Here is a 44125-nt window from a genome sequence, read left to right as displayed (position 1 = left end):
AGAAGGAATGGAGGAAGGAGGAGGAAGAGGGTTGATCCACCGAGGGCACAGAGAGCACAGAGGCAGGATGGGGAGATTTGTCCGCTCTGGTGCGGCCCCGATGCAACATGCGGTCCGGACTCATTGGAATGAGAGGCGTCAGAACGATGGAAGACGCTGATGGGGAGAAGGGCAGTAGGGATTGAGGAAGGTCGGGGGTTAGGAGAGACGGAGGACGGGCGGAGGGGCCGGCTACTTCCCGAACGTCTCCGCCCAGAGGCGGTCAAAGTCAACGATGATCTGTTTCAGCGCCGCTTCATAGCCCAACTGCTGCAGGTCGTCCGCGATGATTTCCACATCGTAGTAGCCCTTGTAGCCGCCCTTCTCGATGGCTCCAAGGAGTTCCTTCAATGGAATGATGCCTTTGCCCAGCATGGCGCGGTCCATCGTGCGGTTGGAGTGGGGTTTATGGTCGTCCATCTGCACGGCGAACATCTTCTTCGCCGATCGCTTGATGACGTCCATCACATCCCGGCTCCACCAGAGATGCCAGCAATCGAAGACGTAGCCGAAGTCCGTATCGTCCATCGCCTTCACGATGCTCCAGGCGTCGGCGGCGGTATTCACAAAGGTCAGGTCCTGGCGCATGGGGTGGACGGGCTCCAGGGCGATGCGCAGCCTGCGTTTCTTGGCCTCCGCCAGGAGCTCGCGGGCCGTCGCTTCGGTGCGCTTGGCGGCTTCGTCCCAGGAGAGCGCGCCCCGGGGGCCGGTGATGAGGTAGACGCAGTCGGCGCCGATCTGCGCGGCATCGTCCAGGGCGCGCACCTCTTCGTCCTTCGACCGCTGGTAGGTTGCCCTATCGAACATGCCGGCGACGCGGATGCCCTGGAAGCTGGAGACGGCGAGACCCGATTCGCGGATCGCCTTGATCGCCTTCTCCCTGCCGTAGCGCTCCATCCCCAGTCTCGTGATGCCGATGGCCGGGATGCCCAACCGTTTCCAGGTCTCCAGACACTGCCCCAGGTCCCAGTTCCAGGCGGTGGTGACGCTGCATGAAAAGCGAGGGTTCATGAGGCGGCCTCCTGCTTTTTGGGCGGCGGCTCCTTCATAAAGTTTGCGATGAGGGACGCCACTTCCACGATGCGCGTCCAGATGATGCCGTGGCCCGCGCCGGATACTACCACAAGCCTGGAGTTGCGGATACCGGCCTGGAGGGAGCGGGCGAAGCGCAGGGGCGTGAACATGTCCTCATCGCCGAAGATGACCAGGGTGGGACAGGTGATGAGGCCCAGGCGGTCGCGGGAGCGGTAGGCGATGGTGGCGCGCATCTGCCGCTCGTAGGTGTCCGGGTCCTGGAAGAAGGGGTCTTGGGCGAACTGCTTGACGGCCTGATCGGGCGCGATGGACTCGAACTCCTGGTGGGTGTAGATCCAGGGAAGGATGGTGCGGTAATAATCTTCCTTGGAAAGGAGGCGGCGCAGGCGGGCGAACTGCTCGAAGATGAAGGTGCCCCGGGAGTCCCCTGAATCATAGGTGGCGACGAGGACGGCCCGCTCGACCCTGTCCGGGTAGCGGATCGCCAGCTCCTGGGCGATGGCGCCTCCCATGGAGATGCCGACGACGGCGGTCTTCTTGACGTTCAGCCCCTGGAGGAGGCCTGCGATATCTTCCGCCATATCGCCGACGGTGTAATCGGCGATGGTGCGCTCGCTCCGGCCGGCATCGCGCGGATCCACGACGATGATGCGGTAGGAGGGCGGGATGTGCCTGGTGACGCCGCCCCAGCTGAGGTGGCTGCTGCCCAGGCCGGGGATGAAGAGGATGGCAGGGCCATCGGGCGCGCCGCGCTCGTCGTAGTAGATGCGCAGTCCGTTGACTATCTGTTCGGGCATGGTGGGTCGGGCGAGGATGCCTCCAGCCGGGATGCCGCCGAGATTCTACCACCTCCCGGGCCCTTCCGCCTCTGATTGTGGCCGCCGCTAACCCTGTGGTACACTTGCCCTCCCCGACCGTTGTGGAGGTATTCCTATGGCTACCATGATTCCTGCCCTGGAAATTTCGCGGGGCACGATCCTTGAGATAGACGGCCAGCTCTTCACCATCCTCGAGTACCAGCAGTACAAAGCCGGCAAGGGCAACTCCGAAGCTCGGATGCGGATGAAGCTGCGCAACGTGGCGACGGGCGCGACAACGGAAAAGGTCTACCGCACCGACGATAAGGTGCCGAAGGCCGTTGTGGAGAGCCGCGCCGGGACCTTCCTCTATGCCGATGGCGATATGTACCACTTCATGGACGGCGAGACGTATGAGGAGAAGGCCATACCCAGCGAGCTCCTTGGCGAATCGGTGAAGTTCCTGCAGGACGGCATGCCGGTGGAAATGGTGGTCTACAAGGAGCGGCCGATCTCCGTGACGCTGCCGATCACGGTTGACCTGAAGATCGTGGAGGCTGAGCCGGGGTTCAAGGGCGATACGGCGGCCGGCGGCGGCAAGAAGGCCAAGACCGCCACGGGGCTGACCGTTGATGTGCCGCTCTTTGTGAACGTGGGCGATACGGTGAAGGTGGATACGCGCACCGGGACGTACATCAGCCGCATTTAGGACGAAGGTTCGAGCAGATGCAAAGGCCTCCGGCGTGAAGCCGGAGGCCTTACTTTTTCTGCATAGGCAGCATGCCAGATGACGGAGGAGAGGGGGATTCAGGCGACCTAACCTTTACCCCTTCCCTGCGAGTGGTTCCGGCAGACCGGGCCGAAGGTCCGGCCTGAGGCCAGAATCTTCGAAAGGGGCATTTCGTTTGTGTGGGCGGGTCTGTTCGGGAGGTCTACCGAATGCCTGAGGCCTTTATTGGAAGGCGAGGCTTGGGCGCACTGTTAGTTCAGGTGGTAGAAGCGGACGACGTTTCCGTAGGTCATCTTTTTCACTTCATCGGCGGGGACGCCCGCGAACTGTTTCTTGATGGAGCCGTGGGAGTCAGGCCAGGTGGAGTCCGGGTGCGGATAATCGGAGGCCCACATGAGGCTGTTGACGCCGATATCGTGCCGATTCCTCACCCCGAACTCGTCCTCTTCAAAAGTCGCCGCTATGGACTGGTACCAGTAGTGGCTGGGCTTTTCCGGCAGGACTTCTTTCTTCCACTGGAGCTTGCGAACGGTGTAGTCCATGCGCTCCAACATGTAGGGTATCCAGCCCAGGCCGGCTTCGACCATGACGATCTTGAGCTTGGGGAAGCGGTGAAGCGTTCCGGCCATGCACCAGCCGGCGAGCTGTTCCGAGAGGACGAGCTGAGAGAGGGCGCGGAAGATGCCGTAGTTAGGCGTTGGATCGTGGGGCATGAGGCGCTGGAGGGTCTGGTTGCCTCCCAGATGCTGGCTGACGGGGATGCCCGTCTCTTCCAGGGTTGCCCAGAGGGGGTCCCATGACCTATCCCAATATGGCTTGAGGCCGAGGTCCAAGGGCTGGGCGGGGATCATGATGGCCTTGACGCCCGCGTGAGCCAGGCGCTTCACCTCCGTCACCGCCGTCTCCGGGTCGGTGACGGGGGCGAGATGGACGGCGAGGAGGCGCTTGGGATCGGCGCTGGTGAAATCAAGGGCGGCATCGTTGAAGGCCTGGATAGCCTTGATGCAGCCTTCCCTGGGGAGGGAGTAGTAACGGGTGCCGCCATCGGGCGAGGAGTAGAGGACTTCGGCGTCCACCATATCGGTGTCCATGTCCTTAAGCCGTTCGGTAGGGTCCCACTCCCCTGCGCGCCCGGCTGCGGCCCACTTGGGCGTCTCATAGAGGCGGGAGCTGCTCTCTTTGATGGCCTTGAGCCGGGAGTCAAAGACCTCTTTGACGGGAGCGCGCCACTTGGGCTCCAGATGGCTGAGGAGGGCATCGTCCTTGATGAGGATGTGGGAATCGGCTGAAATGACGCCCCATTTGTGCATCGCGCCCTCCAGGTGATACGGCTGTGGCGGTCATGATATGACCGTCGAGACGGGGTGTCAACGGAAGGGCATGCGCGGAAAAATAATAGGGCGGCTCGGATGAGCCGCCCCTGAGGGGGAACTTGGCTGACGGGGCTTACAACTTCAGGGCGGTGACGAGCTCCTGGACGGCCGCGGCCGACTTCTTGAGGGCGGCGCCTTCATCGGGCGTGAGCTTCACTTCGATGATCTGCTCGATGCCGGATGCGCCGAGCTTCACGGGCACGCCGATGTAGAGGCCCTTGATGCCGTACTCGCCCTCCAGGAGCGCGGCGCAGGGGAGGATACGCTTCTTATCGAAGAGGATGGCCTCCACCATCTGGAGGGTTGAGGCCGAAGGGGCGTAGTAGGCGCTGCCGGTCTTGAGGAGGCTGACGATCTCCGCGCCGCCATCCCGGGCGCGCTGGACGATCTGGTCGAGGCGGCCTTTGGGGATGAGCTCGCCGACGGGGATGCCTGCGACGCTGGTGTAGCGGGTGAGGGGGACCATGGTATCGCCGTGGCCGCCGAGGACGTAGGCCTGGACTTCTTCCACCGCCACGTTGAGCTCCATGGCGATGAAGGTGCGGAAGCGGGCGGTATCCAGGACGCCCGCCATGCCGATGACGCGGTTCCTGGGGAACTTGCTGACCTTGTGGGCCACGTGGCACATGGCGTCCAAGGGGTTGCTGACGATGATAAGAACGGCGTTGGGGGAGTATTTGACGACCTGCTCCGTCACGCCGCCGACGATCTTCTGGTTGGTGTTGAGGAGGTCGTCGCGGCTCATGCCGGGCTTGCGCGCGATGCCGGCGGTGATGACGACGATGTCCGAGTTCGCGGTGGCCTCATAGGTGTTGGAGCCGGTGATGCGCGAATCGAACTCCAGGACGGGGGCGGACTCCTGGATATCGAGGGCTTTGCCCTGGGGGAGGCCTTCGACGATGTCCACGAGGACGACATCGGCATAGCCCTTTTCGGCCACGCGCTGGGCGAGGGTGGCGCCGACGTTGCCTGCTCCGACGACGGTCACTTTCTTTCGCATGTGCTTTCTTCTGCTCCTGTGCGTTGGTTGCTGATGTGCGGTCCTGTTGCCTTAAGGAGAGTTCAATGATCGGGCTGCTTGTCTTTGTGACGGACGATCGCTTTCGTAGGCCCGTTCGCTTCCCGGCGGACCGGGAGCGCTCAGGGTGACAGGCAGTTACTTGGCGCCGGAGTATTTCTTCCAGCGGGACTCCAGGGTGGGGTCTTTGATGGTGTCTAGGATGTAGTCGCCGAACTCCTTGCCGGTAGCGCCGGTATCGCGGCCGGTCATGACGAGCTTCTTTTCGAATTGGCCGCAGACCTCCAGGGCGATATTGAGCTTTTGGGCGGTGGCGCCGAAGCCGATGTGCTCCATGAGCATGGCGCCTGCGCGGATCATGGAGCTGGGGTCGGCGTACTTGGCGCGGCCTTCCTTGACCATGCGCGGGGCGCTGCCGTGGATCGCTTCGAACATGGCGTACTTGTTGCCGATGTTGGCGCTGCCCGCGGTGCCGACGCCTCCCTGGATCTCCGCCGCTTCATCCGTAATGATATCGCCGTAGAGGTTGGGAAGGACGATGACCTGGAAATCGGTGCGGCGCTTGGTGTCCAAGAGCTTGGCGGTCATGATGTCTATGTACCAACCCTCCCACTTGATGCCGGGATAGTCCTTGGCGACCTCCTTGGCCATTTCCAGGAAGAGGCCGTCCGTCGTCTTGACGACATTGGCCTTGGTGACGATGGTGACGCTGGTCTTGCCGTTGCGCTTGGCGTAATCAAAGCCCATGCGGATGATGCGGCGGGAGCCCGGGGCGGTGATGACCTTGAAGTCCACGGCCAGGTCGTTCACCTGGATGCCCTGGCTGCCGACGGCATAGACGTCCTCCGTGTTTTCGCGGAAGAAGATCCAGTCAATGCCCTGACTAGGGATGCGGACGGGGCGCACGTTGGCGAAGAGATCGAGCTCTTTGCGCATGGCGACGTTGGCGCTTTCGATATTGGGCCATCCATCGCCTTTTTCAGGAGTCGTGGTGGGGCCCTTGAGGGTGACGTGGCACTTTTTGATCTCGGCCAGCACGTCGTCCGGGATGGCCTTGAGGTGCTTGGCGCGATTTTCGATGGTGAGGCCTTCGACGGTCTTGAACTGCACCTTGCCGCTCTTGAGCTCGTCCTTGAGGAGGGTTTCCAGGACGCGCTGGGCATCGGCGGCGATGTAAGGGCCGATGCCATCGCCGCCGAGGATGCCGACGATGATGGGCTTGACCTTGGAGAAATCGGTGGGCGCAGTATCCTTCCTGACGCGCTCGACGCGCGCCAGCTGCTGTTCGAGGACCTTGCCGAAGTGGGTCTTGGCCTCCTCGATGGTGTAGTTCTTGGGCTGAACCGTGGTTGTCATGCCGTCCTCCTAGGCCGCTCGTTCACGTAAAAAGTCCCCCGGGTATGGGGGACGTGCTCTATCTCCTGCTATTCGATGACCGCTAAGACTTGACCCTTTGTGACCCTAGCGCCGGGTTTGACGGTAAAGCGCACCTTGCCGCCTGCGGGTGCGGGGAGGGCGTTCTCCATCTTCATCGCCTCCAGGCTGATGACGCTTTGGCCAGCCTCCACGACATCTCCTTCAGCGACGAGGCATTTTATCACGATTCCCGGCATGGGGGCGAGGACTTGATTCGAGCCGTTGAAGACGGCGGGGGGAGGCTTGGGCGGCTGGGGCTGAGGGGCCGGGGCTTTCCCAGAGGCAGGGACCTGCGGCTGGAGCTTGGGGACGCCATCGGCAGGGTCAACGTCCACCAGGTAGTGCTGACCTGCAACGTAGACGTTGAAGGCGCGGGCACGAGGGCTTTTGGCGGGCGGCGCCTTCGCGGGGGTCTCCACAGGCTTCCCCTCTTTGATCTTGGCGATGAGCTCATCTTCCCGCTTGATGTCTTCCAGAGTCTTGCCCTGGGTCTCCGGAGGAACGGGCTCCTGGCCGTACTTCCACTTAAGGAAGCGGAGGCCAGTGGTGGGATAGAGGGCGTAGGTGAGGACATCGCCGATGTCTTTGGCGACGCCTTTGGATTCGGCCTTGGCCTTGTCAAGCTCGGGTTTCAAGTAGTCGGCGGTTTTGCCGGTGAGGGGCTTTTCGCCGCCGGGGTAGCCTTTGAGCGCCGCTTTCACCAGGTCAGGATTGATGGGGGCAGGCGGACGGCCATAGAGGCCGAAGCAGTAGTCCTTCACCTGGGCCGTAATCATCTTGTAGCGGCCGAAGAGGACGTTGTTGACGGCCTGCACGCCGACGATCTGGCTGGAGGGCGTCACCAGGGGCGGATGGCCCATGTCCGCCCGCGTCCTGGCGATCTCCACGTAGACCTCCGGCAGGCGATCGAGGGCGTCCGCCTCACGGAGCTGGGAGAGGAGGTTGCTGATCATGCCGCCGGGGATCTGGTGCATGAGGACGTTGGTATCTATGGCGGCGAAGCGCGTGGTGTCCAGGAAATCGCGGTACTTGGGGAGGACTTTTTCAAAGTGGGCGCCGAGCTTGAGGAGGTAGGCGAGATCGAGGCCGGTATCGCGAGGGGTGCCGCGCAGGGTGGCGACGATGGGCTCGATGGCGGGTTGCGCCGCGCGAAGGGCCATGGGCGCCAGGCAGGTGTCCACGGCGTCTATGCCGGCTTCGGCGGCCTTGAGGACGGCCATGGAGGCCATGCCGCTGGTGTAGTGCGTGTGCAGCTGGATGGGGACGCGAAGCTTGGACTTGAAGGCCAGGATGACGGCCTGGGTATCGTAGGGGTTGATCATCCCGGCCATGTCTTTGAGGCAGATGCTGTCCACGCCCATATCCTGAAGGGTGAGGGCCTTCTTCACGAAATAGTCTATGTTGTAGATGGGGCCGCCGACGCGCCCTTCCGTGACGGAGAAGCAGACGGCGCCCTGGGCGTGCTTGCCGCACTCCTTCACATACTTGATGGAACTTTCCAGGTTCCACTCATCGTTCAGCGCATCGAAGATGCGGAAGATGTCTATGCCGCATCCGGCGGCGTGGTTGATGAAGGCTTTGACGATGTCATTGGGATAGTTGCGATAGCCGACGAGGTTCTGCCCCCGGAGGAGCATCTGGAATGGCGTCTTGGGCATGAGGCGCTTGAGGAGGCGGAGGCGCTCCCAGGGGTCTTCCGCCAGGAAGCGGGTCATGGCGTCAAAGGTGGCGCCGCCCCACATCTCGATGGAGTGGAAGCCAGCGCGGTCCATGGCCTCCGCGATCGCCTCCAGGTCGGCGGTGCGCATGCGGGTGGCGACGGTGCACTGGTGGCCATCGCGGAAGGAGGTCTCCGTGATGCGAAGGGGGGACACGGCCTCCGGGTTGGGCTTCTGCTGGGTCATGGCGTGGGCCTGCGCTTCCCGGGGGGCTACCGAGGCCTGCGCAACCAGGCGAGCCGCTGTGCCGTGGCCGATAGGCGCCCGCTATAGCTCCACCAGTTCTGCCTGGCGGGCTTGGCCCCTTGGGCCTCTTCATCCAGGAAGGCGTTTACCGCGGCGAGGATGGCCGCAGCGAGCTTTTCATCGGGCATCAGAGCGGTATGTTCCCGTGCTTCTTGGGGGGCAGGCTTTCGCGCTTGCCGTGGAGCATCTCCAGGGCCTTGATGAGGCGCGCGCGAGTTTCCCTGGGGTCTATAACATCGTCAATATAGCCGCGGGCGGCCGCGATGTAGGGATTGGCAAACTTTTCCTTGTATTCCCCGATGAGGCGCTTGCGGGTCTGCTCCGGGTTGGCGGACTTGGTGATCTCATCGCGGGAGATGATGTTCACGGCGCCGTCCGGCCCCATGACGGCGATCTCGGCGGTGGGCCAAGCGTAGTTGATATCGCCGCGAAGGTGCTTGCTGCTCATGACGATGTAGGCGCCGCCATAAGCCTTGCGGGTGATGACGCTGACCTTGGGCACCGTGGCCTCCGAATAGGCGTAGAGGAGCTTGGCGCCGTGGCGGATGATGCCGCCGTGCTCCTGGCCGGTGCCGGGGAGGAAGCCGGGGACATCGGCGAAGGTGACGAGGGGGATGTTGAAGCAATCGCAGAAGCGGACGAAGCGCGCGGCCTTGACGGAGGCGTCAATATCAAGGACGCCCGCGAGGAAGTTGGGCTGCTGGGCGACGATGCCGACGGAGCGGCCGTTGAACCGGGCGAAGCCGACGATGATGTTGCCGGCGAAATGCTCGTGGACCTCCATGAAGTCGCCATCGTCCACAACGGCGGCGATGACCTCCCGCATATCGTATGGCTTGGCGGGATCGTCCGGGACGATCTGGGCCAGGGATTCGGTGGAGCGGTCCGGGCTATCGGTGGGCGTCTGAGCGGGAGGCTCCTCCATGTTGTTGGAGGGGATAAAGCTGACGAGGCGTCGGATCTGCTCTATGCAGGACTGCTCGGAATCGAGGGCGAAGTGGGCGACGCCGCTCTTGGTGGCGTGGGCCATGGCGCCGCCCAGGTCTTCGTGGGAGACCTCTTCACCGGTGACGGCCTTGATGACGTCCGGCCCGGTGATGTACATCTGGCCGATGTTCTTGACCATGAAGACGAAGTCCGTGATGGCGGGGGAGTAGACAGCGCCGCCCGCGCAGGGGCCGAGGATGACGGATATCTGGGGAACGACGCCCGAGGCGCGGGTGTTGCGGAGGAAGATTTCGCCATAGCCGGCGAGGCTGACGACGCCTTCCTGGATGCGCGCGCCGCCGGAATCGTTGAGGCCGATGACGGGAGCGCCGACCTTCATGGCCATGTCCATGAGCTTGCAGATCTTTTCGCCGACGACTTCCGAGACGGAGCCGCCGAAGACGGTGAAGTCCTGGGAGAAGACGAAGACGGTGCGGCCGTTGATGGTGCCGTGGCCGGTGACGACGGAATCGCCGAGGTATTTCTTATCGCCGAGGCCGAAATCGGTAGCGCGATGGGCGACGAAGGAATCGAGCTCTTCGAAGGAGCCTTCATCCAGAAGGAGGGTGACGCGCTCGCGGGCGGTGAGCTTGCCGCGCTTGTGCTGGGCCTCTATGCGGTCTTTGCCGCCGCCGAGCTTGGACTGCTCGCGCAGGTCGCTCAGGTGGTCGAGCGGGCTCTTCTTGGTGGTGGTCATCGATGGTCACAGCCCCCGTTGCAAGTTGCGATGTGGGAGGGATCCGATAGGCGGTTCTCCAGAAGTAGAACCATGGGACATGCTAGCAGAGTGAGAAAGGAGAGGCAAGGGAAAGTACGCTTATAGGCCTGCTATGTATCACAGGCCTGCTGCATGAGGTATCTCAAGATGCAGCAGACGGGAATCAAGCAGAGCTCCGCATCTCCACCCGCAGGCCGGCATTCATGAAGCTGCCGAGGGCCATGGCGCGGACGAAGGGATGGTGCTCGGCGGGGATGCCGTGCTCGGGGTGGAGGCCGTGTGAGGCGGCGGCGGTGAGGAGCGAGAGATCGGCCTTGCCGAGGCGCCCCAAGAGCTCCGCTTGCCTGGTGAGGCGCTGCCAGAGAAGCTTGCGCATGGCGGGCTTGAGGAGATCGCGCGCGGCAAGGGTGACAAGGGCATCGAGGGTCGCTTTCCCTTGGTCGCCGGAGCGCTCTTCGATAGATGCGGCGCTCCATTCATCAACATAGGGCCAGACGAGCTGGACATCGAAGAACCACTGACGGAACTCAGGAGCGGCGAGGAGCGCGCCGGTCTTGGGGAGGGCGCTCAGCAAGTCGGCTTCATCGTGATTCCAGAGGGGAAGCTGGCGCAATGTGGGTGCATCATCGAGATTCTGCGCCCCTTCGCTCTCCAGCAGGTCGCGCCAGATGGCGAGCTGCATCGGCGGACGTTTCCCCAGGGAGAGGTTCAGCTCGCGGGCGGCGTAGATGACCTCGCGGCATGCAACAAGGCCCACCTCCACCGGGCAGAGGCCCTGGCGATTGAGGGCGGCGAGCATCTCATCGAGCTCCTGGGGGCGCATCATGTCCACACCGTAGCAGTCCTTTACCCCTGAGAGATCGCTCGTATGGATGGTGAGGACTTTCAGGAAGCCATCGGCACGGGCACGGGCGACGACGATGGCCTGGTCGCCGTGCTGATCAAGGAGCGTCACGCAAGCACGATGGACCGGCAGGGAGGCGCTGGCCCCTGGGCGGTAGAGGGTCGGCTTCATGTGGGCGCTGGAGCGCATCATGAGGCGGCCATAGGCGGCGCGGGCTTCCTGGCGGATGCGCGATCGCGGGCCGCTCTCCGCCAGCCCCTTGAGCGGCGCGAGGGCGGCGCTGTTTTCCAGGCGATCCAGAGAGGAGATTACGAGGGAGACGGTGGCGGGGCGCGAGCTATCGAGCAGGGGGAGGAGGAGATGCATGGCGCGATGGTCCCTGGATTCGGCCAGGGAGGCGATGACATCGGCGCGGCTGGCATCGTCGTCGCTCTCCAGGTTATCGAGGAACTGCTCCCGGAAGGCTTCGTCGTCGGTGATCTTTTCGAGAATGACCTGGAGCGCGTGATCGGCCAGGGCAGCGGGATCGTGGAGGGCGCGGACGGCGCCTGAGGAGGTGACGTTTTCGCCGAGGGCGCAGAGGAGCGAGGCGGCGGTGGCGCGCACGACATCGTTTTTCTCTGGGTCGCGCAGGAGCGTGTAGAGCGGGGCGACGACGCGCGGGCCCTTGAGGAGGAGGAGGAGGGAGGAGGCGACTTCGCGCTCACGCTCGCCCTGGGAGAGCTGGGCGATGAGGTAGGGAGCGGCGACGGCAGGGTTGTGTTTGACGCGCTGGGCGAAGGGCTTAGCGTCCTGGTATCGCCACGATTTACCGATGAGCTGTTTGAAGCTGTACTCGAGCTCGCGCTCGGTCAATGGCCCGAGGAATTTCTTAGACGGGAGGCTGACCATTGTTGGCTTCCTTATATAGAAAGAGGCGACGGGATTTACGTAATGAATGCAACCGTCAATTTTAAACTTGGTTCAAAACTCGTCCAAAAATGTATTGACAACCCTCTTACGTGAGGCGGATTATATTGTATGTGGTACTGAACAAGATTCTAAATGGGGTTAAAACCCTTTGCAAGAGCCAGCAGCAAAAAATACAATAATGAAAGGAGGCAGCTAATGGCTCTGATTAGCGCGTGGCCAGTTTCCAGTGAGCGGAGAGGCGACTGGGAACGCATGATTCAAATGTACGGTTTTTGTGAGGTGACGCCGGACCGTACAAAGCCCGCTCAGACAGAAAAGGTATTCCGTGAGTGGGCGATGAAGCGGCGTCTGGCATGTGTCCATGCGGAGAATTTGGTGGCTTTTGATCCCAAAGCCTTCAATCCGAAGGATACGCTAGATCGGTCGAAGTTCGGATTTCTTCTGCGGTATATCCGACCTCGCGACTACACGGCATTCCGGAGGGATCTCGAGACGGCGTTCAATGTGCGGTCGGTCTATGTCCTGGACGCCATCAAGAGCTACTGGATGACCGAGGGTGTGGTCCATGATGTGGGCGGGAAGGTGGTCACGGACGGCGATCTGCTGAGGCTGATCGGCTTTACCTATCTTGATCTGATGCAAGCCCTGGACGGCGTGGTGAAGCGGGAGTTTCTGGCGCAGGTGTCCAGCGGCCACAATCTGATTGATCCGGTATTCGCTGTTGAGGTTGGCAGCTATCTCGTGAACTACGAGATCTTGAAGGAGCGGTTCTTCGACGCCGAGTTCCTGATCCATGCAGCCGGCCAGCCGATCTCTATGGACCGACTGGGCGAGCAGATGGGCGTGGACAATCGCGAGGACATGAAGACGATCCTTCGCGAGGCGAAGAAGCGGTTCGATCTGAATGTGGAGATTTCCGAGGATCATGTGATGTTCGGGCCTCCCACCCAGGGATCCATTGACGCCCTGGTGAGCCGCGAGCGGACGAACAAGCAGAAGATGGAGCAGAGCGAGAACGCCCTCAAGGAGCGCCTGAAGACGGTGAAGGACCTTCTTGACCGGTACAACTCTCGCGAAGCGAAGATCCTCAATGAGTGCGAGACGCTCAAAGAGGAAGGCCGCGTGATCTGGAGCAAGTCCAAGATCGTCGCCGCGGTCATCAATCACATCAACAACGGGAGGAAATAGGCCATGGCGACCGTAGCGCAAACCCTCACCCCAGCCGCCATTGACCAGATGATCCAGGAGGTTGCTCCTGGTGAAGTTCAGAACGCCGAGGTCCAGCAGTTCAAGCTGTATCTCCAGAAGCTGGACGCGAAGCAGCTCCATTCCCTCCAGGAAGAGCTGAAGGCGGCGGCGCGCGTCCGCGCCCGCAAGGTCATCCTGCGCGAGCAGCTTCTGAGCCGCCTGGGCACGGACTGGCTCCGCAAGCAGCAGGAGATCGTGGAGAACGAGCTGGCGAAGCTCGAAGTGGCCAAGGACACGGTGGACTTCAACATCCTTGAGCTTGAACTGAGCGGCCAATCCTGGAAGCTCGGCAAGCTGAGCAAGGTCCTGCGCCTGGACGAGCAGGCCTCCGGCGATCCGCTGGTTGACATGATCAAGCGCCGCGAGGCAGAGGACGAAGAAGAGCACATGCATGTTGACGGCGGGCTCGATGACGACCGCCTGGACAACATGTTCAACCAGTAGTAGCTCGCACTCGTCCGCAGTTTCGAACACACTCCGGTCCCCGCCCCCTCCCTTGCGGAGGGGGCGGGCGTACCGAATATGCCGGTGGGCACCTATGGCAACACGCTATCTTGTCGTCGCAGAGAAGGTCCAAGGGGAGGCGGCCGTTATCAGCCCGGCCACGATGGAAGAGCTGGGCGCTGCTGCGAAAGATTCTCTGACCGTCACCGGCTCATCTACATTCTTTGTCACGCCGTTCATCACCGATCCCAAGCTGCCCGCCAGCCAGGTGAAGCTCCCCCGCCGCCTGGCGATGACGTTGAAGGAAGGCGAGCGTGTGAGCGTGCAGCCGACGGACCTGACGCCGCCACCGCCGCCCGCTCCCGGCCCCAGCGCGCAGGGCAACCAGCGCGCGCAGTCCAATGTGGCCACGGCGACGCAAGGGCCTGTGCAGATCAAGTGGGATACGGTTGCCCCATCCGACTTTGAAGCGATCGCCGGGCTGGGCAATGTGAAGGCCCGGATTGACCAATCGCTCTATTATCTGACGCACCCCGAGTGGTTCCTTATCAGGAAGAGCATGCCGCCGCGGGTCTTTATGCTCTTCGGTCCGTACGGCTGCGGCAAGACGATGCTGGCGAAGGCGATGGCCTCTAAGCTGGCCCTGCCGACGAGCGACGGTTCCCAGCTGGACGTGAAGCTGAAGATCATCAAGGCGACGGAGATCAAAGACCCGTACCTGGGCATGTCCGCCCGGAACGCGCAACAGATCCTCGATGCGGCGCGTTCCGAGTGCAACCGCGGCTCCACGGTGCTGCTGGTGCTGGACGAGATTGACTCGCTGGTCTCCAACCGGGCAGATAAGAACACGCACGAAGAGTACCGCGACATCGTGAACTCGCTCATCCAGGACGTGCAGGGCGTGCAGGAGCTGGAGACAGAGCTGCGCATCAAGGCGCTGTGGAACGACCCGGACGTGGTGAAGCTGCGGCAGAAGCTCTCCGAGGAAGTGCGGAAACTGGGGAAGAAGGACAGCAAGGGCGATATCCAGTTCCCGGAGGATATGTGGACGAAGGAGACGCGGGAGGAGATGCTGGCGCTGCGCAAGAAGGTGATGGATGCGGGCGGCGTCTCCACGGTCATCATCGTTGGGACGACGAACGACCCCCTGCGGATAGACGAAGCGTTCATCTCGCGCGCCGGGGACAACATCTTCTTCGTCTCGCGACCTTCGGCCGACGCCATCGGGAAAATGCTGAAGGACCAGCTGGACCCGACGTTCTTCGATCTTTCCGACTCCGAGCGCAAAGAGTTGGCGGCAGAGGCCTTCCGCAATGGGCTGACAGGGCGGGACATCATGCTCTCCTGGCTGCAGCCGCTGCGCACCAAGGGGCCCGGCTCGCTCTCCATCATGGGCTATCAGTCCATCAAATCGTTCATGCCGCACCCGACGGTGGGCATCGAGTGGGAGATGGACCTGTTCGGCAGGCTGCGTGAGCGGGGACACATCGCGATGACGGACCAGGTGGGCGATTACCTGAAGCTGATGGATGAGGCACGCAAGCCATCCAAGCAGGAGAAGGACGACGATTCGGCGGCGCTGGCGATCACGCCACGGAGGACGGTCTCAGCGCTGAAGCAGAAGCAGCCTGCGCTTTTTGAAGTCTAAGTAATTTTCTCTGGACTTCATCATCCCGCCGATGCTCTGCTCCTCCACTGGAGCAGTGACGAAGGCGGGATTTTTATGCCGTAAATCGGAAGGGTGAACGTTGGAACTCGCCCAGCTTTATGCCGTACGAATCAAGGGCCAGAACGGAGTGCCAGCGATATCTAACATATTGCCGCAGACACTGTCTGGTACGACACCGTGTGCATGAGCTCGTATGCAATTTTCCCAGGCTGATGGACTTGCGAAAGGTTGCCCTTGGTCGTCCATTTCATTTGCGTCTAGGAAACCGAGATAAACCAGCACAACAGGTACTTTCAGAGAGGTGAGTTTCCACGCCCAGGCGAAACGGTTGCTTAGTTGATAATGTGAGTCGCGCGAAAGAGACCAACCTGGCGCGATTCGGTTCAAGGCATCGTTTGCTTCACTGATAGCCGTTGCAACCTTCTCATGATTTTTCCAGCCGTTTCTCGATCTAGGACTGCTTTTCCCTAGAGATGAAAGTTCGTTGCTGTGCGCTTTAGCCTCAATAAGCAGAAGGCCCTTGCGGCCACTTACTCTGCATGTAGATGCGATGTCCCAGTTTGGTGTATTTGCATTTCTTGGGACTTCTAGCCACCATTGGGTTAGGCTCTCTCTGGTCTCAGATGTGAGAAAAGGCTCATGTTGGCCGAGCTTGGCCTCCTCTGGCATATCCAACCCTTGAGGCATCCAAAAGTCCTCAGGTGTGATAACAGCTATGCTCGGCTCGGCAAGCGCAGAAAGGGCTCTGGCAACCCGCTCACGAGAACGTCCGGTCAGTTTCAAGCACCGCAGGAGACTCCCGCGCAGTCGATATTCTGGGATCGTATTGCTGCGAGGCATAGAAGCAACTCCTCTACAAGAATTTCGTTCCCCAGGCATCCTGGAAGGCGACCTCTTCCACGGGAAGGCGGCGCGTAGGGCCGAAGGCCGCCGGGGATGAAGGATAGCCCAGGGGAATCATGCAGACGATGTGGACGTTTTCCGGGATGCCGAGGTACTTTTTCACATCGCCCCAATAGCGCGCGAGCAGCGTGGTGAAGATGGTGCCGAGGCCAAGGCCCCGGGCGGCGAGCATGAGGTTCTGACTCGCCTGGAGGATGGAAATCTCGGCGCTGGGCTGGGTGCTGCAGACGAAGATGAAACAGGGGACCTCGAAGATGCCGCCCATGCCGAATTCGTGGGCGTGCTGGAGGACCTTCTGATCCTTATCGGCCAGATAGGTCTTGGCCGAAGGGTTGGCGTTGTTCTCGCGCCAGGTGCGGCTATAGAGCTCGGCGACCCAGCGGACCTTGGCAGGCTCAGTGACAACGACGAAGCGCCAGGGCTGCATATTGACGGCGCTGGGGGCCTTGGTTGCCGCTTCTATGACTTTATGGATGAGGTGCTTAGGCACCGGGTCGCGCTTGTACTTGCGAACGGCACGCTGGCTGTAGAGGACATCGAAGAGTTTTGCGTCGGTCATGGCGATGCTCCCTGGCAAAGTGGCCGCCCGCAGTATACCAAGGGGCGAGGCGCGGTAGCGGATGCGATCGGTGTCGCCTAGAATAGCGGCGAGTTTCACCGAAAGGCACACCTATGACCACCGAGAAGCCGTACGTGCTGGTTGAGAAGAGAGACCATGTCGCATTGCTGACGCTGAACCGGGAGGAGCGGCTGAACGCCTTTCGGATGAAGGACCGGCTGGAGCTGGCGGGCCTGTGCAGCAAGCTAAGCAGAGACCCGGAGGTGCGCGCGGCGGTCATTACCGGGGCGGGACGGGGATTCTGCTCCGGGGCGGACGTGGTGACGCAGGCTGTGGGCAGCATCGCGGGGATAGACGTGCGGGAGCAGTTCATTGACCCGGTGGGGAACTTCATCCAGGAGATCTACCGCTTCGAAAAGCCGCTCATCGCGGCGATCAACGGCGTGGCGGTGGGCGCCGGGCTTTCGATAGCCCTGGCGGCGGATATCCGCATCGCGGCGGCATCGGCGCGCTTCATCACGGCCTGGGTGGACCGCGGGCTCCTGCCGGATGCCGGAGGCTCGTTTTTCCTGCCGCGCACCGTCGGCTTTTCCTGGGCGGCTGAGATGACGTTCACGTCCGAGCCCATAGAGGCGGCAACGGCGGAGCGCATCGGCCTGGTGAGCCGCGTGGTGCCGGACGGCGAGCTGCTGCCGGCGGCGATGGCGCTGGCGGCCAAGATCGCAGAGAAGCCGCCCATCGCCATGATTCACGCGAAGCGGAATCTCCGCCTTGGCATGGAGGTGCCGCTGGAGCACCAGCTGCTGTTTGAATCAGCGGGCTACAAGAGCGTGGGGCAGACGGAAGACTTTCTGGAGGCGGTGACCTCCTTTAGGGAGAAGCGAAAGCCACGGTTCAAGGGTCGGTAGCAGCGTCTTCAGGTTTATTTGGAGACCTTCCCAAGTACCCATTTGCCTGAATTTTGTGATAAAATAAGTTTTAGACCAAATTTAGGAGTGGGCTATGAGGCTGAAAGACCGTGTCGCGATTGTTACCGGGGCGGGACAGGGAATCGGGATGAGCATCTGCCAGCGCTTTGCCTATGAGGGGGCGTATATTGTAATAGTGGACGCCCGCGTCGATGCGGCGCTCCAGGTGGAAGAGGCGATCGTGAAGGGTGGCGGGAAGGCCCACGCCATGGTGCTTGAAGTGACGGATGCGGGGAAGGTGGAAACGGTTATGGAGCTGGTCGCCAAGCGGTTGGGGAAGATTGACGTGCTGGTGAACGCGGCGGAGCACCGGGAATCGCCGGATATCGCCGACCTTTCGTTAGAGCATCTGCGGAAGATGATGGATGTGAACCTCATCGGCGCCATCATCTGCTCGCGGGCTGCATTCCCGTATATGCGCCGCCAGCGCTCCGGCTCCATCATCAACTTAGGCGCATACGATACCTACGATTCGAGGATCCTGGGCGTGAACGGCCACGATGAGAACCATCTGCCTATCCCCTCCTATGGGCTCAGCAAGGCCGGGCTTGCCTATGCAACCAAGGCGATGGCTCGGTATGCCGGCCAGCACAAGATCCGCGTCAACCATCTCTGTGTCGGGCTTGCGCTGACGGAGACGGCGAAGAAGATCTACGGGCCGAAGACGTTCGACTCTTATGCCCGCGCCTCGGCGCTCAACCGCGTCCTTGAGGACCACGATGTGGACGGCGCGGCCGTCTTTCTTGCCTGCGACGATAGCGCGTTCGTCACCGGGCAGACGCTGGTGGTGGACGCCGGGCAAGTGATGGTGGGCTAAAGGGGAGGAACAAGGTTCAGAGAGCACGGAGCAGGGGTCGAGAAGGTTTAGAGGCCCAGACAGAGCGACCGGCGCCTTAATCCAAGTCAAGGCTTCTTGGATTTGTCCTTTTGCCGCTAACTGCGGAGCGGCTACCCCATGCTGTGACGCAGCAAGGATTCCACGGCTTTTTCATGGACTCCTAGAGATGATTCACACCGTGCGCCCGCCACTGCCTTAGTTATATGGGCGAGGTGAACTCCCATGAAGCTCCTGCCTCTGCCAAAGAACCTATTCCTGCGCCTCGTCGTCGTTCTTATCGGGCTTGCAATCCTGGCGTTTATCGTGATGCAGGCCGTCCCGTACGGTCGTGACCACGCCAACCCTCCTGTCACCGGCGAGCCTGCGTGGGACAGCCCGCAGACGCACGCCCTGGCGAAAAAGGCATGCTTCGATTGTCACAGCAATGAGACGACGTTGGCCGTGGTACTCCAACATCGCGCCAATGTCATGGCTTATCTATAGCGATGTGAAGAGGGGCCGGGACGAGCTGAACTTCTCTGAATGGGACCGGGTCCAAGAGGCGGATGACCTGGCCGAAGCGGTCCTTTCGATATCCATGCCGCCTGGGAAGTACACGATCTTATACCCATCGGCCAAGCTTTTGGCCGCTGAGCGCAAGCAGTTAGCCGACGGGCTCGCGGTGATCCAGGGCGCCGCCCCAGGAAACGGCAGAGAAGACGACGATTAGATGATGCCGCGCCGCCTGAGCGAGGCGATTTGGGCCTTGGTCATGCCCAATTCCCTGCCGTAGACCTGGGCATTGTGCTCCCCGAGGCTGGGTGCGCGGGGCCCGTGGCGCGGCGGGCAGGTTTCGGTCATCCACGGCGCGGCGATGTAGGGCAGGGTGCGCCCCAACTCTTTGTGGTAGACCTGGGTGAAGGTGTGGCGGGCCTGCCAGTGGGGGTCGTCCAGGTTCTCTTCCGGCCTGCGGATGGGCGCCCAGTGGAGTCGCGAGCGCTGGCCTTCCTCCCAGATCCCCGAGTTGAACTTATAGGCGGCCACCCAGCGTCGCATGACATCGTTCAGATGGCGCGCGACCTTGGGCGATTGGAGGCTCGCCGGGTCCTTCCGGTAGAGCTCGCCGAGGTCGTCTGCCGACTTGTGCTTTTCGAGGAGCTCGACGATGAGGCGGTGGCCGCCGGTTTCGCCGCGCATGTTGGTGTTGTAGGCCCCAACGTGGAGGTAGCGGCCATCCTTGGTGATGGCAAGGGTTGGGGCGTTGACGGCGGGCAGGGCATGGCGGGCCGTTTGGCGCTTGAGGGGGATGCGGCCATAGACCTCGTAGGGGACATCGGCCTCCGTGTTGCAGCTGACGGCCTGGTGCATGGAGACGTCAATGTGCTGGCCCTTGCCCGTCCGCTCGCGGTAAAGGAGCGCGCCTAGAACGGCGATGTTGGCCTGGTTGCATGCGATGTGCGTGGCCTGCCACATCTGAGGCGCGATGGGAGGCAGATCGTAGTCGCCGGTGGGCTGCGGATCGTAGCCGCAGTTCATCATGACGCCGCCGAGGGCGAGGTGAACGAGGTCGGAGGATCTCCAATCGCGCCATGGGCCGGTCTGGCCGAAGGGCGTGATGGAGACATAGATGAGGCTCGGGTTGACGGCCTGCAGTGCCGCGTAATCCAGTCCAAGACTTGCCATGTAGCCTGGGGCAAAAGTCTCGATAAGGATGTCTGATCGCGCGGCGCGGCGCTTCAGGAGCGCTGCACCTTCCTGTTTCGCAATATCCAGGGAGATGCCGCGCTTGCCGAAGTTGTAATGCCAGAAGTGCAGGCTTCGCTCGGGGTCCGGCTTATCTTCGTAGAAGGGGCCGATGGCGCGAGTGGGGCTGCCTTGAGGCGGCTCGATCTTGAGGAGATCGGCGCCCGCGCCGGCCAAGAGGCGGCCCAAGAACTCGCCCTTGTGGTCGGCGAGCTCAAGGACGCGGAGATCGAAGAGGAAGCCGCGCTGTGCTGATGCGGGTGTGGCCATGGGCATGCCCAGGAGCATAGCGCAGGGCAAGGGCCTGTGCCAGCGTGCGGGGCGCAATCCGGCGCAAGGGAGAGCTATCAGCGGCGCTGATGCCTCTCGCGTTGACAGCACAGGCTGCGGGCGATATTTTCAGCGGGTCGCACGCCTGGTGACAAGGGGTAAACGATGCCTGCAACAAAGCGAACCATCGCTGTTTTAGACGCGGATAGCCACGTCTTGGAGCCGGACGACGTCTGGACGACGTATCTGGAGGCGAAGCACCGCCCTGCGGCGCGGAAGGCCTTTTGGCGCGAGCATCGCAAGGGGGGCGTGACCTTTGTGGTAAACGGCAAGGCGGCGAAGGAGCTGCCGACGCCGAACCTGCCCAGGCACGCCATCTGGAAGCCGGGGATGACGCCGAAGAGGATCGGCGGGATGGACCTGCGGAAGCGGCACGCGCCGAACCCAGGGGCCTCCAACGCCAAGGCGCGCCTGAAAGACATGGATGCGATGGGCGTGCGGCAGGCCCTACTTTACCCCACGTATTTCCTCGAATATTTCCCGATCGTAGACGATGCGCAGGCTGCCGCCGCCCTGGCACGCGCCTACAACCGGTGGCTGGCCGATTTTTGCAGGGCCGCGCCCCGGCGGCTCTTTCCCGTGGCCGTTCTGCCGTGGCAGGACGTGGAGCTAGCCATCGCCGAGGCGCAGCGCGTGGCACAGGAGGGCTTCAAGGCGGCACTGGTGCGGCCTATCAATCGGAACGGGCGATTCTTCCACCAGCCGTACTTCAGGCCGCTCTGGGGCGAGATGGAGCGCCTTGGCTTGACGCTGTGCATCCATCCCTCCAGCGGGCCTGCGGCTGTGGAGTGGGAGACGAACGCTCCCTTTGTGGAGCGTGTCTCCGCCAATATGAAGATCGGCCATCCCGTGGCCGACCTGGTGGCGAACACGATGGATAGCGGCGTGAGCCTGGTGGCGATGATGGCGGACGGGATGATGGAGAAGTATCCCAAGCTGAAGACGATGTTCGCCCATTCAGGGTGCGCGTGGCTGCCGGTAACGCTGGAGAAGATCGAGACGTACCTATGGCTCTCCCAGCAGGCAGACCCGGTGAGCCTTGAGCCTGAGCATGTCTACATGGGGCACACCAACGCCGTCACGTTCGATTCCTGCGACGGAAGCGTGCGCCGCATGCACGGACTCTTCAAGCCCATCGCGGCATGGGGGTCGCGCTACCCGAATCAGGAGACAGGCACGGCGAAAGAGGCGGTAGCCGACCTGAAGAAGGGTGGTGCGCCTGCGGCGACCATCGCGCGGCTGATGGGGGGGAATGCGCGCCGAGTGCTGGCAATCCCCGGGTAGGCTGAGGTAGAATCCGCCGCCTAGGCAAGTCGAAGTAGGCAATGGCATGGCTATCGTGCACCGCAGGACGTTCTTTGGGAAGCCCGGAGAGGGCGACAAGATCATCGCCCTCTTGAAGCAGGGGGAGAAGCTCTTCATAAAGTTCGGCATGAAGTACAAGGCGCGGATCCTGAGCGACTACAATTCGGGCAGGACGGACCGCATCATCTGGGAGTGGGAAGTTTCGAGCCTGGGCCAGCTGGACGCCGATATGGAGAAGGCGATGAAGGACCCGAAGGCCGGAGCGGAGTTCGGGGCGTGGTTCGGGAAGCTGACGCCGCTCATCACGCATGCCGAGGTGGACAACCTAGCGGTGAAGTAGCGGCAGGCGGCGCTGGGAGACTGACCCAGAGCGAGAGAAGTGACTGCGTCAATTGAAGGCGTTTGCCGCCTTCAATCGCTCCATTTCGGCCACCGTCTTTCCCAGCAGCTCATTGCAGACGTACTCATTATCCTTGCCCCATGTGGGGGCAGGCCGGCGCATGGCGCGCGGCAGGCCGTCAAGGCGCAGGGGCGTGAGCGGGACGCGCTTCCCCTTGGTGTAGGGGTGCATCGTGTCCTTGGCGATAACCTCACGCTCCACGACGTGCGGGTCGGCCAGAGCCTCGTCAACCTGGTAGGTGGGACCTGCGGGAACGCCTGCGCCCTGCAACAGCTGCGTCGCCTCTGCGGCGGTACGCTGTGACGTCCAGGCGGTGACGCCCGCCTCCAGCATCTCGCGCTGAGCTATCCGCCCCTCGCGGGTGGCGAGCTTGCCATCGGCGAGCCAATCGCCTCTGCCGATGGCGTTGCAGAAGGCGCGCCACTGGGGCTCGGTGGCTACGGCGATGGCAACCCAGGCATCGTTCCCTTTGCAGCGATAGACGCCGTGGATGGGGATGAAGTCGCTATGGTTGCCGTCCCGGGTGCGTTCCCGGCGGTTCACGAGCCAATCGAAAAGGCCTTCGGGAACAAGGAAGAGGGTCTCTTCGAACTCCGAGAAGTCAATGGCGATGCCTTTGCCTGTCTTGTCCCGCCGCAGGAGGGCGGCGCACAGGAGCTGGAAGCCGTGAAGGGCGGAGATGTAGTCGTTATAGGTGATGGGCGTCTCATAAGGCCGGCCGCCCTTATAGCCTTCCATCTGGACCATGCCGGCGAGGCTTTCAAGGACGATGCCGTAGGCGACGCGGTCCTTGTAGGGGCCTGTGGCGCCATAGCCGGAGAGGGAGACCATGATGAGGTCGGGGCGCTCCTTGCGAAGGCGCTCGTAGCCCAGGCTGAAGAGCCTCTCCATAGTCCCGGCGGCGTAATTTTCCACAATGGCATCGGCGGTGTGCACCAGGTCAAGGAAGAGGGCCTTGCCTTCGCGAGTGGTCAGGTCCAGGCTCATGCCGCGCTTGTTGCGGTTGATGGCGTTGTAGAGGAAGCCGCCATCCAGGCCGTTAGGCGTGGGCACGGTGGTGGAGGCGTGGCGCATGTTATCGGGACGGCGCTTGGACTCGATCTTGATGACTTCCGCCCCCAGGTCGGCGCACATGGTGGCGCAGTAGGGCGAGGCGACGGCAGCGCCGAGCTCGATGATGCGGAGGCCTTGGAAGGGGAGGCTCATGGGTGTAACCTCCCCTTTGTATCCCTGCCCTGAGAAGGGAGGGACGCTTTGCTGCTGACGGCGAACGAGTTTTGCCAAGACAAAGGGGATACCCATTCCTTTTTGGGGAAGGAGTAAGGGATTAGGCTGAAGTCTATCTCTCCGACGCGGTGCCGGTTCATGTGCCAGCCCCCAGAATCGCCTTGTTGTGCTCTCCGAGCCTTGGGGCGAAGCGCTTGGGCGACCAGCGCTGGCCTGCCCAGCGGTAGGGAGGCCTGAGGACGGGCAGTTTGCCCAGCCGCGGATGCCGGACGACTTCCCAGGCCTTGCGGGCTAGCAGCTGGGGATTGCGCTCCACGTCCTTGAAGGGGACGATGGCGCAGGACGGAACGTCGTTCGCCATGCAGCGTTCATAGATGTCCAGCATCGTGTGTGCATCGAGCCAGGTCTTGAGGAGGGCCGTGAGCTCTGGGCCGTGCTCGGCGCGGCCGTTGTAGCCCGCGAAGAGGGGTGTCAGCGCCCAATCGGGCTTGCCCATGGCGCGAATGAGGCCCTGCCACTGGGCATCCTGGACGACAAAGAGGCCTACGTAGCCGTCCTTGCATGGGTAGAGGCCCCACGGCACCGTGCGAGAGGGAGGCGTCTCTCCCACACGGGGGATGACCTTCCCCTCGTAATCGTACCCGGCGATGCGGACGTGGAGGATGCTCAAGAGGAGGTCAAGGGCGGAGAGATCGGCGAGGCTCGGCTCGCCCGTCCGCCACCGGCGGACGAGGGCGGCCATGACGGCGGAGCTGGCGTAGTAGCCGGCCAGGGTATCGGCGGCATAGCCGGGCATGGCGAGAGGCTGCATACCCGGCTTGGGGACGAAGCGCGGGTGAGCGGTGGCGATGCCGGACATGGCCCAGATGACGATATCGGCGCCGTGCCAATCGCGGCGGGGGCCGGTCTTGCCGAATGGCGTGACGGAGACGACGTTGAGCTGGGGGTGACGCTTGCGCAGCCCGGCGTGATCGAGGCCGAGGGCCTCCATGAGGGCGGGACGCTGGCCTTCCACCAGGACGTCAACGGTGTTAAGCAGGGTGTGAAGCTTAGCGAGGTCTTTGGTGGATGAGATGTCCAGGGTGATGCCGCGCTTGCCCATGTTGAGGTGCTGGAAGAGGGCGCTGGCCTCGGGGCCCCCTTTGCTGCGGATGAAGGGGGGCGCCTTGCGGGCGATATCGCCGTCCGGCGGCTCCAGCTTGATGACGTCCGCCCCCATATCGGCCAAGAGACGGCCACAGGTAGGCACAGAGATGAATTCGCCCCATTCAAGGATGGTGACGTCGCTCAGCAGTTGGGAATCCAGGATGGAAGCCACGGGCGCGGTGACCCTCCGCAAAGTGCCAGGTATCGTATGCGATAAAAGGGGAAGGGACAAGGCGCGCCAGATGATCTGCCCAAAGGGCAGCCGGTTGCGCGGCGCCGCGTTGACACTCTCTTCAGGCGTGGGGTACAACGTTCGCGACAGCTTGAACGTCTGCCAAGGAGCCTGCAATGGCGCGCACCTACCAGGTCATCTCCTCCGATGGGCATGTGGAAGTCCCGCCCGATGTCTGGGTGAAGTACGTCCCCGCCAAGTGGCGTGATCGCGCGCCCCGGCTGGTGAAGCTGCCTGAGGGCGGCGAGGGCTGGATCATCGAAGGACAGCCGCTGCTCCACAACGGGCAGAACATCACGGCGGGCGACCCGGTGCGCTTCCGCAACGCCAGCTATTTCAATCCGGATGGGTCGCCGCACATCGGCGCCGGCGATGCCAAGCAGCGGCTGCGCGAACAGGATATGGACGGCATAGATGCCGAGGTCCTCTTTCCGCCGATCTTCGCCACGAAGTTCTTGGAGGGTGTCAAAGATAGGCCAGTCTATCTTTCCATGGTGCAAGCCTACAACACCTTCCTGGCCCAGGACTATTGCTCGGTAGCGCCGGACCGGCTCATCGGCAACGCCGTCATACCCATCACGGGGATAGACGATGCCGTGGCCGAGCTGAAGCGCATCCATTCGCTGGGCTTGCGGGGCGTGGCGATCCACCAATGGCCGAACGGCGGCGGCACGCCGAATCCCGAGGACGACCGGTTCTGGGAGACGGCTCTTTCGCTCGGAGTGGCCCTTTCTCCCCATGCCGACTTCGGCGACCGTCAGCCGAACTTCGGCGGCGGAGGCGCAGGCACGGGCAACGCGCAGTTCGCCTCGGCCCTTACCCAGCGCACCGGCGGGATGGCGCCGATGCTGTGCCTGGCGCATATGGTCACCAGTGGTCTCTTTGACCGGTTCCCCTCCATCCGCTTCTACTTCGCGGAGACGAACGCCAGCTGGATGCCCGCCCACTTTTGGATCATGGACGATAACTACCGCGTCTTTCGCGATTGGTTCAAGGCGACGCTGAAGAGGCCGCCGACTGAGTACATCAGGGAACACGTGCAGTTCGGCATCATCCGCGACCCGATGGCGCTACAGTTGAGGGACCACCTGCCGGTTCAGAATCTGATGTGGGGGAGCGATTTCCCGCACTCGGTCGGCTCATTCCCCAGATCGCGCGAGTTCATCAAGGAGGCGTTTGGAGGCGTGCCGGAAGGGCTCAAACGGAGGATCCTGCTGGAGAATCCGGCGAGCTTCTTCAAGCTCGACGTGCACAAGCCCATCACGCCGACACCGAATTAGGAATCCCTGGCCCGTTCCCGAGCCTTACGCCCTGATTGCCATCCAGCGTTGTAAGCTAGTCTCTGGATGATTCGCAAAATCAAGAAAGCAGCTCGTTCATATAGTGGCAACTTGGCCAATGAGTATTTCCTCCAGGCGAACTTCATATCTCTGTATACGTTGGAGATAGACAGCTTTTGAGGCGCAAGTTCGCTAACCCATGACATAGACATTACCCTTGCCATACCGATAGAAGGTGTTTGCGAAGTCTCGCAGGTTCTCCCTGTATTCGTGCAGGATCAGCGCAGTGGGCTCAAATGCAAGGTGATATCCCATGCGTCTGATTTTCATGGAGAGTGCTGGGTCTTCCCCACCCGGTTGTTTGATCCTGGCATCAAATCCACCTACTTCCAAAAGCGCTTTCCGGCGGTATGCACAATTTGCCGTGACCAAGTAGGCGCATGACTCAGGAGGCTCAAGGATTCGATGAAAGGTGTAGTAGCGGGAGAGCAGCCCTTTCCCTAAGGGCAGTACCCGGCCTCCGGCGCCTGCTGTTTGCGTGGTTTCGCGTTCCAATCGAGTAATTAGAGGCCAGGGCCAGGGATGCACTGGAACGCAGTCGTCATCAGTAAAGGCGATGTACTCGCCTGAGGCTGCCTCGATTCCTTTGTTTCGGGCTGATGCAGGGCCTTTATTGGCCTGCTTGATATGAACCCAGGCTGTCTCTACGAACCTGCGCCACGGCTTGTTCGGTGCCGTCCTGAGACCCATCATCGACTACGATAACTTCGACGTCTTTTGGGATTTTGGCCAAGTTGCGAAGTAGCCCAAGTTTTCGGTTGAACGTTGGGATGACTACTGTGACATTAAGTTGTTGCATAGTTTGGTCACCAGATTGAGCGGCATTATAGCCAAGTCTCCGTTTATGGCGCTAAATAAGTGCTAAAATCTGGCGATTCCCTTCTGGAGGTCTCCCGATGTATATGCGCCCGACCTTGAGCGCTGAAGAGGCGCGCGTTGCCATGAACGCCATGGCGGACATGGCAACGCGCATCGCGAAGCGGCCCGTGGCCATCGCCATCACGGACCATCGGGGCGAGCTGATCCACTTCCTGCGGCAGGATGAGGCGCTGGCCTTTTGCGGAGAGGTCTCCACCCGCAAGGCGTACACAGCGGCGGTGGCCAAGGAGAGCTCAGCCAGCTTCTCCGCCAAGTACAAGGGCGTAGGGCGCACGCTGGAGGAGGCGATCGGCCCCCGGGCTTCCTCAGGCCAGGGCGGCGTGCCGATCCTCACGAAGGATGGCGTTTGCCTGGGAGGCATCGGCGTCAGCGGCGACTCCAACGAGGGAGACATCGCCATTGGACGGGCGGGCGTGGAGGCGATGGGCTACAACTGGGAGGCGTGACAGTTCCCCCTGATTCTGTTCATTTCCATCGGCTTCTTCTTGCTATGATTCTTGCCTATGTCTTCTCCCATCCTCATCCGCGAGCTTCCTCGCGCCCCTTCGCCTGCGCGGCTCTTTGAGCGCTTCCTCGCTCAGCCGTTTCCCTTCCTGCTGGAGAGCGGGCGCGGCTATGGCCGGATCGGGCACTATTCCTTTCTGGGCGGCGACCCCTTCCTTGTTGTGAAGAGCAGTGGGCGGAGGGTTGAAGTCATCGGCGGCCAGGGCAAACGCACCTTCACGGCCGGCCCCTTTGATGTGATAGACGACCTGCTTGGGCGGTATCCCGTCCCAAAGGGCGATTACCCAGTACCTTTCATCGGCGGCGCAGTGGGCTACTTAGGCTATGACCTCGGTCGCCTCATCGAACGATTGCCGGACCGCCCGCAGGACGACCTGAAGCTGCCGGAATCAGTGCTGTGCTGGTACGATTCGCTCATCGCCTATGACCACGTGACGCGAAAGGCGTACGCCATCTCAACGGGCCTGCCTGAACGCACGGCGGCGAAGCGGGCCAGGCGCGCGAAGGAGCGAATGCTGGGACTGCTTGCAGCCATAGGCGGCCCACCGCAACCGGAGGCGAGGGGGCCTGCTCCGGCTGCATCTTCCGCGAAGCTGGAAGCGACGTTCACCAAAGGCGGCTACATCGCCGCGATAAGGGAGGCGAAGAGGCACATCATAGCGGGGGATATCTACCAGGTGAACCTGAGCCAACGCTTCAGCGCGCCGTGGAGAGGGGCGCCGTGGGAGCTCTATCAGCGTTTGCGCCGCATCAACCCAGCGCCTTTCGCTGCGTACCTGCAGTACGAAAGCTTCGCCGTTGTCAGCGCTTCGCCGGAGCGCTTCCTTCGCCGCGCGGGCGAGAGGCTGGAGACGCGCCCCATCAAGGGGACACGCCCGCGCGGGGCGACGCCTGCCGAAGACAGGCGGCTGGCGCGGGAACTTGCGGCCAGCGCCAAGGACCGCGCCGAGCACATCATGATCGTGGACCTGGAGCGCAACGACCTTGGGCGCGTAGCGGAGATCGGGAGTGTGCGGGTGGCGAAGATGATGGCGCTGGAGCGCTTCCCTACGGTGCATCACCTCGTCTCCACCATAGAGGCGCGCTTGCCTAGCGAGAGAACGGCTGGTGAAGTCCTGCGGGCCGCGTTTCCCGGAGGCTCCATCACCGGCGCGCCGAAGATACGCTCGATGGAAATCATTGACGAACTGGAGCCGGTGAGCCGGGGCGTCTATACGGGAGCCATCGGCTACTTGAGCGCCACGGGAGACTTCGACCTGAATATCGCCATCCGGACACTGGTGGTGAAGGACGGCATGGCCCACTTCCACGTCGGCGGCGGCATCGTCGCCGATTCCGATCCGGAGGCGGAGTACCAGGAGACCCTGGACAAGGGGAAGGCGCTCCTGGCGGCGCTGCGCGGCGGTTAGCCGTTCTTACCGAAGACCTCTTGCTCTTTGGATATTGTTGTCCGTGAGCGCATCCACGAGCAGATCTTGCCCCGCGAAGTGGAGGTTATCCCCGCGACCCAGGCTATCGTTCCCTGTGTTGAGGTCGGCTTGGCGGCCGTTCTGCTCGAAGCGGATATAGGAATCCATCGCTGCTTCAAGGGAGCGCAGGCCCTCAAGCTGGATGGCGGCGGCTTCGCCCGCCGGGCCTGGAAAGCTCAGCGACTCCAGCTTCACGCGCAATGCTCGATATTCGCTCAAGAACTGCGTCACACGCGCCACCCGCGTAGCACGGGGAAGGGCATCACGCTCGCGGATATAGGCGTTCCATCTATCGCGGACGGCCTGGGTCTCCTCCACGATGGCGAAGAAGGCCTTGGCGTAATCAATCAGGGTCTTAGCGCGGAGCTCAAAGTCATCGAGCTTAAGCAGATCGGCGCGGACTTGCTCCTGGAGGGCATGGGAGTCTATCTGGAAGAGCGAGCGGAAGACGCCATCGAGGTCTTTGGGGCTATCGGCCAGCTTTTCGAGGAGCTGGCGAAGGACGCCGTTCCCGTAGGTGCGGGCGATGTAGTCTATGGCGGCATATGACTCGGCGTAGTATTGCTCGATTCGCTTCGTGTCGGTCTCTTTGTGCCAGGCGTCGTAGTCGCCAAGGGCGTTGAGGTCCACCCATCGGCTTGCCAGGATGCCTTCCCGGGCCGCCTTGCGCATGACCCTTCGCCAGAGGCTCTCATCATCGCCCATGAGCGGTAGAGCCGCCTGGTGGCCTAAGTGGTCGGCCAGCCCTTCGATGAACCAGAGCGGGGCTTGGCGGCTGCCTTCGATGCGCCCGGTGATCTGGTGCACCATCTCGTGCACTACCACGTGAGGCATCGTCTCCGGGTCGGCGCTCATGTCAATGTAAATGCCGGAGCGCTCGTATCTATAGAGAGAGACGCCTGCTTCATAGCCGCCGGCCGTGGCGCCGCCGTTGCGTATCTCCGCCAGCATCTTTTCAACGCTCGGCGTCAAGTAGAAGTCAATGACGTCATCCAGCGTGGTGTTGAGCGCCGGGAGGATCGTCCTGCGCGCTAGATCGTGATACTGCGCCACAAGAACCGCGGAGGCGTTGGGTATCTCGGGGTAGAAAAAGATGCCAGCCATCGGGGTGTCATAAACGTGGAACTCTGTCCCTTTGCTGACGAAGGTGCGCGTCTGCAAGGCGAGCGGCGCGATGGTGTAGGTATAGTCGAACCGCGTGCCGGCCTCGCCGCGAAGCTGGGCCGTCCACGTTCCCGGCTGGTTATCCAGGAGCGAGCGCTGCCAGGTGATGGTTCCGTCTCTAGTGCTCCGCCGCAGGTGTTTGCGCTGGCTGGGGCCGCTGGGTCCTACGTGGGTGATGGTGATGCGCTCCAACGGGCGCAGGCCGGTGGCGCTGAAGCGCTGGATGGTTCCCAAGGCGGCTGTCGCGCCGCCGGAAGGTTGCGTCGTGCTGATGATGATGCGGGTGACGGGGTTGAGCGCGGCGGCAGTGGGCGGCGGTGTTGGGCGAGGCGTCGGCGTTGGGGTAGGCGTCTCAGCGGGCGTGGCCGTGGGCGCAAGGGTCGCCGTTGGGCGCGGCGTGCGTGTGTCCGGCTTGGGGGATCCGGAGTCACTTCCGCAGGAGACGACAAGCAGCGCGGCGATAGCGACGATGGGGAGGGCAGTCCAGAGCCGCCTGTAGGGAGAGCGCATGGGTCTAGCTTAGGATACGCCGGTTGATGGAAAAAGGATTAGGCCGGGAAGAGGCCATATCGGACTACTTCTTCCGGTGGTCGCGCAGTTCCTTTGGGAGGGAGAATGTCACGTTTTCGTCAACGACCTTGATTTCCCTGGCGGCGACGTGCCCCTTGGATTTCAGGTAGTCCACCACCTCAGTAACCTTTACCTCAGGCGTTGACGCACCAGAGGTGACACCGATAGAGGCGACCCCCTGGAGCCAATCGGGGCGTACCTCTTTCACGTCGGCGATGCGGTGTGCCTTTACGCCTTGGGCGCGCGCCACTTCCATCAGGCGGACGGAGTTGGAGCTGTTCGCCGCGCCGACGACGAGGATGAGGTCAACGCGCTTGGCAAGGTCCTTGACTGCCGCCTGCCGGTTCTGGGTGGCGTAGCAGATGTCATTCCGGGTATGCATATTGGGGAAGCGGCGCTTGAGGGCGTCCACCACTTCCTTCGTATCGTCTATGCTCAAGGTCGTCTGAGTGAGGCAGACGACCTTGTTGGGGTCCTTCACGCTGACGTTTTCGGCGTCCTCCACATCTTCGATGAGCTGGATGCTGTTGGGCGCTTCCCCCATGGTGCCGATGATCTCATCGTGGCCGGCGTGGCCGATGAGGAGGATGGAGAAGCCCTCCTTCACGTACTTGATGGCCTCAACGTGGACCTTGGTTACCAGAGGGCAGGTAGCGTCTATCGTGGTGAGCTTGCGGCTTTGGGCATTGTTGCGCACGGCAGGGGCCACGCCGTGGGCGCTGAAGATGACCACGGCGCCCTCCGGCACTTCGTCTTCGGACTCGACGAATATTGCGCCTTTCTTGCGCAGGTCCTCCACCACGTGTGGGTTATGGACGATCTCCTTGCGCACGTAGACGGGCCGCCCGTGCATCTCCAGGGCGATCTCCACGATGTCTATGGCGCGCTCCACCCCGGCGCAGAAGCCGCGTGGCTTCGCGAGGAGGACACTTCCCGTCTCCTTGGCCGTTTGCACCATTGGCGAGTCCCTTCTGTTATGAGCGGGTGGACTTCAGTCTAGCACCGCCTGCCGGAAAGGGGCAATCAACGCTTCTTGAAGAGCCCCAAGAACCGGTCTTCATAGTGGCGGAATAGGCCCCAGCGGTCCAGCTCCCGCTTGAGGGTGGTTGGATCTAGGCCGCCCTCGACTTGGCGGAAGAGTGCTTCGATGCGCTCGATGGCAGCGCGGGGGACGCCGGTGGGGTCGGGGTCGAGGAGGCCACGGCCGCTCAATTCGCCGACGTTACCGGCTACGGAGGAGGCGGTGAACTCGTAGATGAATTTGAGGAGGGCGACGTCCCACAGCTCGTCCGGGCCCCTAATGACGACGGCGAGGTGCTCGCTTCGGCCGTCCAGATCGCCCTTGATGCGCTGGGCCACGGTCTCCGGCTCGCCGCTAACGATGTTCATGCCGCCGACCTCGTTGCGATAGGTGTACATCAGGCCGGGAGCATTCGTTCCGTATTGGCGCGCCATCATCTGGAAGTAGTGGCGCGCCTCATCACCGAAACCTTGGAGGTTGAGGAGATAGCCGGGCGTCACTACCTCGGGCCGCTTGGCGATGACCTTCCCTTCGCGGATCACGGATTCTGGACCCGCATTGGCATCGAACTCGGCGAAGATAGGCTCTGTGACCAGGAAATACTTGAGATTCGTCACCCCAAAGGTGGCCAGGAACTGCTTGGGCGGGCGGACGACCCTGGTCTGCTCCAGGGCTTTGGCGATGCGCTCTTCGGCGTTCTCCACAGCTAGACCTGCACGAGGGCCTTGATCGCCTCGCGGAAGCTCTCCAGGTGCTCATCGTACTGCTGGTCCAGCTGGGCGCGGACGCGCAGCCACTCCTGCTGGAACTCCGGCATGGACTCCACATTGGCATTGGGCGGGACCTGAACGCCGCGCTGCTGGGCCGCCTGCTGAAGCTGCATGGCGAACTGCTGCTTCAGCTGCTGCAGGACCTGCTGGCGCTGCTGCTCGCCGTGGCTTTTGTACTGATCCAGCACATAGTTGACGCGCGTCACGATCTCCTTGGTCTGAGGCTTGCTCCCAAGGAGGAGGCGGACGCCTTCCACGGAGCGCTTCACGCTCTTTTCCGCTAGCGGCGTCCGCGGGAGGGCGATGTTGGCAACTAGGACGTCAATCGCGCCTTTGAGCACATAGGGGCGCAGCGATTGCTCGTGGGCGTTGAGGGCGGAGAGGGGGTCGTCTTTCCCCTTCAGAAAGTCGGCGGCGAGCTTTTGCCCCTTGGGGACGCCGTCCCATTCGAGTTTTTGCTTTGGGGTAGGCGCTTTGAGCCCCGCAACCCGTTCCATGGCCTTTTCATAGGCGCTCTTGATCTCGTCAGACATTGGGCGAACTCCAGGCGTCACGAGGGATGTGGTGCGACGCGATCATTATATCAGCGGAATCGCGGGTCAGGCGGCGCGTTCCTTCCGCTTCTTGTCCAGGAGGCGGTTGACGGCCTTCCGATCCAGGCCGAGCTTGCGGCACTCCTCGGCATCGGCTTGGGCCTTCTCATCCTGGCCCAGTGCTGCGTAGCAGAGGGCGCGATGGAGAATGGCCTCCGACTCCTTCGGCTCATGGCGGATGACCACATTGAAATCGGCGATGGCTTCCGGGTAGCGGGCGAGGTTGTACAGGGCCATCCCCCGCGAGAAGTAGTGGAGCCATTCCTTGGGCTCCAGCCGTAGGGCCTGCTGGAAGTCTTCCAGGGCCTTTTCGAAATCGCGCATGTTCATGGAAACGATGCCCCGGCCGTTGCAGGTGCGCGCATCTTCCGGCGCTACTTCTATGGCGCGTGAGTAGTCGCTGAGAGCCGCAGGTTGCAGGCCGAGGTGGTCCAAGGCGGCGGCGCGATTGAGAAGGGCCTCTAGGTGGCGTGGATTCTGCTCCAGGGCCTTTTCGAGATCAGGGAGCGCTTTCTTATAGCGACCGGACATGACATAAGCGGCACCGCGAAGGCTGAGGGCGTCAGTGTCAGCGGGGTTGCTGCGAAGATGCTGTGTGAGGGAGGTGATGGCGCCCTTCCACAGCCCGCCGTCCATAAGGCGGCGGCCTTCGGCAAGGGGGTTAGTTGAGGGTGCGTTTGATGAGGAGGGGTTACGGCTGCTGCGAAAGAGAGGCATGGAGAGGGTGGCTTCAGAAGAACGCGCAGGAGAGAGGAAGGGAGGCGGTTACTTGGCGGTCTTGGTCTTTTCGAGGATGGAGGCTTTCAGAGACTCAGGACATTTGGCTTTCGGAACGCTCTTGACGAGGCCGACGGTCTTGGCTACGGAATTGAGGAGGGCCTGGCAGGGAGGACAGAAGCCAAGGTGCTGCCTGATGCGCTCCGCCATGGGCTTCGGCATATCGCCGTCCACCATGTCAGAGGCGTGCTTGTGGACCTCCCGACAGTCAAAGCCGGAGGCATCATGACAGCCGTCATCGCCGTCATGCCTGTGCCTATGCTTGAAGATGCGATGCTTCCCCACGCTGTTCCTCTTCCGGTATCTCCTACCAGGAATACTAGAGAAGGCCCGGGCCGCAGTCAAGCGTACAGCCCAGGGTTTTCCTCCCGTGCGTAGGTTTGATGCGGCGCTGCGCTAATCGGTTCCTGTGCGCCTCCGCATACCAGGAAGTCCGATATATAATGCTACGTACGTCACCTGGAGAGGCCTATGAAGGTTATCATCCGCCAGCCGCGCCGCCGCGAGGTCGCCATCCAGGGCGGCAGGCAAGTCAGCGACATCATGAAGGAGCTCCAGCTCAATCCGGAGAACTTCATCGCCATCCAGGGCAGGGTCCTGCTAACCCGTGACGCCTTTGTGAAGGATGACGAGACGATCGAGATCCTCTCCGCCATCTCGGGGGGCGCGTAGCCATGCGCTGTCTGAAGTGCCAAGAGCGCGCCTGGGTGGAGCTAAAGCGGCATCACGCCGCCTACTGCGCGCCCCACTACACCGAGTTCTTTGAGCGCCAGGTGGAGCGGAATATCAAGGCCAAGAAGATGTTCACCCTCCAGGACAAGATCCTGGTGGCCGTCTCCGGGGGCAAGGACAGCCTGGCGCTGTGGGACGTGCTGGTCCGCGCAGGGTACCAGACGGCGGGCCTCTACATTGACCTAGGTATCAGCGACTACTCGATGCGCTCCAAGGAGAAGGCCATGGCCTTCGCGGGCGAGCGCGGGCTGCCGCTCATTGTGAAGGACGTGCGGGCGGAGTACGGCGATGGCCTAATAGGCATCTCCGAGCTCTCCAAGGCGCTGCGGCGCGTCCCCTGCTCCGGCTGCGGCCTCACCAAGCGCTACCTGCTGAACCAGGTGGCGCACGAGCACGGCTACAACGTGCTGGCCACCGGCCACAACTTGGACGATGAGGCGGCTACGCTGATGGGCAACGTCCTCCACTGGCAGATGGACTACCTGGCCCGCCAATCGCCGGTGCTGGAGAGCACGCACCCGCACCTAGCGAAGAAAGTGAAGCCGCTGTACACCTTCACCGAGCGCGAGACGCTGAGCTATGTGCTTATCAAGGGGATTGACTACATCGAAGAGGAGTGCCCGAACGCCCAGGGTGCCCAGTCCATCGTCTACAAAGAAGCGCTGAACGCCATCGAGGCGGCATCACCCGGATCAAAGCAGGCCTTTGTGGACGGCTTCTTAAAGAGCCTCCAACCGGTGCTCCACCGGGATGAGGCGGGGGTGACGCTCAACGCCTGCAGCCGGTGCGGCGAGCCGACGACGGGCGAGGTCTGCGCCTTCTGCCGTATGTGGGAACGAGCCAAGGCGGCCAAGGCGAAGGGGAAGGCAGTCATTCCGACAGCATCGTAGCGCCGTCGTTTCGGCTTGCCCTACCGCCGCTTCGCCAGCCGCTCCGCGTACTTCGCCATCACGTCAATCTCCAGATTGGCGTGATGGCCCACCCGCTTGCTCCCCAGCACGGTGTGCGTGCGCGTGAAGGGGATGAGCGTCACGGTGAAGCCTCTGCCGTCCACGCTCACCACCGTGAGGCTCACGCCGTCTATGGCGATAAAGCCCTTCTCCACCACGTAGCGCAGGATCTTTCCAGGGGCTGTGAAGCGTATCAGCAGGGCGTTCTTCTCTTTCTTGATCGCCGCGATCGTTCCCGTCCCGTCCACATGGCCCTGCACCATGTGGCCGCCCATGCGTTGGCCCGCGGCCAGCGCGCGCTCCAGGTTCACGGGTGAACCCGGCTTCAGCGCGCCGAGGTCGGTGCGGCGGAAGGTTTCAGGGACCACGTGGACGGAAAAGCCATCCTTGGTAAGGCGCGTCACCGTGAGGCACGCGCCGTTGACCGAGATGCTATCGCCGAGCTTGGTGCCTTTGAGCACGGTCTTCGCGGCGATGCGGAGGTCGCCGTTCTTCATGGCCTCCACGCGCCCAAGCTCTTCGATTATGCCTGTGAACATGTGGTCACCATCGCTTTAGAGATACCCCTCGATGAGCAAGTCGTCTCCCAAGTGCGTCATCGTTCGCTCCTTCAGTCGCAGCGCCTCTGCGATCTTCCTGATCCCTTTCCCCTCCACCGGTGTCACCGCCTCACGTCCGCCCACGATGATAGGCGCGATAAAGGCGTAGACCTTGTCCACCAACTGCTGTTCAAAGAGGGAGGCGAGCAGTTCGCCGCCGCCTTCCACAAGGACGCTCGTGACAGAGCGCTTGCCTAGAACGTCAAGCACATGATTCAAATCCACCTTGCCGTTAGCCTCCGGCGCGACGATAACTTCCGCCCCTGCGCCGATGAGGTTCGACCACGTTGAGGTGGGTGCATTGGCCGTAACGGCGATGAGCGTCTTTCCCGGCTCTTGCAGGAGCTTTGCGGCGGCAGGCGTGCGCCCCCGGCTGTCCACGATGACCCGCAGGGGCTGGCGCTTAGCAGGCGCATCGCCAGAGAGGCGCGCCGTCAGGCGAGGGTCGTCCCGATGGACGGTGTTGGCGCCCACCATGATGGCGTCCACTATGCTGCGCAGCTCGTGGGCCTTGGCGCGCGCCGCTTCGCTGGTGATCCATTTGGAATCGCCGGTGCGCGTGGCGATCTTGCCGTCCAGGCTCATGGCGAACTTGGCGTAGACGTAGGGGCGCTTGGCGGTCACCCACTTGATATAGGCCTCGTTGATCCTGCGCGATTCGCGCTCTCCATCGCCCAGCGTCGTCTTGATGCCCGCTGCCTTCAGGTCGCCGATGCCTGTGCCGTTCACCTGTGGGTTCGGGTCAATCGTAGCGATGTGGACTTCAGATATCTTTGCCTCGATGATGGCCACAGTGCAGGGTGAGGTTCTCCCCTGGAAGTTATGCGGCTCCAGGGTAACGTACATCGTCGCGCCTCGGGCCGCCTCGCCTGCGTGATCTAAGGCCACGCGCTCCGCGTGGGGCCCGCCCGGCGGCTGCGTGGCGCCTTCGCCGATGACAGCGCCGTTCTTGACGATGACGCAGCCGACGACTGGGTTCGGCGACGTTGTCCCAAGGATGCTTTGGGCGAGTTCCAGGGCCCGCCGCATAGAGCTGGAGGGGCCGCTGCTCATGGCCGGGGCTAGCCTTTGAAGTCTTTGTGGATCTTGCTCGCCGTGGGCACCGTCTGACCTTGGTACTTGCTCCCAAGGGCCGCGGAGCCGTAGGGATTGTCCACGGGCGTGGTCAGGCGGATGAAGGAGAGCTGGCCGATGCGCATCTTGTAGTACAGGGTGATGGGCAGCTTCGCGACGTTGCTCAACTCCAAGGTCAGATGGCCGCGCCAGCCGGGGTCCACATACCCGGCCGTGGAGTGGATGAGCAGGCCCAGGCGGCCCAGGGAGCTTTTGCCCTCCAGGCGCGCCACTAAGTCGTTCGGGATGCCGATATCTTCGAGCGTGGAGCCGAGGACGAACTCGCCGGGGTGCAGGATGAAGGGCTTATCGTCCGTGATCAGCACCATCTCCGTCAGGTCGCTCACGTCCTGGCGCACGTCTATGTACGGCCGCAGGGAGTTGCGGAAGACCAGGATGCGGTTATCCAGGTGAACGTCCACGCTTGCAGGCTGGACGGCGCGCTCCGCGAGAGGCTCGATGATGATGCGCTTGGCCTTAAGCTCTTCCTTGATTGTGCGGTCGCTGAGTACCACGGTGGCTCCCTGAGGGACGGTGTTGCGAATCTGTAGGAGGATTGTAGCAGTGGCACCTGGCCCCTTCAATAGAAAGGGCGGCCGCTGCATCGGCTCCCGCGCCTGAACGCGCTGCTTCCGAAGCGGTTGACTCCTCTTCGGCTAGCCCGTAGGCTCTGCCTCCCATGAGTAACAAGGACTTTGCCGACAAGATCGCCATCGTCGGCGTGGGCGCCAGCAACTTCCGCGAGTTGTGGGACAAGCCTGATAAGGCCCGCACCCAAGACGAGATGTTCGTCGCTGCCTTCAAGGAGGCTCTGGACGATGCCGGCCTCCAGCTATCACAGATAGATGGGCTCATCGCAGGCGGCACCTCCTACGTTACGGCGGCCTACCGCTGCGGCATGAAGCGGGCGCGGTACGTGAACGAGTACCAGCGCGCGGGCCGCCAGATGCCCACCATGCTCTCGCAGGCCGCAGGCGCGCTCCTGAGCGGCATGGCCAACTACGTTGTGGCCTTCAACAGCGTCGCCTTCCGCGCCCAGGGCAACAAGTTCGGGGGCGTCAATGATGGCGACCTGTACGACCGGCCATACGGCATGACCTCAGCCGGGGCCACCTACGCCATGGGCTTCACCCGCTATCAGCACCTTTACGGCGCGAAGGAAGAGGAGCTTGGCGAGATCGCCGTGCAGATACGCAACCATGCCGTCAACAACCCGCGCGCCATCCTTCGCGATAGGATCACCTTGGATGAATACGTGCAGGCGCGCTACATCGCCAAACCCTTGCGCCTCTATGACTACTGCCTGATCAACGATGGCGCAGTGGCCTTGATCCTCACGACGGCTGACCGGGCCAGGGCGCTGAAGCAGAAGCCCGTCTACTTCACCAGCATCGCGACCCAGGTGGCGCTCTTTGAGCGGTACCTGGACCCTGAGCTGTGGACCACCGCCTGCCAGGGCCTCAAGCGGGATGGCCTGGACTCCGTGGGCGTCACGCTCAAGGACATAGATTGCGTGCAGATGTATGACAACTTCAGCGTCGCCGCCTTGTGGGGACTTGAAGGGCTGGGCTTCGCTCCTCGTGGCGAAGGCCTCAAGTGGATCAAGGGTGGGCGAATCTCCCACGGCGGCGAACTGCCTGTGAACACAAGCGGCGGTATGATGGCGGAGGCCTTCCTGCAGGGGTGGAACGCCCACGCGGAGGCGGTGCGCCAGCTGCGCGGCACGGCCATCAATCAAGTGCCCAACTGCAAGCGCGTCCTCTACTTTTGCCTCTCCGCGGTGCCGGGCGTGACACTGATGACGAACGAGCCGTAGCGGAGCCGTGCTCAGGCGGCCCGCAGGCCCATGATTTCCCGCGCCTGGCGCGGGGTCGCGATCTCCCGCCCGCAGGCCTTCGCCATCGTCACAACGCGCCGCACAAGGTCGGCGTTGGTCGGGCGCGGCTGTGCGTCCGACCAGGTCTCATCGCCAAGGCCGATGCGGATATGCCCGCCGGAGACGATCGCCTGCGCCGCCATGGGGATGATGGCCTGGCCGTAGCACATCACGAACCACGCGTAGTTCAGCTTCGGCGCAAGCTCCCGCACGATCTCCGTATACATCTGCACCCCGCGAGGCGTCGGGGGCATGCCGTAGGGGCCGTCCACGGAGCAGAAATATTTGATGAGCACCGGCTCCTGCACCAAGCCCATATCCATATAGGCTAGAAGGTGACGGATATGCCCCGGCTCGGCGCAGCCGTTGTAGGGGCGCAGGCCGTGGGCGTTCACCAGGTTGTACCAGAAAATCTCCTGCGCGTGGGTGAAGACCTTTCCCGATTCCGGGTTCGCAAAGGTCTTGGTGCGGCTATCGTACTTGTTCAGCAGCACAGCGCCCATGTCCAGCGGCGCCATCGTGAGGCGCACTTCAGGGTCTTTGGCAAGGGCGATGATGTGGGAAAGGGAGGCTTCGGTCAGACCCTTGTACGTGGGGTAGAAGACGACGTCCTTGCTGACGCCTGCCTTGTGGATGCGCCTGATGGAGTCCGCGTAGAGGCGGTCGTCCGTCCAGCGCTGCTCCCCAGTGCGCGGGTCGCGGGCGTGGAAGTGCAGCATCGCGGCGCCCGCCTCGATGCATGCGGCGGCATCCTTTGCCACCTCTTCCGGCCCGTAAGGTACGTGAGGGTTCTCCTCCTTGGGCATCAGCTCGTTCATCGCCACTTCAATGATGAGGGGGTGCATAGGCCTCTCCACGTGCTTGGTTACCGCTAAGTCTCCTCTAGCTGTCAATCTCTTGGTAGACTAGCGGTGCGATGGTCCAAGAACGCTGTGAACGGTGTAACTGCTTGGTTGGCCACACCTACTCCCTTAAAGGGGATGGCCGCGTGCTGGTGAGGTGCTTTCGCTGCGCCCTGCGCCACTGGGCTATCTTGCGGCGTTCGCTCATTGTGGCGCTCATTGTAGGCACGGCGCTAACCGCCATTAACCAGGGGACTGTGCTGGCGAAAGGCGACTTCCCAGCCGCGCTCTACTGGAAGATTCCGCTGACCTACTGCGTCCCCTTTTGTGTCGCGACCTTTGGGGCGCTCTCTGCCAGCAGGCGCTAGGGCTAGACGGGCTTCGGAACGTCGTCCAGCGGATGCGGCGGGTTCCCGGAGGCGATGTCCACATCCAGGCCTAGCACAACGTAGCTCAGCATAACGTAACAGCCGATGATGGCCATGATTTCGATAATGCCCTGATTGCCGAGGGCCTTCTGGGCGGCGTCATAGGTCTTCTGGTCTATCTTGCAGGCCATCGTCTGTTTGGTGAATCGGATCCAGAGCCGCTCCTCGGGCTTCAGTCTACGAGTGTTCCCCGTCTCAATCGCTTTCAGGACCTGCTCGCGCACACCGTGATGGCGGGCGAGGATGGCGTGGCTATCGTATTCCCAGGCGTTCTTCATCACCTTTGAGACCGTGCAGATAACGGTCTCTTTTATCGTTGGCTCGAGCTTCGCGTCATAGCGCAGATATTCCATCAGCGCGTAGAGATGCTTCGCCACCCTGGGGCTGTTCATGTAAGTGGAGAAGAGCCGGGAGATGCGATCCCGTCGGCGGGTGATGAACTCGAAGGCCTCGCGCCCTTCCGCGGATGCGGGCGGTTGGGTGATATAAGGGACGCGTGCCATTGCCCGGCGGCCTAAGCCCGGTTCGCCAGGTGGGCGTATTCCCGTTCGATCTCCGCCTCTTTGGGGTACCAATCGGGACGCGGGTAGGCCTCCGGCTCAAGCGAAGTGAAGGTCTGCGGCGGGATGCGGTACATCCGGCGCGCATTCTCCCCCATGAACTTCTTGATCGTCGCCTGCGGCACCTTGCAGGACTGCATCTCCCGCATGGCCGACCAGGCGTCTGAGCCGTCATGGTGATAGGCGTCCGAGGCCCATATGCCGATGTTCTCGAAGAACTTATGTTGGCGGTAGACGGTGGACTCATCGCCTTCAAAGGAGATGAAGATGCGGTCTAGGAATACCTCGCTGGGCGTTTGCGAGAGTTTCGCTGGGCGCTGGTTGCGGTACATCGGGAAGGCGCGATCGCATTGCTCAAGCAGCATCGGGAGCCAGGAGGCGTTCGACTCCATGATCGCCATGCGCGAAACATCGGGATGCCGCTCAAAGAAGCCGGACATCAGCATATTGATCGTCCATACCATCGCCTCAAAGACGAACCCTTGCGGCTCCGTCGGCTCCCGCAATTGCTTGGGGTTGCCCACCTTCCACAGGAGGTCGCCTGCGCCGTTCTGCCTGCCCGTGGGGTTCAGCGTTGGGATGGTGGCTCGCGGCAGGGAGTGCATCGCCACTAAAACCTGGGTATCGGCAAAGGCCTGCCACAGCGGCTCCATGCCAGAGTGGTTCGGGTAGCCGCCGTTCACGTCCACCGGGCGTATCATGGCGACTTTGAAGCCCTTAGCCGCCACACGGCGCAACTCCTCAGCGGCTAGCTTGGGGTCCTGCAGCGGGATGACTGCCGCAGGGAAGAGCCTGCGACGGTCTTCCGAGCACCAATCGCTCGCCCAGTCGTTGTAGGCCCGTGCGACGAGTGCCGCCGCCTGTGGGTTTTCGATGAAGAGATAGGCGCCGAACATCATGAGCGGGATAACCACCACTTGGTCTATCCCCTGCTGGTTCAGGTCCCCGATGCGCGCCTTCGGATCGCGGGCCCCTCTATGCTCGACATAATTCAACTGCTCTTCTGTCAGCTGCATCGTAGAGAGCTTGCGCAAGAGCCTCTTTGTGACGCCGGGGCCGCCTACTTCGGCGCGGTTGGGGACACGGCGCTCCGGGCCCTGGTAGTTGGCGGCGAAGCTGGTGCGCGTCTTGCCCCAGGTGGCCGGCAGGGCCCGTTTGCCGTTGACGGCGATGAAGTCCTCGTCAGGCCAGAACCAGGGCTTGACGGCCTCCCGCTCCTGGACGGAGAGGTAGTTCCAGATATCCGGCGATTCGGTGACATGGGCGTCGCAGTCGAAGACCGGGAAATCTTTTTGGATCAGCGCCATAGCGGCCTCCCGCTTAGTTCTCTCTGATGGCGTACAGCCGAGCCGCGTTGTCCCACATCATCTTGTGTCGCACATCATCCGGGATAGGCTGCTTCAGCATATCTTCCAGCGCGTGGATGTAACCCTTTCCCTCAGGGTGGCCGAAATCGGTGGCCGTCACCAGGCTGTCGGTGCCAAGCGTCTCGTACGCTGGCTTCAGGCCCGGGTCGTCCGGGTCTGCCGATATGAAGCACTGGCGCTGGAAGTACTCGACGGGGGACTTCTTCACGCCTTCAAAAAGCGTTCCGCGGAAGGCCCCGGCGACCGACGCGTCCATCCGGTCCAGCCAAAAGGCCGTCCATCCCGCGCCCGATTCCAGGTGTACCACGCGCAGCTTGGGGTGGCGCTCCAGCACGCCCCCGGCGATGAGCGCCATGGAGGCCAGCATGTTGCCGATGGTGAAGGAGCAGGCGCTGCGACCCTTGGTGAGGCGCTGCGCCGGGAAATAGTGCCGCGTCCAGGTCTCGGATGCGGTGCCGGAGACTACATGAACGGCCAGCGCCGTATCCAGGTCTTCCAGCTCGCTCCACAGCGGGTCGTAGAGAGGGTCGTACAGGCGGTGCTCCCCCACGGGCTCCGGGTTGATCATGATTGCCTTAAAGCCTAGTTCCTTCACACAGCGGCGCGCTTCCCTTGCCGCCTCCACCGGGTCCCGAAGGTCTATCGCCCCTGCGCCGAGGAGCCGCCTGCCCTTGATCTGCACGATGAAGTCATACAGCCAGTTGTTGTAGGCGCGGCGGTAGGCGGCGGCGGTGGCCGGCGAAAGTTTCAGGACGGTGGTCACGTACAAGTTCACCGTGGGAAACATCATCATGTAGTCAATGCCCGTTCGCGCCAGAACCGTCTCGTAGCAATCGGGCGTAAAGCCTTTGGCGATGTAGTCTCCATAGGACTCCTTCAGGCCAGGGAGCCCGGCGGGCGGCAGGTCCTTGGTGCCGAAGGGCATGAAATATTCGCCTATCTGGACCTTGGTCTGAAAGCCTGGAGGATCGCCGTAGTAGCCCGTGGAGGAGACGGGCATCTCATCCCGGAACTTCGGCTCCAGGTACTTCACCCACATGTCGGACGGCTCCAGCATGTGCGCGTCTACCTCTATGAAGCGATAGCCCTTATACATCGGTCCCTCCTCTGCCTGAATCGGTCCTACCCGTGATGCCCGTGGCTTGCCGGCTGCCCGCCCACGGCCTGCTTGGGCGGCTTGATGCGCGGCCGCACTTCTTTGGCGAAGAGTTCGATGGAGCGCATGATCGCCTTATGCGGTGTGGTGAATGATTGCATGAAGAAGAGCGCCTCGTCTACCCCGGCGTCGGACATGCGCTGGAGGATCTTCAGGCACGTTTCCGGACTGCCGATGCAGGCGCTGCCCAGGCCCACTTTGATCACTTCTTTGATGTCAACACTTTTCACCTGCTCGTACAGTTGGCCGAAGTGCTCATAGTGCCACTGGTAGGAGTGAGGCGCATTGCCGTTGAGCCACGGGGCGTGGAGCGCATGAGAGTGCTCCAGGTAGGTCTTCACGTTGGGGCACTGGATGTTCAGCGCCTCTTCTTCATCCTCGGCGCACATGGCTGTCACCCACAGGGCGAACTTATTGTTCACGAATTTGCCTACCGGCGTCGCGTTCTTGATGTCCCGTCGGTACGCGTCAATGTACTCGCTGGTGACCTGCCCCCCAAAAACTAGACCAGGCGCAAAGTGAAAAAATGCCTGGACGGAAAGGGAGGCAGCGATGCCAAGGAAACGGTTTGCGGCAGAGGAGATCATCAAC

The 44125-nt window shown here is 62.3% G+C and carries 43 protein-coding genes and 2 pseudogenes; 16 read left to right on the top strand and 29 right to left on the bottom strand.

The genetic code is table 11. The features are described 5' to 3' along the window. Window positions 1-231 precede the first annotated feature (231 nt). Complete coding sequence (locus tag FJ039_06620) at window positions 232-1050, bottom strand: sugar phosphate isomerase/epimerase (GenBank protein MBM4405839.1); 819 nt, start codon at window positions 1048-1050, stop codon at window positions 232-234. Further along, on the bottom strand, window positions 1047-1871 hold the full coding sequence (locus FJ039_06615) for an alpha/beta hydrolase (GenBank protein ID MBM4405838.1): 825 nt from the start codon (window positions 1869-1871) through the stop codon (window positions 1047-1049). The genes FJ039_06620 and FJ039_06615 overlap by 4 nt, the downstream gene beginning before the upstream one ends. Before the next feature lie 136 nt (window positions 1872-2007). Here FJ039_06615 and efp point away from each other — a divergent pair, with 136 nt between their 5' ends. Next, entirely contained in the window at window positions 2008-2580 is a 573-nt protein-coding gene (gene efp, locus FJ039_06610; GenBank protein ID MBM4405837.1) for an elongation factor P, read from the top strand. Window positions 2581-2852: 272 nt separating this feature from the next. Here the strand turns inward: efp and FJ039_06605 are convergent, their stop codons facing one another. From FJ039_06605 to FJ039_06580, 6 genes are all read right to left on the bottom strand, one after another. Then, window positions 2853-3911, bottom strand: coding sequence for an amidohydrolase (locus tag FJ039_06605; GenBank protein ID MBM4405836.1), 1059 nt, complete (start codon window positions 3909-3911; stop codon window positions 2853-2855). Window positions 3912-4047: 136 nt separating this feature from the next. After that, a complete protein-coding gene (gene mdh / locus FJ039_06600; GenBank protein ID MBM4405835.1) occupies window positions 4048-4974 on the bottom strand; it encodes a malate dehydrogenase in 927 nt (308 codons plus the stop codon). Between the two features lie 156 nt (window positions 4975-5130). Continuing rightward, a complete protein-coding gene (locus FJ039_06595) occupies window positions 5131-6348 on the bottom strand; it encodes an isocitrate/isopropylmalate dehydrogenase family protein (GenBank protein MBM4405834.1) in 1218 nt (405 codons plus the stop codon). 68 nt (window positions 6349-6416) lie between these two features. Further along, the gene (locus tag FJ039_06590; GenBank protein ID MBM4405833.1) at window positions 6417-8312 is read right to left on the bottom strand and encodes a pyruvate carboxylase subunit B; all 1896 of its coding nucleotides are present in this window, start codon (window positions 8310-8312) and stop codon (window positions 6417-6419) included. Between the two features lie 187 nt (window positions 8313-8499). Then, complete coding sequence (locus FJ039_06585; protein MBM4405832.1) at window positions 8500-10056, bottom strand: methylmalonyl-CoA carboxyltransferase; 1557 nt, start codon at window positions 10054-10056, stop codon at window positions 8500-8502. 184 nt (window positions 10057-10240) lie between these two features. After that, window positions 10241-11812, bottom strand: coding sequence for a hypothetical protein (locus FJ039_06580; protein ID MBM4405831.1), 1572 nt, complete (start codon window positions 11810-11812; stop codon window positions 10241-10243). A 396-nt stretch (window positions 11813-12208) separates the two neighbouring features. On the opposite strand from FJ039_06580, the gene FJ039_06575 reads away from it, so the two are divergent. Genes FJ039_06575 through FJ039_06565 form a run of 3 tightly spaced genes read left to right on the top strand, consistent with a single transcriptional unit; the run spans window position 12209 to window position 15173 of the window. Further along, window positions 12209-13021 carry a DUF4358 domain-containing protein gene (locus FJ039_06575; GenBank protein MBM4405830.1) on the top strand — a complete coding sequence of 271 codons (813 nt, stop codon included), beginning with the start codon at window positions 12209-12211 and terminating at the stop codon, window positions 13019-13021. A gap of 3 nt (window positions 13022-13024) precedes the next feature. Then, window positions 13025-13525 (top strand): hypothetical protein, encoded by a 501-nt coding sequence (locus tag FJ039_06570; GenBank protein ID MBM4405829.1) that lies wholly within the window; start codon window positions 13025-13027, stop codon window positions 13523-13525. Next, window positions 13473-15173 carry an AAA family ATPase gene (locus tag FJ039_06565; protein MBM4405828.1) on the top strand — a complete coding sequence of 567 codons (1701 nt, stop codon included), beginning with the start codon at window positions 13473-13475 and terminating at the stop codon, window positions 15171-15173. The genes FJ039_06570 and FJ039_06565 overlap by 53 nt, the downstream gene beginning before the upstream one ends. A gap of 117 nt (window positions 15174-15290) precedes the next feature. Here the strand turns inward: FJ039_06565 and FJ039_06560 are convergent, their stop codons facing one another. Beyond that, on the bottom strand, window positions 15291-15977 hold the full coding sequence (locus tag FJ039_06560) for a hypothetical protein (GenBank protein ID MBM4405827.1): 687 nt from the start codon (window positions 15975-15977) through the stop codon (window positions 15291-15293). 70 nt (window positions 15978-16047) lie between these two features. Beyond that, the gene (locus tag FJ039_06555; GenBank protein ID MBM4405826.1) at window positions 16048-16656 is read right to left on the bottom strand and encodes a hypothetical protein; all 609 of its coding nucleotides are present in this window, start codon (window positions 16654-16656) and stop codon (window positions 16048-16050) included. Between the two features lie 113 nt (window positions 16657-16769). On the opposite strand from FJ039_06555, the gene FJ039_06550 reads away from it, so the two are divergent. The 3 genes and pseudogenes from FJ039_06550 (at window position 16770) to FJ039_06540 (ending at window position 19171) form a co-directional block, all read left to right on the top strand. Next, window positions 16770-17564 carry a hypothetical protein gene (locus FJ039_06550; GenBank protein ID MBM4405825.1) on the top strand — a complete coding sequence of 265 codons (795 nt, stop codon included), beginning with the start codon at window positions 16770-16772 and terminating at the stop codon, window positions 17562-17564. A gap of 94 nt (window positions 17565-17658) precedes the next feature. Beyond that, window positions 17659-18441 carry an SDR family oxidoreductase gene (locus FJ039_06545; GenBank protein ID MBM4405824.1) on the top strand — a complete coding sequence of 261 codons (783 nt, stop codon included), beginning with the start codon at window positions 17659-17661 and terminating at the stop codon, window positions 18439-18441. Window positions 18442-18684: 243 nt separating this feature from the next. Further along, a pseudogene (locus FJ039_06540) lies at window positions 18685-19171 on the top strand (cytochrome C). Here the strand turns inward: FJ039_06540 and FJ039_06535 are convergent. Next, window positions 19168-20484 carry a CoA transferase gene (locus tag FJ039_06535; GenBank protein MBM4405823.1) on the bottom strand — a complete coding sequence of 439 codons (1317 nt, stop codon included), beginning with the start codon at window positions 20482-20484 and terminating at the stop codon, window positions 19168-19170. The pseudogene FJ039_06540 and the gene FJ039_06535 sit on opposite strands and share 4 nt — an antisense overlap. A gap of 135 nt (window positions 20485-20619) precedes the next feature. Between FJ039_06535 and FJ039_06530 the strand changes: the two genes are divergently transcribed. Continuing rightward, a complete protein-coding gene (locus FJ039_06530) occupies window positions 20620-21798 on the top strand; it encodes a hypothetical protein (GenBank protein ID MBM4405822.1) in 1179 nt (392 codons plus the stop codon). Window positions 21799-21844: 46 nt separating this feature from the next. Further along, the gene (locus tag FJ039_06525) at window positions 21845-22159 is read left to right on the top strand and encodes a hypothetical protein (GenBank protein ID MBM4405821.1); all 315 of its coding nucleotides are present in this window, start codon (window positions 21845-21847) and stop codon (window positions 22157-22159) included. A 48-nt stretch (window positions 22160-22207) separates the two neighbouring features. On the opposite strand, the gene FJ039_06520 is transcribed toward FJ039_06525, so the two are convergent. Next, window positions 22208-23521, bottom strand: coding sequence for a CoA transferase (locus tag FJ039_06520; GenBank protein ID MBM4405820.1), 1314 nt, complete (start codon window positions 23519-23521; stop codon window positions 22208-22210). Window positions 23522-23582: 61 nt separating this feature from the next. Then, window positions 23583-24941: a CoA transferase gene (locus FJ039_06515; protein ID MBM4405819.1), complete on the bottom strand. Its 1359-nt coding sequence runs from the start codon at window positions 24939-24941 to the stop codon at window positions 23583-23585. Here FJ039_06515 and FJ039_06510 point away from each other — a divergent pair. Continuing rightward, window positions 24941-26104: a hypothetical protein gene (locus FJ039_06510; GenBank protein ID MBM4405818.1), complete on the top strand. Its 1164-nt coding sequence runs from the start codon at window positions 24941-24943 to the stop codon at window positions 26102-26104. The two genes, FJ039_06515 and FJ039_06510, sit on opposite strands and share 1 nt — an antisense overlap. Before the next feature lie 192 nt (window positions 26105-26296). Here FJ039_06510 and FJ039_06505 read toward each other — a convergent pair whose 3' ends face one another. Continuing rightward, on the bottom strand, window positions 26297-26857 hold the full coding sequence (locus FJ039_06505; protein MBM4405817.1) for a glycosyltransferase: 561 nt from the start codon (window positions 26855-26857) through the stop codon (window positions 26297-26299). Then, window positions 26775-26963, bottom strand: a complete 189-nt coding sequence (locus FJ039_06500; GenBank protein ID MBM4405816.1) for a glycosyltransferase — start codon at window positions 26961-26963, stop codon at window positions 26775-26777. Before FJ039_06500 ends, FJ039_06505 begins: the two co-directional genes overlap by 83 nt. 97 nt (window positions 26964-27060) lie before the next feature. Between FJ039_06500 and FJ039_06495 the strand changes: the two genes are divergently transcribed. Further along, entirely contained in the window at window positions 27061-27489 is a 429-nt protein-coding gene (locus FJ039_06495) for a heme-binding protein (GenBank protein MBM4405815.1), read from the top strand. A gap of 57 nt (window positions 27490-27546) precedes the next feature. Further along, a complete protein-coding gene (gene pabB / locus FJ039_06490) occupies window positions 27547-28956 on the top strand; it encodes an aminodeoxychorismate synthase component I (GenBank protein ID MBM4405814.1) in 1410 nt (469 codons plus the stop codon). Window positions 28957-30486: 1530 nt separating this feature from the next. Here pabB and FJ039_06485 read toward each other — a convergent pair. From FJ039_06485 to FJ039_06460, 6 genes and pseudogenes are all read right to left on the bottom strand, one after another. Continuing rightward, window positions 30487-30579: pseudogene (locus FJ039_06485) on the bottom strand (PEP-CTERM sorting domain-containing protein). Between the two features lie 175 nt (window positions 30580-30754). Beyond that, window positions 30755-31708 carry a 4-hydroxy-3-methylbut-2-enyl diphosphate reductase gene (locus FJ039_06480; GenBank protein MBM4405813.1) on the bottom strand — a complete coding sequence of 318 codons (954 nt, stop codon included), beginning with the start codon at window positions 31706-31708 and terminating at the stop codon, window positions 30755-30757. Window positions 31709-31773: 65 nt separating this feature from the next. Next, complete coding sequence (locus tag FJ039_06475) at window positions 31774-32454, bottom strand: hypothetical protein (GenBank protein MBM4405812.1); 681 nt, start codon at window positions 32452-32454, stop codon at window positions 31774-31776. 23 nt (window positions 32455-32477) lie between these two features. Further along, window positions 32478-33074: a hypothetical protein gene (locus tag FJ039_06470; protein MBM4405811.1), complete on the bottom strand. Its 597-nt coding sequence runs from the start codon at window positions 33072-33074 to the stop codon at window positions 32478-32480. A 66-nt stretch (window positions 33075-33140) separates the two neighbouring features. Continuing rightward, window positions 33141-33851: a tetratricopeptide repeat protein gene (locus FJ039_06465; protein MBM4405810.1), complete on the bottom strand. Its 711-nt coding sequence runs from the start codon at window positions 33849-33851 to the stop codon at window positions 33141-33143. A gap of 48 nt (window positions 33852-33899) precedes the next feature. Further along, entirely contained in the window at window positions 33900-34196 is a 297-nt protein-coding gene (locus FJ039_06460; protein ID MBM4405809.1) for a hypothetical protein, read from the bottom strand. 186 nt (window positions 34197-34382) lie between these two features. Here FJ039_06460 and FJ039_06455 point away from each other — a divergent pair, with 186 nt between their 5' ends. Both FJ039_06455 and FJ039_06450 read left to right on the top strand, forming a co-directional pair. Then, a complete protein-coding gene (locus FJ039_06455; GenBank protein ID MBM4405808.1) occupies window positions 34383-34583 on the top strand; it encodes a thiamine biosynthesis protein ThiS in 201 nt (66 codons plus the stop codon). A gap of 2 nt (window positions 34584-34585) precedes the next feature. Next, a complete protein-coding gene (locus FJ039_06450) occupies window positions 34586-35533 on the top strand; it encodes an adenine nucleotide alpha hydrolase family protein (protein ID MBM4405807.1) in 948 nt (315 codons plus the stop codon). Between the two features lie 20 nt (window positions 35534-35553). On the opposite strand, the gene FJ039_06445 is transcribed toward FJ039_06450, so the two are convergent. From FJ039_06445 to FJ039_06435, 3 genes are read right to left on the bottom strand one after another with little or no spacing between them, the layout of a single operon-like run. Then, window positions 35554-36132: a riboflavin synthase gene (locus FJ039_06445; protein ID MBM4405806.1), complete on the bottom strand. Its 579-nt coding sequence runs from the start codon at window positions 36130-36132 to the stop codon at window positions 35554-35556. 15 nt (window positions 36133-36147) lie between these two features. Then, entirely contained in the window at window positions 36148-37221 is a 1074-nt protein-coding gene (gene ribD, locus FJ039_06440) for a bifunctional diaminohydroxyphosphoribosylaminopyrimidine deaminase/5-amino-6-(5-phosphoribosylamino)uracil reductase RibD (GenBank protein MBM4405805.1), read from the bottom strand. A 32-nt stretch (window positions 37222-37253) separates the two neighbouring features. Further along, window positions 37254-37820, bottom strand: a complete 567-nt coding sequence (locus tag FJ039_06435; protein ID MBM4405804.1) for a dCTP deaminase — start codon at window positions 37818-37820, stop codon at window positions 37254-37256. Window positions 37821-37984: 164 nt separating this feature from the next. Between FJ039_06435 and FJ039_06430 the strand changes: the two genes are divergently transcribed. Next, the gene (locus FJ039_06430; GenBank protein ID MBM4405803.1) at window positions 37985-39121 is read left to right on the top strand and encodes a hypothetical protein; all 1137 of its coding nucleotides are present in this window, start codon (window positions 37985-37987) and stop codon (window positions 39119-39121) included. Between the two features lie 11 nt (window positions 39122-39132). Here FJ039_06430 and FJ039_06425 read toward each other — a convergent pair whose 3' ends face one another. Beyond that, the gene (locus FJ039_06425) at window positions 39133-40026 is read right to left on the bottom strand and encodes a 3-keto-5-aminohexanoate cleavage protein (GenBank protein ID MBM4405802.1); all 894 of its coding nucleotides are present in this window, start codon (window positions 40024-40026) and stop codon (window positions 39133-39135) included. A 143-nt stretch (window positions 40027-40169) separates the two neighbouring features. On the opposite strand from FJ039_06425, the gene FJ039_06420 reads away from it, so the two are divergent. Continuing rightward, complete coding sequence (locus FJ039_06420) at window positions 40170-40391, top strand: hypothetical protein (GenBank protein ID MBM4405801.1); 222 nt, start codon at window positions 40170-40172, stop codon at window positions 40389-40391. Window positions 40392-40393: 2 nt separating this feature from the next. Here FJ039_06420 and FJ039_06415 read toward each other — a convergent pair whose 3' ends face one another. From FJ039_06415 to FJ039_06400, 4 genes are read right to left on the bottom strand one after another with little or no spacing between them, the layout of a single operon-like run. Then, window positions 40394-40954 carry a carboxymuconolactone decarboxylase family protein gene (locus tag FJ039_06415; GenBank protein MBM4405800.1) on the bottom strand — a complete coding sequence of 187 codons (561 nt, stop codon included), beginning with the start codon at window positions 40952-40954 and terminating at the stop codon, window positions 40394-40396. Between the two features lie 11 nt (window positions 40955-40965). After that, window positions 40966-42318 carry a hypothetical protein gene (locus tag FJ039_06410; protein ID MBM4405799.1) on the bottom strand — a complete coding sequence of 451 codons (1353 nt, stop codon included), beginning with the start codon at window positions 42316-42318 and terminating at the stop codon, window positions 40966-40968. A 13-nt stretch (window positions 42319-42331) separates the two neighbouring features. Next, the gene (locus FJ039_06405; protein ID MBM4405798.1) at window positions 42332-43474 is read right to left on the bottom strand and encodes an amidohydrolase; all 1143 of its coding nucleotides are present in this window, start codon (window positions 43472-43474) and stop codon (window positions 42332-42334) included. A 26-nt stretch (window positions 43475-43500) separates the two neighbouring features. After that, entirely contained in the window at window positions 43501-43956 is a 456-nt protein-coding gene (locus FJ039_06400) for a hypothetical protein (GenBank protein ID MBM4405797.1), read from the bottom strand. Window positions 43957-44125 lie beyond the last annotated feature (169 nt).

The sequence above is a fragment of the Chloroflexota bacterium genome (assembly GCA_016875535.1).
Lineage (GTDB): Bacteria > Chloroflexota > Dehalococcoidia > SHYB01 > SHYB01 > VGPF01.
Note: the sequence above shows the minus strand (reverse complement) of the source record. Positions and strands in the feature narration are given on the sequence as shown.

Bases quoted from the DNA above. Each gene is read 5' to 3' on its own strand.
- FJ039_06415 (MBM4405800.1), bottom strand. From the start codon at position 40,954: ATGGCACGCGTCCCTTATATCACCCAACCGCCCGCATCCGCGGAAGGG.
- FJ039_06455 (MBM4405808.1), top strand. From the start codon at position 34,383: ATGAAGGTTATCATCCGCCAGCCGCGCCGCCGCGAGGTCGCCATCCAG.
- FJ039_06615 (MBM4405838.1), bottom strand. From the start codon at position 1,871: ATGCCCGAACAGATAGTCAACGGACTGCGCATCTACTACGACGAGCGC.
- FJ039_06525 (MBM4405821.1), top strand. From the start codon at position 21,845: ATGGCTATCGTGCACCGCAGGACGTTCTTTGGGAAGCCCGGAGAGGGC.
- FJ039_06445 (MBM4405806.1), bottom strand. From the start codon at position 36,132: ATGTTCACAGGCATAATCGAAGAGCTTGGGCGCGTGGAGGCCATGAAG.
- FJ039_06520 (MBM4405820.1), bottom strand. From the start codon at position 23,521: ATGGGTATCCCCTTTGTCTTGGCAAAACTCGTTCGCCGTCAGCAGCAA.
- FJ039_06530 (MBM4405822.1), top strand. From the start codon at position 20,620: ATGCCTGCAACAAAGCGAACCATCGCTGTTTTAGACGCGGATAGCCAC.
- efp (MBM4405837.1), top strand. From the start codon at position 2,008: ATGGCTACCATGATTCCTGCCCTGGAAATTTCGCGGGGCACGATCCTT.
- FJ039_06505 (MBM4405817.1), bottom strand. From the start codon at position 26,857: ATGATGGGTCTCAGGACGGCACCGAACAAGCCGTGGCGCAGGTTCGTA.
- FJ039_06425 (MBM4405802.1), bottom strand. From the start codon at position 40,026: ATGCACCCCCTCATCATTGAAGTGGCGATGAACGAGCTGATGCCCAAG.
- FJ039_06430 (MBM4405803.1), top strand. From the start codon at position 37,985: ATGAGTAACAAGGACTTTGCCGACAAGATCGCCATCGTCGGCGTGGGC.
- FJ039_06500 (MBM4405816.1), bottom strand. From the start codon at position 26,963: ATGCAACAACTTAATGTCACAGTAGTCATCCCAACGTTCAACCGAAAA.
- FJ039_06585 (MBM4405832.1), bottom strand. From the start codon at position 10,056: ATGACCACCACCAAGAAGAGCCCGCTCGACCACCTGAGCGACCTGCGC.
- FJ039_06590 (MBM4405833.1), bottom strand. From the start codon at position 8,312: ATGACCCAGCAGAAGCCCAACCCGGAGGCCGTGTCCCCCCTTCGCATC.
- FJ039_06470 (MBM4405811.1), bottom strand. From the start codon at position 33,074: ATGTCTGACGAGATCAAGAGCGCCTATGAAAAGGCCATGGAACGGGTT.
- FJ039_06555 (MBM4405826.1), bottom strand. From the start codon at position 16,656: ATGACCGACGCAAAACTCTTCGATGTCCTCTACAGCCAGCGTGCCGTT.
- FJ039_06595 (MBM4405834.1), bottom strand. From the start codon at position 6,348: ATGACAACCACGGTTCAGCCCAAGAACTACACCATCGAGGAGGCCAAG.
- FJ039_06605 (MBM4405836.1), bottom strand. From the start codon at position 3,911: ATGCACAAATGGGGCGTCATTTCAGCCGATTCCCACATCCTCATCAAG.
- FJ039_06450 (MBM4405807.1), top strand. From the start codon at position 34,586: ATGCGCTGTCTGAAGTGCCAAGAGCGCGCCTGGGTGGAGCTAAAGCGG.
- FJ039_06510 (MBM4405818.1), top strand. From the start codon at position 24,941: ATGGCGCGCACCTACCAGGTCATCTCCTCCGATGGGCATGTGGAAGTC.
- FJ039_06545 (MBM4405824.1), top strand. From the start codon at position 17,659: ATGAGGCTGAAAGACCGTGTCGCGATTGTTACCGGGGCGGGACAGGGA.
- FJ039_06550 (MBM4405825.1), top strand. From the start codon at position 16,770: ATGACCACCGAGAAGCCGTACGTGCTGGTTGAGAAGAGAGACCATGTC.
- FJ039_06570 (MBM4405829.1), top strand. From the start codon at position 13,025: ATGGCGACCGTAGCGCAAACCCTCACCCCAGCCGCCATTGACCAGATG.
- FJ039_06620 (MBM4405839.1), bottom strand. From the start codon at position 1,050: ATGAACCCTCGCTTTTCATGCAGCGTCACCACCGCCTGGAACTGGGAC.
- FJ039_06565 (MBM4405828.1), top strand. From the start codon at position 13,473: ATGTTGACGGCGGGCTCGATGACGACCGCCTGGACAACATGTTCAACC.
- FJ039_06465 (MBM4405810.1), bottom strand. From the start codon at position 33,851: ATGCCTCTCTTTCGCAGCAGCCGTAACCCCTCCTCATCAAACGCACCC.
- FJ039_06580 (MBM4405831.1), bottom strand. From the start codon at position 11,812: ATGGTCAGCCTCCCGTCTAAGAAATTCCTCGGGCCATTGACCGAGCGC.
- FJ039_06495 (MBM4405815.1), top strand. From the start codon at position 27,061: ATGTATATGCGCCCGACCTTGAGCGCTGAAGAGGCGCGCGTTGCCATG.
- pabB (MBM4405814.1), top strand. From the start codon at position 27,547: ATGTCTTCTCCCATCCTCATCCGCGAGCTTCCTCGCGCCCCTTCGCCT.
- mdh (MBM4405835.1), bottom strand. From the start codon at position 4,974: ATGCGAAAGAAAGTGACCGTCGTCGGAGCAGGCAACGTCGGCGCCACC.
- FJ039_06480 (MBM4405813.1), bottom strand. From the start codon at position 31,708: ATGGTGCAAACGGCCAAGGAGACGGGAAGTGTCCTCCTCGCGAAGCCA.
- ribD (MBM4405805.1), bottom strand. From the start codon at position 37,221: ATGCGGCGGGCCCTGGAACTCGCCCAAAGCATCCTTGGGACAACGTCG.
- FJ039_06405 (MBM4405798.1), bottom strand. From the start codon at position 43,474: ATGTATAAGGGCTATCGCTTCATAGAGGTAGACGCGCACATGCTGGAG.
- FJ039_06410 (MBM4405799.1), bottom strand. From the start codon at position 42,318: ATGGCGCTGATCCAAAAAGATTTCCCGGTCTTCGACTGCGACGCCCAT.